We start from the raw sequence: 55,675 nt of genomic DNA on the forward strand, positions 1-55,675 counted from the left end.
GTCACCAGCAGCCGCCCGCGGACCTCGGCGACGCCCGCGGCCAGCGCCGCGGCCTTGCCGAAGTTGCGCCGCAACCGGATGCCGCGGAACCGGGAATCCTGCCGGGCCTGCTCGGCGATCACCTGCCAGCTGTCGTCGGTGCTGCCGTCGTCGACGACCAGCAGCTCCCAGCTCCGGGGCTGCTGCTGCATCGCGTCGCGGATCTCGGCGAACAGCCGGGGCAGGTTCTCCCGTTCGTTCTTGGCCGGGGCCAGCAGCGAGACCTCGACTTCCGGTGCGGCTTCCGTCATGACTTGACCTGCGGGCTTTCCGTGAGGGGCCGGATCCACCAGCCGTCGGGGAAGTGGAAGGCGACGCGCACCGGCCCGGGCTGCGCGGGGGCGACCGCCTCGAAGCCCAGGCCGATCTCGATGCCGGGCGTCTGGGCTTCCGCGTCCGAGCGCGGGATGTCGACCACGCCGCCGCCGATGACCGTGCCGGTCTGGTCGAGCACGGCGACGCAGTCGGCCGGCTCGATCCCGGAGATCGCCCAGCCCTTGAGCATCCGGGCCCCGCCCTGGATCTGGTCGGTCTCCACGTTGAGCACCACGTCGCGGCCGTCCGGGCGTGGCTCGCGCAGCGCGCCGTCGCTGGGCGTCCGCCAGTCCGCGGTGCTGACCCGGTCGCCGATCTCCAGGCCGTCGGGGCAGCCGAGCGTGAACTCGCCGGAGAACGGGTAGTGCCCGAGCGCCTGCAGCCGCGGCAGCAGGCGGTCCGGCTCGGGGAACCGGTCCTCGAACGCGTCGGGGTGGCCGATGCGCGCGGCGATGGCGAGCAGGTTCTGGTTCGGCGCATCGGAGCGCACGCTCTGCGCCATGGGAGCGCCGAGCGCGACGGTGGCCAGCACCGTGCCCGCCACGGCGACGGTGCGGACCTTCGGCCAGCGGGGCCAGGCGACCACGATCACCAGCACCGCGATCCACAACGCGGCGGTCATGCTGTTGTACCGGCTCTGCAGCCCGGCGGCCTCGCCGAACGCGGCCCGCGAGCCGGAGATCATCACTGCGCAGCCGGCCGCGTAGACCGCCAGCCCCCACCACGGCGCGGCGCTGCGGAACTCCTCGCGGGTCTGCCGGACGTGCAGCACGAGCACCGCCAGGCCCGCCACGCCCGCGATCAGCGCGATCGACGGCTCGGTGCCGGTCCACACCATGCCGAGCATGCTCAGCCCGGCGAGCAGCGCCTGCGCCGGATCATCGGTCGGCGAAGCGCCGCCACCGCCCTGCGGGCCGCGCAGCACCAGCCACGAGGCCACCACGAGGAAGCCGACCACCAGCGGCGTCGCGACCCAGCGACGGCGGTCCCCGCGCAGCCACGCCACCAGCGCCAGCGCCGGCCACACCGCGAACGACGTGCCGTAGCTGATCGACGCCAGCAGCCCGAACACGATCGCGAGCACTCGGTGCTCGCGCTGCATCGCCAGCAGCGCGGCGAGCACCAGCATCAGCGCGAGGATCCAGGACGCCCCGCTCATCGAGCGCACGTAGTTGTGGATGCCGTGCGGGTTGAACACCAGCGTCGAGGCGGCCGCCACCAGCCCGGCCCGCTGCCACGGGTTCAGCGACTTCGGCAGCATCGCCCACACCAGCAGGACGCTGGCGACCCCGAACGCGATGATCACCAGCCCGAGCGGCTGGTTGAGGCCGTGCCCGAACCGGGCGCTGAGCCAGAACAGCAGGCTGGGCAGCACGAACGGGTGCTCGTTGCGGAACCCGAACAGCGCCTCCGGCCGCAGCGAGCCGTCGTCGCCGGTGAGGTCGAGCAGGACCCACCAGTAGTCGTAGAAGTGCATCTGCGGGTAGCGCAGCACTTCCCGAAGCATCATCAGCGGCGGGACGATCGCCGACAGGCCGAGCAGCACGGGGCCGAACCGCCGCACCGGGCCTGGAATGGGGGCTTCGGGGGTGGCGCGCTCGCCCGGGTCGGTCTCCGATGCGATGTCAGTCACGCTTTGCTTCCCCAGTTCCGATCAATAGCGCCTCACCGTAGCAAGCGCAGGTCAGAGCCTGGCAGATCAGACGTCGACCATGGCTGGATTTGACCACGCGGTTCCGGCGGTCGTACGCTGTCGCGGCTCGCTCGTCATCGGCCCTCGTGGCCGGTTCCTCCCGCGGTGCGCCCCCGGTCGATCGGGGTCCGGAAAGCGGTCTGTATGATGGGTGAGAACTTCTCGCCGCCGGACGGGCGGAGAGATAAAACGCCTGTTTCGAATGCGATCGCCCGTGCGGCTCGGCTGCCGAGACAGGAACCCACCGAGGCGCTGCACCGGCGGCGTGGTAGGAATCCTCGTCCCACGCGGTCGAGGTGGACGTCCGCCGCAGACCTGGTGAAGTAGCGAAACCGAGCAGCAGGAGACTTCCGACTCATGTACGCGATCGTCAAGACCGGCGGCAAGCAGTACAAGGTGGCTGTCGGGGACGTCGTCGAGGTCGAGAAGCTCGAGGGCGAGCTGGGCTCCGAGGTCAGTTTCCCGGCGCTTCTGGTCGTCGATGGCTCTGATGTCACGACCGACGCCGACGCGCTGGCCAAGGTGTCGGTGACCGGCAAGCTGGTCGAGCAGACCAAGGGCCCCAAGATCCGCATCCACAAGTTCAAGAACAAGACCGGCTACCACAAGCGCCAGGGTCACCGTCAGAAGCTGACCCGCGTTGAGGTCACCGGCATCACGAAGTGAGGACCTGAGTAGTCATGGCACACAAGAAGGGCGCATCCAGCTCTCGGAACGGCCGCGACTCTAACCCCAAGTACCTCGGGGTGAAGCGCTACGGCGGCCAGGTCGTCAAGGCCGGCGAGATCCTGATCCGTCAGCGGGGCACCAAGTTCCACCCCGGCCTGAACGTTGGACGGGGCAACGACGACACCCTGTTCGCGCTGTCCGCCGGTACCGTCGAGTTCGGACGTTACCGCGGCCGCAAGGCCGTCAGCGTGCTGCCGGCCGAGGCCTGATCCGGCTCTCGGCTGCGAAGTAGTTCCCGACGAGGGGCGGGTCCGGCTAGTCCGGCCCGCCCCTCGTCGTTTTCGTTGTGCGGGTGGTCACGCCTCCCGGCAGCGACGCGTCTCGAGCGGCACCATCGAGGTGGGTGACGTGCGCGTTCACGCGCGAGGCGCCCCAGACAGTTTTACGCCGGGCCGGGCTCGGCCGGAGTTTCCTGGAGGCATTCGTGTCGCGGTTCGTTGACCGCGTGACCATCCACGTCGCGGCAGGCGACGGCGGGCATGGCTGCGCCTCGGTGCACCGGGAGAAGTTCAAGCCGCTGGGCGGGCCGGACGGCGGCAACGGCGGCAAGGGCGGCGACGTCCAGCTCGTCGTGGATCCCAACGTGCACACCCTGCTCGACTTCCACTACCGCCCGAACGCCCGCGCGGCCAACGGCAAGCCGGGCCAGGGCAGCATGCGCAACGGCGCGCAGGGCGGCGACCTCGTCTTGTCGGTCCCGGACGGCACCGTGGTGATGACCGAGGACGGCGAGGTGCTGGCGGACCTCGTCGGCATCGGCACCACCTTCGTCGCCGCCGCGGGCGGCCGCGGTGGGCTGGGCAACGCCGCGCTGGCGTCCAAGGCGCGCAAGGCGCCCGGCTTCGCGCTCCTCGGTGAGGCGGGGGAGCAGTTCGACCTGGTGCTGGAGCTGAAGTCGGTCGCCGACGTCGGCCTCGTCGGATTCCCGTCGGCGGGCAAGTCGTCGCTGATCTCGGTGCTGTCCGCGGCGCGGCCGAAGATCGCCGACTACCCGTTCACCACGTTGGTCCCCAACCTCGGCGTGGTCACCGCCGGCGAGACGGTGTTCACCGTGGCGGACGTGCCGGGGCTGATCCCGGGCGCCAGCGAGGGCCGCGGCCTGGGCCTGGACTTCTTGCGCCACATCGAGCGCTGCGCGGTCCTGGTGCACGTGGTGGACTGCGCCACGCTCGAACCCGGCCGCGACCCGCTGTCCGATGTGGACGCGCTGGAGAACGAGCTGGCGCAGTACACCCCGGCGCTGAAGGCCGAGCAGGGCGGCCAGGACCTGGAGTCCCGCCCGCGGATGGTCGTGCTCAACAAGATGGACGTGCCGGAGGCCCGCGAACTGGCCGAGCTGGTCAAGGCGGACCTGGAGGCGCGCGGCTGGCCGGTGTTCGAGGTGTCCACCGCGTCCCGCGAAGGGCTGCGCGAGCTGAGCTTCGCGATGGCCGCCGAGGTCGAGCGCTATCGCGCGCAGCTGCCGCCGCCGGAGCCGGCGCGAGTGGTGGTCCGGCCCGCGGCCGTCGACGCAGGCAACTTCACCGTCGAACCAGATCCCCAGTTCGAGGACGCGTTCGTGGTGCGCGGCGAGAAGCCGGAGCGGTGGGTGCGGCAGACCGACTTCGGTAACACCGAGGCGATCGGCTTCCTCGCCGACCGGCTGGCGAAGCTCGGCGTCGAGGAGGCCCTGGCCAAGCGGGGCGCGAAGCCCGGCAGCCAGGTGACCATCGGCAACATGACCTTCGACTGGGAGCCGTCCACGCCGGCCGGCGTGGCGGGCGTGCTCGGCCGACGGGGCACCGACCTGCGCATCGACCACGACGACCGGATCTCGGCGTCCGACCGCAAGGCGGCGAAGAAGGCGCGCCGCAGCGCGCTGGACGAGTTCGGCCAGTACGTCGAGGAGGAGGACGGCCGGTGAGCGATCAGCTCTCGGCGACCAGGAAGGCGGTCGCCGCGGCGCAGCGCGTCGTGGTGAAGGTCGGGTCGTCGTCGCTGACCACGACGAAGGGCGGCCTGGACGCCGGGCGGCTGGCGACGCTGGTCGACACCGTGGCCCGGCGGGTCGCCGCCGGCGGCCAGGTGGTGCTGGTGTCGTCGGGAGCGATCGCGGCGGGCATCGCGCCGCTGGGGTTGAGCCGCAGGCCGAAGGACCTCGCGACCCAGCAGGCGGCGGCGAGCGTCGGCCAGCAGGCCTTGGCGCACGCGTACGCGGAGTCCTTCTCGCGCTACGACCTGACGGTCGGACAGGTGCTGCTGACCGCGGACGACGTGGTGCGCCGCGGTCACTACCGCAATGCGCAGCGCACCTTGGACCGGCTGCTCGGCCTCGGCGCGGTACCGGTGGTCAACGAGAACGACACGGTCGCGACGCACGAGATCCGCTTCGGCGACAACGACCGGCTGGCCGCGCTGGTGTCGCACCTGGTGGGCGCCGACGCGCTGGTCCTGCTGTCCGATGTGGACGCCCTGTACGACGGCGATCCGCGTCGCGGTGACGCTTCGGCGATCCGGGAGGTCAACGGCGACGCGGACATGGCGGGAGTGCACGCCGGCCGCACCGGCGCGTCCGGGCTGGGCACCGGTGGCATGGCGTCGAAGGTGGAGGCGGCGAGGGTCGCCTGCTCCTCGGGGATTCCCGTGTTGCTGACCTCTGCCGCGCTGGCCGAGCGCGCGCTTGGCCCGGCCGATGTCGGAACCGCTTTTGCTGCGACCGGCAGCAGACTCTCGGCGCGCCGCTTCTGGCTGGCGCACGCGGCCGGGGCCAACGGCCGGCTGTGGCTGGACGACGGTGCGGTGGCGGCTGTCGTCAAGCGCCGCCGTTCCCTGCTGGCGGCGGGCATCACGGCGGTGGAGGGCGCGTTCGACGGCGGCGACGTGGTCGAGCTGGTCAACCCGGCGGGCAAGGTCGTGGGCCGCGGCGTGGTCGCCTACGACGCGGCGGAACTGCCGGACCTGATCGGCCGCTCGACGCACGAACTGCCGGCGGAACAACGCCGAGAGGTGGTCCACGCCGACGACCTCGTCCCGCTCCGCTGAGGACGATTTCCCCCGAGCGAAGGGCACCTCCGAGCGGAGGTGCCCTTCGTCGTCCGGGCCGAGGTCAGCGGAGCTCGGTGCCCTTGGTCTCGGGCAGCGTGCGGATCACGAAGAACGCGATCGCCGAGGCGATTGCGATGTACCAGAAGAACATCGTCGACAGCTCGTAGCGCGCCAGCGTCTGGATCACCAGCGGGGCGGTGCCGCCGAAGATCGCGACGGTGAGGTTGTACCAGGCGCCGATGCCCAGGCCGCGCAGCTCGGTCGGGAACAGCTCCGACATGATCGCCGGAGCGATCGAGGTCATCGCCGTGTACAACGCGATTCCCACGCAGAACACCACGAGCAGGCCGCCCAGCCCGGGACGGACCAATGTGGACAGCGGCACGATGAGGACCGCGATCGCCGCCGACCACACCAGCAGCTGTGGCTTTCGCCCGATGCGGTCCGACAGCGCGCCCATCGGGTACTGCAGCGCGATGAACAGCGCGGTGGCGATCGACAGCGCGAGGAACACGTCGGTGGCGTCGGCGTGCCGGGTCTTCACCGCGAACGGCGTCAGCGCGCTGAAGAACGTGTAGTAGCAGAGCGTGGACAGCATGCTGAAGCCCACCAGCTGCCCGACCGCCTTGGGGTGGTACTTGAGCGTCATCCACAGCGGATTCTTCAGCGCCTTGGCCTTGGCGCGGTTGTCCTCGAACTGCTCGGTCTCCTCGAGCGTGCGGCGCAACCAGATGCCGAGCAGCCCGAGCACGCCGCCGATCAGGAACGGGATCCGCCAGCCGAAGTCGGTGAGCTGCTCCTCGGTGAGCAGCGCCGTCAGCGCGTAGCCGAGCAGCGAGGCGACGAGCAGCGCGGAGCCGGTCGAGATGTAGAAGAACGCCGAGTAGCGGCCGCGCTTGGCGGCCGGGGCGATCTCCGCCAGGTAGGCCGACGCGTTGGACACCTCGCCGCCGAGCGAGAGGCCCTGCCCGATGCGCGCCAGGACCAGCAGGACCGCCGCGGCCCAGCCGATCGACTCGAACGTCGGCAGCAGGCCGATGATCAGCGAGCCACCGGCCATCAGCGAGATGGTCACCAGCATCGCCGTCTTGCGGCCCCGGAGGTCGGCGAACCGCCCGAGCAGCCAGCCGCCGAGCGGGCGGAAGAAGAACGCCAGCGCGAACGTGGCCAGCGTGTTGATCAGCGCGAGTTCACCGGGGAAGAACGCCGCGGCGAAGTAGACGCTGAAGGCGGTGTAGATGGTCCAGTCGTACCACTCGACCGCGTTGCCGATGCTGGCGGCGACCAGGGTTCGGATGGGTAGTCGGGAATCCTCGGCCGTCGCCGCTTCGTGCGCCATCGCATCCTCCGGTGTCATGGCAGGACGCCCGTGCGCCGGAGATGTGCTGTTGTTCTCCGGGCTTCGTACGGGTGACGACACAGTACGGTCTGGGTCGCCCGTACGGAAGATCCCAATTCACCCTGTGGGAGGACCTGGACTACAGGGCGCGATCGGAGTACCGGTCAACTCGTGTGCGAACCGGTTGCACTCCGGGCACGTCGTCCACAGCCATGCGACGTCGGAGTTGTCCACGGTGATCTGCTTGCCGCACAGCGTCTCGATCTGCGCGTCCACCGGAAAACCGCCGCGGGGCCGGGGTTTCAGCGTCGCGTGGCGCTGCCCATCGCCGGGTTGCCAGCGAAACGGGTGAGGCATGCACGATCACCGCCTGTTCCAACTCGACTGAGGCGTCCGCCGCTTGTCGCGTCCGGCAGCCGGTTCTGGGGGGTACGACGCCGCCGGGATCCCGGTACTGGACACCGGGGACGCGCCGGGTGGCTGCGAGACTGGCCGGTGCCCTCCTGATCGGACGTCGTCGCACGTACCATTCTGGTGGTACTGAAACGGCTGGCCAATTACCTGAACAGGTAGTAGTTACCAGACCCGAATTCTGTTTCGCTATGTTTCATGACCCGTACCACTGGCGGCACGCCGAAGGCCCGCGCGCTCGGGGCTGAGCTGCGCGAAGCCCGGGAACTGGTCGGCAAGAGCCTCCGCGTGCTGGCGCAGGAGCTCGACACCAATCACGTCAAGCTGATGCGGTACGAGACGGGCAAGTCCGTGCCGCCGCCGGAAGTGGTGGCCGCGTTCGTGACGGCGCTGGGAGTTTCGGCTACCGAACGTGATCGACTCGTCGAGATGGCGCGCGACGCCGACGTGCCGAACTGGCTCACCGCGGATCGGGCCGGCGTGCGGCAGGAGCTGACCGCGCTGATCGAGTTCGAGCGCACCGCCACCCGCATCACCAATGTGGCCACCGGGCTGGTTCCCGGGCTGCTGCAGACCTCCGACTACGCGCGCGCCGTGATGCGCGGCAGGCCGGTCGGCGAGGTGGAGAAGCTGGTGCTGATGCGCGTCGGCCGCCGGGAGATCCTCTCCGCGCGCAACGGCCCGCACCTGACGGCGATCATCAGCGAACACGCGCTGCGGGAACCGATCGGTGGGCACGCCGTGATGGCCGACCAGCTCCGCAAGGTCGCGGAACTGGCGGAATGGCCCAACATCGCAGTCCGCGTCGTGGCGAGCGGTTCGACGTCCTGGCATCCGGGTCACGTCGGCCCGTTCGTGGTGTTCGAATTCCCGAAGGCGCAGCCGATCGTCCACTTGGAGCACTACCGGTCCGCCGCCTTTCTGTACAACCCCGGACTAGCGCAGGAATACCTGGACGCGATCACTACCCTGCTCTCGTTCGCGATGGATCACGACGAATCGATCGGGTTCATCGCCAAGTGTGCGAACGAGATGGAGGCCATTGCGTGACTACGGCACAGCCGGTTGGTTGGCGGAAGTCGAGCCGGTCGGCGCAGGTGACCGACTGCGTCGAGGTCGGCCGCTTCGGTGACGGCGCGGCCGTCCGGGATTCGAAGAACCGGGCTGCGGGGTACTTCGCGGTTTCGGGCAGTCAATGGAGATCGTTCGTCGCCGGGGTGCGCGCCGGCCGATTCGATTCCTGACGTCGACTCCTGCGGTGCCCTCGGCGTCGGTTCGAGGGCACCGAGCCGGTTTTCCGCATTTCATTCGCCTTCGCACCTTTTCATGACCTACTTCGGGTGAATTGCACCCGTTGGCCGAATTCGGTCTAATGCGTTGCCGCGTCGGGCAGACTGGTCCGGTGAACACCGCGCGCGAGCTCGCCGACGAGCTGATCGAAGTCCTGGCGGATGAGGATCCGCTGAACGAACTCCTGCAGGGGATACCGGGAATCGACCACCGGCTGGGCGATCTCGACGAGTCCGCGGAGTCCGCGATCCGGGAGCGCGCGCTGCGCATCGCCGCCGCGGCCCGCTCGCTCGATCCGCCGCCCGAGGACCGGATCACCCGCGGTGTGGTGGTGCAGCAGGCCGAGGCGGTCGCGACGCGGCTCGGCGCGCGGCTGGTCGAACACACCATGCACGACCTGCTGGTCTCGCCGATCGCCAAGCTGCTCGAAATCCTGCCCGCAGTGCGGCCGTCCGGGCCGCAGCAGGAACAGGACTTCCTGACCAGGCTCGCCGCGATCCCCGAATTCCTTGCCAACGCGGCGGATCGGCACCGCCACGGCGCGGCAGCGGGGCGGACACCGGTCGCGCGCCGCGTCCGGGATGCGGTCGCGCACCTCGACGCCTACCTGTCGGCTCCGGAAAGCGATCCGTTGCGGCAGGCGCCGTTGCGCAGCGCCGACGAGCGGGATCGGCTGCTCGCCGACGCGGTCCGGCCGGCGTTCGCCGCGTACCGCAACGTCCTGCACGCCGAGATCCGGCCGCACGGCCGGCCCGACGACCGGCCGGGGCTGTGCTGGCTGCCTGACGGGGCGGAGACTTACGCGGCACTGGCCCGGATGCACACCACGGTCGACTGGACCCCGGAGGACCTGCACCGCACCGGGCTCGCGGCGATCGAAGGACTTGCCGAGGAATACGCGGAGATCGGTTCGCGGGAATTCGGCCTGCGAACCGCTGCCGAGGTGCAGCAGCGGATGCGCACCGATCCGGCGTTGCGCTGGCAGGACGCCGCGGAGCTGCTCGGGGCGGCCCAGGCGGCGATCGGCCGCGCCGAAGAGGCGGCGCCGAAGTGGTTCGGGCGGCAGCCGGCGCAGCGGTGCCGGGTGGAAGCCGTCCCGGCGGACCGCGAGGCGAATGCGACCGCGGCCGCGTACCTCCCGGCGCCGCTGGACGGCTCCAGGTCGGGGATCTACTACGCCAACACCTACCGCGCCGAGGAACGCCCCCGGTTCCTGGCCGAGGCGACAGCGTTCCACGAAGCCGTTCCGGGGCACCACTTCCAGATCACCCTCGCGCAGGAGCTGACCGGGGTGCCGCTGATCCGGCGGGCCGCGTGGATCAACGCGTTCATGGAGGGCTGGGGCCTGTACGCGGAGCGGTTCGCCGACGAGGCCGGCCTGTACTCGGACGACATCGCCCGGCTGGGCATGCTCGCGATGGATTCGATGCGCGCGGCGCGGCTGGTGGTGGACACCGGGCTGCACGCCTTCGGCTGGAGTCGGCAGCAGGTGGTGGACTTCCTGCGGGCGAACACGGTGATGCCGGAGGTCGAGATCCAGTCGGAAACCGACCGGTACATCGAAAATCCGGGGCAGGCGCTGTCCTATCTGGTCGGCCGTCTGGAGATCCAGCGGCTGCGCGCCAGGGCCGAAGCGCAACTGGGTCCGGCATTCGACCTCAGGGCCTTCCACGACGTGGTCATCGGCAACGGCCCGCTGCCGTTGCCGGTCCTGGACGAGGTCATCGCCGGATGGGTGCGAGCACAGGGCTGAAGCGCAGGACTGCCCGCCCGTGCGCACTTTGTGCTGCTATGGCAACACAAAGTGCGCACGGGTCTTGAGCAGCGGCTCAGCGTCCAGATCCGCTCACGAAGTGGTGGCGAGGGTGAAGGGCAGGACCGCCGGGGCGCCAGCCTGGCGGAGCAGGCGGCTGACGACGGTGACGGTCCAGCCGGTGTCGGCGTAGTCGTCCATCAGCAGCACCGGTCCGTCCAGCGTGGACAGCTTGGCGGCGAGTTCCTCGGGCACCTTGAACTGCTGCCACAGCGAAGCCACCCGCTGCGCGCTGTTCGTGGCGCGCCGGGGCGTCGTGTTCGGGTTCGTCAGCACCTCGCCGAGCAGCGGCAGCCGGCCGATCGTGGCGATCCGCTCCGCCAGGCTGCGCACCAACAGGGGGCGCGTCCGCGAACCGAGCGCGACCACGCCCACCGGGCGCTGCGCCCATTCCCACGCCGCCAGCACCTTGATCCCGGCCTGGAACAGGTCGTCCGGCAGTTCCTGGTCGGGCGCGCCGGTGGCGAGCAGTTCGCGCAGCCGGTTGCCCCAGCCGATGTCGGTGAGCCGCCCGATCGCCCGGCCCGTGGTGGCCTGCTCCCCGGCGGGCAGCTTGCCGGACGCCGGGACGCCCAGCGAGTCCATGCCGCTCGGCCACATCTTGCGCGGCGAAACCTCCACGCCGGGCCGCCGCAGGCGCTCCCCGGCCTGCTCCACGGCCTGGTCGTCGACGTCCCCGGAATAGCCGGAGCCGGTGCAGTTGTCGCAGCGGCCGCAGGGTTCGGCCGCCGGATCGTCGAGCTGCCGCCGGAGGAACTCCATGCGGCACGACGACGTGCCGAGGTAGTCGAGCATCGCCTGCTGCTCGGACTTCCGCTCCGCGGCGATGCGGGCGTAGCGCTCGGCGTCGTAGTGCCACGGCTCGCCGGTGGCCTCCCAGCCGCCCTTCACCCGGCGGACGGCCCCGTCGACGTCCAGCACCTTCAGCACCATCTCCAGCCGGGTGCGCCCCAGCTCGACGTGCGGTTCCAGCGCGGCCGTCGACATGCGCTCGTGCTGCGCCAGCGCGTCGAGCACCGCGCGCACCGTCGGCTCCGGCGGGAACGCCAGCGACGCGAAGTAGCTCCAGATGTCGCGGTCCTCCGGCCCGGGCAGCAGCAGCACCTCGGCCCGCTGCACGCCGCGTCCGGCGCGGCCGATCTGCTGGTAGTAGGCGATCGGCGAGGACGGCGCGCCCAGGTGGACCACGAAACCGAGGTCGGGCTTGTCGAAACCCATGCCCAGCGCCGAGGTGGCGACCAGCGCCTTGACCCGGTTCGCCAGCAGGTCCGCCTCGGCCTGCTGCCGCTCGGCGGGATCGGTGCGGCCCGAGTAGGACGCCACCTCGTAGCCCTGATCGCGCAGGTAGGCGGCGATCTCATCGGTCGCCGCCACGGTCAGCGTGTAGATGATGCCGGAGCCGGGCAGCTCCTTCAGGTGGCTCGCCAGCCACCCCAGCCGCGCCTCCGCCGAGGGCAACCGGACGACGCCCAGTCGCAGGCTCTCCCGGTCCAGGGTGCCGCGCAGCACCAGCGTTTCCTGCGGGTCGGTGTACTCGCCGCCGACCCCGAGCTGGTCGGAGACGTCCTGCACGACGCGGTCGTTCGCGGTGGCGGTGGTCGCCAGCACCGGGACGCCCTCCGGCAGCTCCGTGAGCAGCGTCCGCAGCCGCCGGTAGTCCGGGCGGAAGTCGTGGCCCCAGTCGGAGATGCAGTGCGCCTCGTCCACCACCAGCAGGCCCGCGGTCTGCGTGAGCTCGGGCAGGATCGTGTCGCGGAAGTCGGGGTTGTTCAGCCGCTCCGGGCTGACCAGCAGCACGTCCACCTCACCGGCGGCGACCTGCTCCTCGATGTCGGCCCACTCGTCGGGGTTCGCGGAGTTGATCGTGGCGGCGTGCACCCCGGCCGCCGCGGCCGCGTCGACCTGGTTGCGCATCAGCGCGAGCAGCGGCGAAACGATCACCGTCGGACCCTCGCCGAGCTCGCGCAGCAGCGCGGTGGCGATGAAGTAGACGGCGGACTTCCCCCAGCCGGTGCGCTGCACCACCAGCGCGCGGCGGCGTTCCAGCACCAGGGCGCGGATGGCGCTCCACTGGTCCTCGCGCAGCGCGGCGTCGGGGCCGGCCAGCGCGCGGAGTCGGTCGTCGGCGAGTTCGCGCAGCGCGTTTTCGTCCACGCACCGATTCCTACCCGATGCCCACGACGTCGCACGTCCGGGGTGAAATCCGGTGCCGGGACGATGTCCGAACGGACTAGTCTGGGCGGGTGACCACCACCGAGTCCACGATCACAGTCAAGGTGTCCGGCGACGAGCTGCGGGAGCAGGTCCGCGACGCGGCGCGGCGCGCCAAGCGGGCGGCGGCCGAGCTGGCGCAGGCCACCCGGGGCGACAAGGACGCGTTGCTGCACGCGATGGCCGACGAGCTGGTGCGGCGGGCGCCGGAGATCCTCGCCGCCAACGACCGGGACGTGGCCGCCGGCCGCGAGTCCGGGATGCCGGAGAGCCTGATCGACAGGCTGAGCCTGAGCACCGAGCGCGTCGAGGCGATGGCCGACGGGCTGCGCACGGTCGCCGGCCTGCCGGACCCGGTGGGCGAGGTGGTGCGCGGCAGCGTGCTGCCCAACGGGTTGCAGCTGCAGCAGGTCCGGGTGCCGCTCGGCGTGGTCGGGATCGTCTACGAGGGGCGTCCCAACGTCACCGTCGACGCCGCGGGCCTGACGCTGAAGGCGGGCAACGCGGTGCTGCTGAGGGGCTCGTCCTCGGCGGAGCACTCCAACACCGTGCTGGTGTCGATCCTCGCCGACGTGGTCCGCGAGCGCGGCCTGCCTGCCGACGCCGTCCAGCTCCTGCCGTGCCACGACCGGGCGTCCGTGCAGCACTTGATCACCGCGCGCGGGCTGGTGGACGTGGTGATCCCGCGCGGCGGTGCCGGGCTGATCTCCGCCGTCGTGGAGAACGCCACGGTGCCCGCGATCGAGACCGGAGTCGGCAACTGCCACGTGTACGTCGACGCGACCGCGGACATCGACACCGCGCTGCGGATCCTGCTCAACTCCAAGGCTCGGCGCCCGAGCGTGTGCAACGCGGCGGAAACCGTGCTGGTGCACAAGGACATCGCCGAGGAGTTCCTGCCCCGAGCGCTCGCCGAGCTGCACGGCGTGGGTGTGACGGTGCACGGCGATGAGCGCGTCGTCGCCGTCGGCGGCTCCAACGTGGTCGCGGCGACCGACGAGGACTGGGACACCGAGTTCCTGTCGCTGGACATCGCGGCGGCGGTGGTCGACTCGCTGCCCGACGCCGTCGAGCACATCCGCGCCCACGGCTCCGGGCACACCGAGGCCATCGTGACCAGCGACGTCCGCGCAGCCCGGCAGTTCACCGTCCAGGTGGACGCCGCGGCGGTGATGGTCAACGCCTCCACCGCGTTCACCGACGGCGCCGAGTTCGGGATGGGCGCCGAGATCGGCATCTCCACCCAGAAGCTGCACGCCCGCGGGCCGATGGGCCTGCCGGAGCTGACGTCCACGAAGTGGCTGGCCTTCGGCGACGGGCACGTGCGGCCGGGCTCCGCCCCGTCGAGCACCAGTTCCTGCCCGGGGAGCTGACCTTGGCCCAGGCGCCGCGCCGCAAACGTGACTCGGCCGCCACCAAGGACGCGTTGTTGCAGGCCGCGTCGGCGCTGTTCGCCGAGCGCGGCTTCAACGCGACCACGGTGCGCGACGTGGCGGCGCGGGCGGGGGTGAACCAGGCCCTGCTGTTCCGCTACTTCGGCTCGAAGCAGGAGCTTTTCGCGGCGGTGCTCAGCCACAACAGCGCCCGGCTGCTCGAAGCGCAGCCGCCGGAGGAGCTGCCGCTGCGGATCCTCGGCAACCTCTTGTCCGCGGACCAGCTCAGCGGTCCTGAGCATCCGATCGCGGCGATGCTGCGCTCCTACAGCGACGAGCGCGCCGCGCACGTGTTGCGCGAGGAGCTGGGCGCGCGCTACGCGGCCCGGCTGGCGGAGCTCACGGACGCGCCGGACGCCGAGCTGCGCGCGGATCTGGTGCTGGCGTGGCTGTTCGGGATCGGCATGGTCCGCTCGGTGCTGGGCAAGTCCCCGCTGGCGGACGCCGATCCCGAGGCGGTCGCGCGGCACGTGGCGCGCGGGATTTCCGTTCTGCTGGAACGAACGGACCTTCCGGACGAAAAGTGATCAAGGCGTGCACCTGCGCCGGGGCCCGCGTACGGTGGTGATGTAAGCGCCTGCTTACATCACGTCCACCGGGAGCTGTGCATGACCACCACGGAGCCGAGGACCTATCCCTTCAGCGCGGCCGACAAGCTGAACCTGGATCCCATCTACGCCCACCTGCGCGAGCAGGAACCGCTGACCCGGGTCCAGCTGCCCTACGGCGAGACGGCTTGGCTCGCGACCCGATACGAAGACACCAAGATCGTGCTGGGCGACCCGCGCTTCAGCCGCGCCGCCGCGCTCGACCACGACGAGCCGAGACTGCGGCCGAACAGCCCGCAAGGCGGACTGCTCAGCATGGACCCGCCGGACCACACCCGCCTCCGCAAGCTGGTGGCGAAGGCCTTCACCGCGCGCCGCGTGGAACAGCTGCGGCCGCGGACCCAGGAGATCGCCGACGGCCTGGTGGACCGGATGATCGAACGAGGCGGACCCACCGACCTCGTCGAGGAATTCGCGCTGCCGCTGCCGATCACCGTCATCTGCGAACTGCTCGGCGTGCCCTACGCCGACCGCGGGGACTTCCGGGTGTGGTCGGACGCGTTCCTGTCCACCACGAAGCTCACCCCGGAGCAGGTGACCGACTACATCGACAAGATGTTCGGCTACATCGCCGGGCTGATCGCCCAACGCCGCGAAGAACCCGCCGACGACCTGCTCAGCGCGTTGATCGCGGCCCGCGACGAGCAGGACAAGCTGTCCGAGGACGAACTCGTCCGGCTGGCGGCGGGGATCCTGGTGGCCGGTCACGAGACCACCGCGACCCAGATCCCGAACTTCGTCTACGTGCTGCTCACGCACCCGGAGCAGCTCGCCGAGCTGCGCGCGGACCTCGACGCGGTGCCGCAGGCCGTCGAGGAGCTGATGCGCTACGTGCCGCTCGGTGTCGGCGCCGGCTTCCCGCGATACGCCACCGAGGACGTGGAGCTGGGCGGCGTGCTGGTGCGGGCCGGCGAGCCGGTCATGGTCAGCGCGGCGGCCGCGAACCGCGACGAGGGGGTGTTCAGCGATCCCGAGCAGCTCGACCTGACCCGCCGGGAGGCGACGCACCTCGGCTTCGGGCACGGCCCGCACCACTGCCTCGGCGCCCAGCTCGCGCGGCTGGAGCTGCAGGTCGCGCTGCGCACGCTGCTGACCCGGCTGCCGGGGCTGCGGTTCGCGACGTCCGCGGCAGACGTCGAGTGGAAGAGCGGAATGCTCGTCCGGGGGCCCCAGCGGATGGTGCTGACGTGGCAAGGTGTCGAGTGATCTCCCTCATAACTGGAAGAGGTGGGCAATGAGCTGGACGATCGAGGTCGATGCGGACACCTGCATCGGTTCCGGCATGTGCGCCGGTGTCGCGCCTGATCACTTCGAGCTGGTGGACGGGTACGGCTGCGCCAGGAACGCGGCGGTGGACCCGGCGGACCAGGTGGTCGACGCGGCGGAGTCCTGCCCCGTGGAGGCGATCCTGGTCAAGGACGCCGAGACCGGCGACGTAGTAGCCCCGGAAGAGTGACGTAGGACACATTCATGTCCGCGTCATGGGTGCCCGGGTCCGCGCGTCACACCGGTGCGCGCCTGAGAAATGGCAGCGCCGGCGACCCGAGGTGGGCCCCCAGCCGCCGAGGGTCGTGCAGGGCCGTGGGGCCCGGCTCAGGGGGGAGCGTGGGCCGGGCTCCACGGTCGGCGTGGCGTGAGGCCCGGTTCGCAGGGGAGTGCGAGCCGGGCCCCGCAGCCGGGGTGATGTACGACGCACGCCCCGCCGACCACCCCGGGACGTCGACTTCCTAGGCTTGGCAGCTATGTCTCGTCGCAGGATCGGGGTCATGGGTGGCACCTTCGATCCCATTCATCACGGACACCTGGTCGCGGCCAGCGAGGTGCAGGCCCAGTTCGGCCTGGAACTGGTCGTCTTCGTGCCCACCGGCCAGCCTTGGCAGAAGAGCCACGAGGTGGTCAGCCCCGCCGAGGACCGCTACCTGATGACGGTGATCGCCACCGCGTCCAACCCGCGATTCCTGGTCAGCCGCGTCGACATCGACCGCAGCGGCCCGACCTACACCGCGGACACCCTCACGGATTTGCACCAGCAGTTCCCGGACGCGGAGCTGTACTTCATCACCGGTGCGGACGCGCTGGAGCAGATCCTGTCCTGGCACCGGGTCGAAGAGCTCTTCGACCTGGCGCACTTCATCGGCGTGACCCGGCCCGGCTACTCGCTCAACGGCGCCCACCTGCCCGCGGGGGCGGTGTCGCTGGTGGAGATCCCGGCGATGGCGATCTCGTCGACCGGCTGCCGGGACCGGGTCCGGGCGGGCCTGCCGGTCTGGTACCTGGTCCCGGACGGAATCGTGCAGTACATCACCAAGCGAGGCCTGTACCGGGACGATTCCGGAACCGAGTGGGGACCGGCGTCGCCGTCCTGACCGGCGGCGAGTTCTGGTCCCTGCGCCTGTTTGACCAGGTGGGACTTCTGGTGTTCCGGGAGTGACGCGCTTCGGGCGTGGATGTCGCGGCCCGGTGGCCGTGGAGGCGGGTTCGGCCTGGTGTGGGGCGGGCTGGCTATCCTCTACCCGGCGTGGGTCGCACACCTGACCCACCCGAGAGGAGTGACGTGGCAGCCACCGAGAACGCCCGACGGCTGGCTCTGATCGCGGCGCAGGCCGCGGCGGACAAGAAGGCCACCGACGTGGTCCTGCTCGATGTCTCCGAGCAGCTGGTCATCACCGACTGCTTCCTGATCGCATCCGCGCCCAACGAGCGGCACGTCGAAGCGATCGTCGACGCGGTCGAGGAGAAGCTGCGCGCCGCCGGGTCCAAGCCGGTGCGCCGCGAAGGCGCGCGCGAGGGCCGGTGGGTCCTGCTGGACTTCGTCGACGTCGTGGTGCACGTCCAGCACTCCGACGAGCGCGCCTTCTACCAGCTGGAACGGCTGTGGAAGGACTGCCCGCGGATCGAGTTCGAGGACCAGAACGCGCCCGCCGAGGCGGACTCGCCGGACGCCGAATCGTGAGCCTCGACCAACTGGTGCTCTGGCGGCACGGGGAGACCGACTACAACGCGACGGGCCGCATGCAGGGGCATCTCGACAGCTCGCTGACCGAGACCGGCCAGGAGCAGGCCCGGCGCGCGGCGCCGGCGATCGCCCGGTTCGCCCCGGACGTTGCGCTCAGCTCCGACCTGAACCGTGCTCGCACGACGGCGGCCGCGTTCGCCGAGGTCAGCGGGGCTTCGGTGCGGCTGGAAAAGCGGCTGCGCGAGACGCACCTCGGGGAGTGGCAGGGGCTCAGCGTCGCGGAGGTCGAGCAGGGCTGGCCTGGGGCTTTGAGCACGTGGCGGGCAGACCCGACGTGGGCGCCGCCGGGCGGCGAGTCCCGCGTGGAGGTGGCCGAGCGCGCGCTGGAGGTCGTCGAGGAGCTCGACGGCCAGCCGCGCGGCTCCGCGTTGCTGTGCGCGCACGGCGGGCTGATCACCGCGCTGACCGCCAAGCTGGTCGGCCTGCCGCTGGACCTGTGGCCGGGTCTGGGCGGTATCGGAAACTGCAACTGGGTCGTGCTGAAGCGGCGCGGCGGCGATGACGGCCGCTGGCGGCTGGTCGCCTTCAACGCCGGGGTCGAGGGCTGATCGCGTTCCGCCCGTGACGTCGTAGGGTTGCGGCGTGCCCATTGCAGTCGTCACCGATTCGACGGCGTACCTGCCGGCGGGATACGCCGCTCAGTACGCGGTGCGGACCGTTCCGTTGCACGTCAGCGTGGATGGGGCCGCCGCGGTCGACGAGTCGGATTTCGGTCCCGGCGATCTCGCGCGCGCCTTCGACCGCAAGCACCGGGTCACCACTGCGGGCGCGACGCCGCAGGAGCTGGCGCAGGCATATCAGGACGCGTTGGACGGCGGTGCCGACGGCGTGGTGGCGGTGCACCTGTCGCGGCAGCTGTCGGGCACCTGGGACGCGGCGCGGCTGGCCGCGCGCGAGGTCGACCCCGAGCGGGTCCGGGTAGTCGATTCCCGGTCCACCGCGATGGGGCTGGGTTTTTCGGTGCTCGCGGCCGCCGAGGAGGCGAAGTCGGGTGCTGTGCTGACCGAGGTGGAGCGCGTCGCGGCTTCGACCGCCGAGCGCACGACGACGTTGTTCTCCGTGCAGACCTTGGAATACCTGCGGCGTGGTGGGCGGATCGGGACGGCTGCGGCGGTGTTGGGCACCGCGTTGGCCATAAAGCCGCTGTTGCACGTGCACGACGGCCGCATCGACGCGTTGGAGAAGGTGCGCACGACCACCCGGGCGATGGCCCGGTTGCTGGAGATTTCGTTGCGCGCGGCGGATTCCCGGGCCGCGATCGCGGTGCACCACCTGGCCGCGCCGGAGCGCGCCGAGCGGCTCGCCGGTCAGATCCGCGCCGAGCTCGGTGATTCGGTGGACTGCGTCGTTTCGGAGGTGGGCGCGGTGATCGGCGCGCACATCGGGCCGGGCGCGGTGGGTGTCGTGGTGCTCCCGAACGGGTGGCGTTCGGACGCCTGAAAACCTTTCGACTGGCGGATTCCACACCTTCGAGCTGAATCCGGAGCTGATTTGATCCACAGTGGTCTTTTCTGCGAAAAATAAAGCTGCGGAACGACTTTCGTCTGCTCTACCGTCGACCGCATGTTTGACATCCGGAGTTTTCGTTCCAGGGCAGACGAATTCGAAGAACTAGATCCGCGAAGCAGGTTGCAGACCCTGCAGCGGCATGCTTCCCGAGACGATCCGGCGGAGCGCGCCGGTCCGAACTACTCGGCGCCGCCACCGGATACCGGATCCGGCTCGCCTTGGCGGCGGCTGGCCGAGAGATGGCTACCCGAGTCCTTGCTGCGGTCCAGAGTGGACCCCGGCCGAATCGGTGTGCTCGCGCTCGCCCTGGCGTCCTTGGTGGTGCTGGTCTGCATCGTGGCCGCGACGTGGGCCGGTCAGCCCACGGCGGAACCCGCGCCGCCGCCGATCGTGCCGCCGCCGGCCCCGGTCACGACGGCGGCGCCGCCGGAGCTCGTCGTCAGCGTCGTCGGCCGTGTGACTCGCCCGGGCCTGGTCACCGTGCCGCCGGGCGCCCGGGTGGCCGACGCCGTCGCGTCGGCCGGTGGTCCGCTGCCGGACACGGACCTGACGGGTCTCAACCTGGCCCGTCGGCTGACCGACGGCGAGCAGCTCTACGTCGCCGTGCCGGGGGCGCCGCAGCCCGGACAACCCGGCGGCGACGGAAAGGTCGATCTGAACACCGCGACGGAGGACGAACTCGATGAACTACCAGGCATCGGCGAGGTCACCGCCAAGCGGATCGTGCAGTGGCGGGCCGAACACGGTCGCTTCGACTCGGTGGAGCAGCTGAAGGAGGTCGGCGGGATCGGCGAAACCCGGTTCGACCGGCTGCGGGAGGTGGTGCGGGTGTGATCGCGAGACTCGACCTGCGCCTGGTCCCGGCCGCGCTCGCGGTCTGGGCCGTGACGTTGACCGGATTGCTGGCGGGCTCGGTTCCGGCCGCGATCGTGGCGTTGCTCGCCCTGCTGGCCGCGCCGCTGGTGTGGAGGTCGGTACGCGCCCGCCCGGTCGCCCGGGGTGCCCTCGTGGTCCTGCTGCTGGCGGGCGTTGCCGCCACCGGGATCGCGGTTCGCGTCCACGCGGTTGAGCACCATCCGGTGCGGCTGGCCGCCGGACACGGCGAACGGGCGACGCTGCGAGTCACGTTGACGAGTGCGCCGACCCCGTTGCGCGGTGCGTCCTTCGGAGCCCGGCGAGCGGCGGACAGGTCGCTGGTCCGCGCCGAGTTGCAGGCAGGCGAGTTGGCCGGGCGTCGGGTGCTGGCAGGCGGCGCGGTGGTGCTGCTGGTCCCGACTGAGCAGTGGCGGAACCTCATTGCCGGACAACAGGTAACGGCGACCGGCAAGGTCTCCCCGCCGCGTGCCGGCGAGCTCACGGTCGCGGCTTTCCAGGTGTTCGGCCCACCGGCCGACGTCGCGGCCGCGCCGGGCTGGCAGCGCGTCGCGGAGGACTTGCGGGACGGCCTGCGGCGGGTCTCGGCCGACGTGCTCGACCCGGCCGCCGCGGGGCTGCTGCCGGGGCTGGTGGTCGGCGACACCGGGCGGCTGCCGCCGGAGGTGGAGCAGAACTTCGAGACCGCCGGGCTGTCCCACCTGACGGCGGTTTCGGGCGCCAACCTCGCGATCGTGTGCGGCGCGGTGCTGGTGCTGCTGCACCTGGTCGGCGCGGGGCCGGTCATGTCGGCAGTGGGTGCGGGCGCGGCGCTCGTCGGGTTCGTCGTCCTGGCCGGACCGGAACCGAGCGTGTTGCGCGCGGCGGTGATGGGCGCGATCACGTTGCTCGCACTGGTGCTGGGCAGGCAGCGGTCGGCATTGCCGGCGCTGTCCGCGAGCGTGATCGGTCTGCTGCTGCTCCTGCCGGACCTGGCGACCAGCGCGGGGTTCGCGCTGTCGGTCGCGGCGACTGCCGGGCTGGTGCTGCTGGCACCGGTGTGGTCATCGGCCCTGCGGGTGAGGGGAGTGCCGATCGGGTTGGCGGAAGCGATCGCCGTGCCGCTGGCGGCGCACGTCGTCACGGCTCCGCTGATCGCGGCGCTCTCCGGCGAGGTCAGCCTGGTGGCGGTGCCGGCGAACGTGCTGGCCGGGCCCGTCGTCGCACCGGCGACGGTGTTCGGCGTCCTGGCCACCGTGGTGGCACCGGTATCGGCTTGGTCGGCCGGCGTGTTCGGCCGGCTGGCGGCGCCGGAGCTGGAGTGGATCATCCTGGTCGCCGAGCGGGCCGCGGCGGTTCCCGGCGCGGCGTTCGACTGGCCATCGGGAACCGTCGGCGGGATCGCGCTCGCGGTGATCGCGGCGGTCGGGCTGATCGCCTTGCGCGGCAAGCGGATTCGCCTGGTGGTCGCAGTAGGGCTGCTGCTCGTGGTGCTGGTCGTGGTCCCGGTGCGCACCGTGCTGCCGGGCTGGCCGGTGCCGGGCTGGAGCGTGGTCGCCTGCGACGTCGGCCAGGGCGATGGGCTGGTGCTGGCCACCGGCCGCCCGGACGAGGCGGTGGTGGTCGACACCGGGCCGGATCCGCAACGGGCCGCGGAATGCCTGCGGCGGCTCGGGATTCGCCGGATCCCGCTGGCGGTGCTCACCCACCTGCACGCCGATCACGTGAGCGGGCTCGCCGCGCTGATGGGGAAGATCCCCGTCGACGCGGTCGCGATCGGCCCGCTGCGGCAGCCGGCGTGGGCGATGGACGACGTCGCGAGGGATGCCCGCGCGCACCGGGTTCCGGTCGTGCCGCTGTTGTCCGGGCAGCGCGCGGCCTGGCCGGGGCTGGTCCTGGACGTGCTCGGCCCGGACCCGGTGCTGGCCCGCACGCAGTCGGCCGACGACGCCAACGACGCGTCGATCGTGCTGCTGGCGACCACCCCGGCCGGCCGGGTCCTGCTCACCGGCGACGTCGAACTGCCCGGGCAGGGGCGGCTGGTGTCCTCCGGTGCGGATCTCCGGGCCGATGTGCTCAAGGTTCCGCACCACGGATCCCGTTACACCGCACCGCGCTTCCTGCAAGCAGTGCGCCCGAGGCTGGCCGTGATCAGCGTCGGCGCCGGCAACACCTACGGGCACCCCAGCCCGTTCATCGTCGACAACCTCACCCGTGCGGGCACGAAGGTGCTGCGCACCGATCAGGAAGGAGATATCGCGATCCTGCCCGGCCCGCAGGGCCCCCGCTACGTAGCCCGGGGCGACCCGCTGCGCGCAGGCGAGTCGTAGGACGAGGCGACCCGAGCGTCCGTGTTCGTCCCTTGTGGACGAACACGCGGCGCCACCGCCGTGCGGTGACGCCGCGTCCTCGAATCAGGTCGTCGGCTCAGAGGCCGAGCGCCTGATTGACCGCTTCGGTGGTCGGCGCGACGGTGGCCTTCGGGCCGATCTGGTCCTGCACCGCGTCCAGGGTCTTCAGGCCGTCACCGGTGATCAGCAGCACGGTCTCGGCATCCGGGTCGATCTTGCCCGCCTCGATGAGCTTCTTCGCCGTGGCCACGGTGACCCCACCGGCCGTCTCGGCGAAGATGCCCTCGGTGCGCGCCAGCAGCCGGATGCCGTCGCGGACCTCGTCGTCGGTGACGTCCTCGATGGCGCCGCCGGTCTTGCGCACGATGTCGAGCACGTAGGGGCCGTCGGCGGGAGCGCCGATGGCCAGCGACCGGGCGATGGTGTCCGGCCGCACCGGCTGGACCACGTCGTGGCCGTTCTTGTACGCCGTCGACACCGGGGAGCAGCCGGTGGCCTGCGCGCCGAAGATCCGCACCGGGCTCGGCTCCACCAGGCCGACCTGGCCGAGCTCGTTGAATCCCTTGTAGACCTTGGTCAGCTGCGAGCCGGAGGCGATCGGCACCACGATCTGCTCGGGGATGCGCCAGCCGAGCTGCTCGGCGACCTCGAAGGCCAGCGTCTTCGAGCCTTCGGAGTAGTAGGGCCGGACGTTGACGTTGACGAACGCCCAGTCCTCGTGCTCGGCGGCGAGCTCGGTGGCCAGCCGGTTCACGTCGTCGTAGTTGCCGTCGACGGCCAGCAGCGAACCGTCGTAGACCGCGCTCATCAGGATCTTGGCGCGCTCCAGGGTCTTGGGCACCAGCACCACCGAGTCCCAGCCGGCGCGGGCCGCGGCTGCGGCCACCGCGTTGGCGAGGTTGCCGGTGGAGGGGCAGGCCAGCACCTTGAAGCCGAATTCGCGGGCGGCGGCCAGCGCCACCGCGACGACGCGGTCCTTGAAGGAGTGGGTCGGGTTGCCGGTGTCGTCCTTGATCCAGATCCGCTTGACGCCCAACGCCTTCGCGAGGTTGTCGGCCCGGATCAGCCGGGTACAGCCCGGGTCGGTGTTCGGGTGCTCCTCGACGTTGGAGGGAACCGGGAGCAGCTGCTTGTAGCGCCAGATGGAACGCGGGCCGGCCTCGATGTCCTCGCGGCGGATCCGGCCGAAGTCGTAGGCGACCTCGAGCGGGGAGAAGTCTTCCAAGGAGACGAATTCCGGGGCCAGCGGCTGCCGGTGGCCCTCTTCCTTGGACACCAGTTCGACGGCATTGCCCAGGTCGTAGGTCTTCTTCGCCGAATTCTGGGCATGGGCAGCAGCGGTCATCGCGAGGTCCTCTCCTCATCTGTCCCGCGGACGGGTCGGAATTGGCACCGCTTTCGTCAGAGACCTCGCGGGTGAAATCACGATTCGCTGACGAACGGTTGCCGGGGCTTCATCGGGCCGTTCCCTCTGCCCCTCTGGATGAGCTATTCGGTTGTGCTGGCAACGCTAGTGGACCGCGCCGGGTTCTGGCCAGCACGATCCAGATGGCGGGACAGTCGCGGGTGCGTGCGACGATGCGTGCATGAGCGCACCGGCCGTGGTCCCCGATCCGCTGCATCTGGTTATCGGCGACGAAGAACTGCTGGTGGAACGCGCGCTGTGGGCGGCCGTCGGAGCGGCCCGCGCCGTGGACCCGGAGGCCGAGCTGCGCCGGGTGAAGGTGAGTGAACTCACTCCTCCGGAGTTGGCGGAGCTGCTCAGCCCGTCGTTGTTCGCCGAGGGCCGGGTGCTGGCCGTGGAGTCCGCGCAGGACGCGGGCAAGGAGATCGCCGAAGCGCTGCTGACGTACGCCCGGCAGCCGGCGGACGGGGTCACGCTCGTCGTCGTGCACACCGGCGGCGGCCGGTCGAAGCACGCCAAGGAACTGCCCAATGCGCTGCGCAAGCTCGGCGCGCGCGTCACCGAGTGCAACAAGATCACCAAGCCCGCGGAGCGGGAGGCGTTCGTCCGCGACGAGGTGCGCCGGGCCGGCGGGAAGACCGATGCGGCCGGCGTGGCCGCGCTGATCGAATCGGTCGGTTCGGACCTGCGCGAGCTGTCGGCCGCGGCGACGCAGCTGGTCGCCGACACCGGCGGCAAGGTCGACGAGACGGCGGTGCGCCGCTACCACCGCGGGCGCGCGGAGGTGACCGGGTTCGCGGTCGCGGAGAAGGCGGTGACCGGTGATCGGGCGGCGGCGCTGGAGGCCTTGCGGTGGGCCGTGCAGCTCGGCGTTCCGCACGTGCTGATCGCCGATGCCCTCGCCGATTCGGTGCGCACCATCGGCCGGGTCGCCGCCGCGGGCGGCCGGAACGATCCGTTCCGGCTGGCGGGCGAGCTCGGCATGCCCGCGTGGAAGGTGAAGAAGGCGCTGGCGCAGTCCCGCGGCTGGAACGCTTCGAGCCTCGCGCAAGCGCTGCAGGCGGTCGCGGAGGTCAACGCCGGTGTCAAGGGCATGGCCGCCGACGCCACCTACGCCCTGGAGCGGACCGTCCTCCGGCTCGTGGAGCTCCGCAACCAGCGTTCGTGACCCGCGCTTTCCCGTGAATGCAAACGGCCCCCTCCCCGTGGCGGGAAGGGGGCCGGAAGCTAGGCCTCAGCTCAGAGCTGGTTGGCGCGCTGCGCCAGCGCGGACTTCTTGTTCGCGGCCTGGTTCTTGTGGATGACGCCCTTGCTGGCGGCCTTGTCCAGCGCGCGGCTGGCGGCCTGCTGCAGCTCGATGGCCTTGTCCTTCTCGCCGGCGTCAGCGGCCTCGCGGAACTTGCGGATGGCGGTCTTGACCGCGGACTTCACGGCCTTGTTCCGCTGCCGGGCCAGCTCGTTGGTCTTGATCCGCTTCATCTGGGACTTGATGTTGGCCACTGTGGCGCCTCTTCTCAGTCTGTTGAATCGATCGTGCCGCGCTGTTGTTGGCGCTGCCCCAGGGCAGATTTCCTCCACGGCGGAATGCCGCACGGCACGGTCGTCCATGTTAACAGCGGCCACCTGCGCCGATGGTGGCGGGCGGGAGCGGGCGACGGCGGTCACATCGGCTCGGATCCCGCGCCTGCGGACCATAGGGTCACTCTTCGTGCTCGATGCGTTGAACTGGCCCGGATTCGCGGAACTTTCCCTGGCCGGGCTGTTGTTCCTCTGCTGCGCCGCGTTCCTGGCCGGGGCGGTCGACGCCATCGTGGGCGGTGGCGGCCTGATCCAGCTGCCTGCGATGCTGCTGCTCCTGCCCGGCGGCGAGGTGATCTACTCGCTGGCCACCAACAAGGTGGCGGCGATCGCCGGGACCACGGCCGCCGCCCGGACGTACGCGAAGCGGACGCCGATCGACTGGCAGGCCGCGCTGTCGATGGCGATCGTCGCCCTGCTCGGGTCGCTGGGCGGAGCCGTCCTGGCCGATGCGCTTCCGTCGCAGGTCCTCAACGTCATCGTGCTGGTCGCGTTGGCGGTCGTCGGCATCTACACCTGGCGCAAGCCCGAGCTGGGTTCGTCCGATGCGCCGCGCTTCGAGCGGCGCGCGCAGCTGCTCGTGATGCTCGCCGGCGGCGCCCTGATCGGCTTCTGGGACGGCATCGCGGGGCCCGGTACCGGCTCGTTCCTGGTGTTCCTGCTCGTCGGCCTGGTCGGTTTCGCGTTCGTCACGGCATCGGCGACGGCGAAGGTCGTCAACGTCGCCACGAACATCGGCGCGCTCGCGTTCTTCATCCCGGCGGGCAAGGTGCTGTGGGGCCTGGCGCTGGTGATGGCCGCGAGCAACATGGCGGGCAGCGTCCTCGGCGCGATGGTCGCCGCGAAGCGCGGATCCGGTTTCGTGCGGCGGGTTTTCCTGACGGTGGTCGTCGGGCTCGTCATCAGCCTCGGCTGGAAGCTCGCCGCGGGCGTGTAGACGCGGGAATCGGGCGGAGTAACATCAACGCCTGGTTGTGCCTAGGGTTCCGCTCCCGCTCCGCTGCAGGTCGTCACAACTAGGAGCGCGGGGGACCGGTCCGAGCGGCACCGGCGATCGCGTGAGGAGTGCGGTCGCACATCTGACGGGACAAAAGCCTGGAGGAACCCGGATGCCGCGCGCCCGCGTGGCACGGAGAGGGTTCCCATGGGCCTGGCCGCCGTTCTTCTCGTCGTCACCGCCGCGTTCGCGCACGCGGGGTGGAACTTCTTCGCCAAGCGCGCCGGGTCGGCCGGGGCCGGGTTCGTGTGGCTGACCGCGACGTGCAGCGCCGTGTTGTACCTGCCGGTGGCGGCGGCATCGCTGTTCTGGACCGGGATGCCCGTGCTGGGCGACTGGCTGCTGGGCGTGCTGGTCAGCGCGGTCGTGCACCTGGCGTACTTCCTGCTGCTGCAGCGCGGTTACGCGGTCGGCGACATGTCGGTGGTGTACCCGCTGGCCCGCGGCACTGGCCCCATGCTGGCGATGATCATCGCGGTGTTGGTGCTGGGGGAGCGCCAGGGCTGGCTCGGGGTGCTCGGTGGGCTGCTGGTGGTCGCCGGGGTTTTCGTGATCGGCCTGTCCGACGGGGTGCCGCGTTCCGGCGCGAGCCTCGCGGGCGTCGGTTTCGGCCTGCTGACCGGCTCGCTGATCGCGATCTACACGGTGTGGGACGCGCACGCGGTGACGGGCCTGGCGCTGTCTCCGCTGGTGTTCGACTGGACGAGCAACCTCGCCCGTTCGGTGATGCTCAGCCCGTACGCGGCGACCCGGCGGACCCAGATCGCACGCACGTGGCGAGAACACCGCCGCGAGATCCTGGCGGTGGCGTTGCTGTCGCCGCTGGCGTACATCCTCGTCCTGTTCGCGATGCAGCTCGCCCCGGTGAGCCTGGTGGCCCCGGCCCGGGAGCTGAGCATCGTCCTGGCGGGCCTGCTGGCCTGGCGGCTCCTGGGCGAAGCCCAGCCGACGCGCCGGATGACGGGTGCCGTGGTGGTCCTGGCCGGGGTGGTGCTCCTCGGAATCGCCTGATGACCCCGGTTGCTCGGCGGCCGCCGGTCCGCACGGGTAGAAACGGGGCATGGAGGTCTTGAACAGCCGATTGATCCTCCGGCCGCGGGATTGGCAGCGGTCGTTGCGGTTCTACCGTGATGTGCTCGGGCTGGCCGTCTCGCGGGAGTTCCCCGGGGGCACGGTTTTCTTCCTGGGGCAGGGTTTTCTGGAGATCTCCGGCACGGGCGGGCCGGGGCCGAGCCCGGATCAGGTGCTCTGGTTGCAGGTGCGGGACGTGCGGGCGGAGTTCGAGCGGCTCCGGGGCCGTGGCGTGACGGTCCTGGCGGAGCCGGCGCGGCAGCCGTGGGGCCTCGACGAGGGCTGGGTGGCCGATCCGGACGGGATGCGCATCGTGCTGGTCGAAATCCCGGCCGACCACCCGATCCGGACCGACGTCCGCGACCCCGCCCCGGAGTGATCGCCGGCACCCGTCGGCGACCCTATTCCGGCCGGATGGCCCGGGTTTGGGCCTGGGTGGTGCCGTGGTCCGGTTGCCAGGCCCAGGTCTGGACGTCGGCGAAGCCCGCCGCCTGGACGTCGGAGTGGAGACCGGCCCGGCCACCGGGCAGCCAGCGCTCGTGGGTCGACAGCAGCAGGACGCCGCCGGGCCGGAGCACGCGGTGCAGCTCGGCGAGCGCTGCGGCGCGATCCGGCCACAGCTGGACGTTGTTCACGCTCAGCACCACGTCGAACGCGGCGTCCGGCTGCCCGGTCGCTTCGGCGGTGCCGTCCTCGACGGCGACGTTGGGCAGCTCCGCGCACCGGCGGCAGGATGCCTGCCGCATCGGTGCCGACGGCTCGACCGCGACGACCCGCGCCGCGCGCTCGCCCGCCGCCCGCAGCCCCACACCGGGCCCGGGCCCGATCACCAGGACATCTTCCGCGCCGGTCAGCTTGGCCAACCGCACCACCTGGTGCTCGGCCGCCGCGTTGCCGCGCGCCATCAGCGCGCCGCCCGCGGCACCCAGCAGACCGCGCGGGTGACCGAACGCACGATCCAGGGCGAAACCGGCGAAATGACCCATAGGGCCAGCTCAGCAGCCCGAAGCCGGTGCTCGCATCGGGGATGACCCGGAGTTGGACGCCGAGTACCGGGCGTGTCATGGGACGATGGGGTGAACCCCGCACCAGTCGACATCCGCGAGGAACACTGAGTGAGCAGTTTCGCCGACACCACGTTCACGCCCCCGGAGCGAATCCGGAACTTCTGCATCATCGCGCACATCGACCACGGCAAGTCGACGCTGGCCGACCGCATGCTGCAGCTGACCGGTGTGCTGGAGGAGCGCGCGTACCGGGCGCAGTACCTCGACCGGATGGACATCGAGCGGGAGCGCGGCATCACGATCAAGGCGCAGAACGTGCGCCTGCCGTGGACCTCCGACGGCGTCGACCACGTGCTGCACATGATCGACACCCCCGGTCACGTCGACTTCACCTACGAGGTCAGCCGGTCGCTGGCGGCCTGCGAGGGCGCGGTGCTGCTGGTCGACGCCGCGCAGGGCATCGAGGCGCAGACGCTGGCGAACCTGTACCTCGCGATGGAGCACGACCTGCAGATCATCCCCGTGCTCAACAAGATCGACCTGCCGGCCGCCGAGCCCGACAAGTACGCCGCCGAGCTGGCGCACATCATCGGCTGCGAGCCGGAGGACGTGCTGCGGGTGTCGGCCAAGACCGGTGAGGGCGTCGGTTCGGTGCTCGACGAGGTGGTGCGGCAGATCCCGGCGCCCAAGGGCGTCTCCGACGCGCCGCCGCGCGCGATGATCTTCGACTCGGTCTACGACACCTACCGCGGCGTGGTGACCTACATCCGGGTGGTCGACGGCAAGATCACCCCGCGGCAGCGGATCCGGATGATGTCCACCGGCGCGACCCACGAGCTGCTGGAAGTCGGCATCATCTCGCCGGAGCCGAAGCCGTCGGGGGGCCTCGGCGTCGGCGAGGTCGGCTACCTGATCACCGGGGTGAAGGACGTCCGCCAGTCCAAGGTCGGTGACACGATCACCGCCGAGCGCAAGGGCGCGGAAGAGCCGCTCAGCGGCTACCGCGAGCCGAAGCCCATGGTGTACTCGGGGCTCTACCCGGTGGACGGCACGGACTACCCGCTGCTGCGCGAGGCGCTGGACAAGCTGCAGCTCAACGACGCCGCCCTGACCTACGAGCCGGAGACCTCCGGGGCGCTGGGCTTCGGGTTCCGCTGCGGTTTCCTCGGTCTGCTGCACCTGGAGATCACCCGGGACCGGCTGGAGCGCGAGTTCAACCTGAACCTGATCTCCACGGCGCCGAACGTGGTCTACCACGTGGAGATGGAGGACGGGTCGGAGCTGGTGGTGACCAACCCGTCCGACTGGCCCGAGGGCAAGATCAAGGACGTCCTGGAGCCGGTCGCCAAGTGCACGATCATCGCGCCGTCGGAGTTCGTGGGCACGATCATGGAGCTGTGCCAGAGCCGGCGCGGGCAGCTGTCCGGGATGGACTACCTGTCGGAGAGCCGGGTCGAGCTGCGCTACTCGCTGCCGCTCGCGGAGATCGTGTTCGACTTCTTCGACCAGCTGAAGTCGCGGACCCGCGGTTATGCCTCGATGGACTACGAGGAGTCGGGCATGCAGGCGTCGAACCTGGTGAAGGTCGACATCCTGCTGCAGGGCGAGCCGGTGGACGCGTTCAGCGCGATCGTGCACCGCGACGCCGCCTACGCCTACGGCACGAAGATGGCCTCGAAGCTGCGCGAGCTGATCCCGCGGCAGCAGTTCGAGGTGCCGATCCAGGCGGCGATCGGGTCGCGGATCATCGCCCGCGAGACGATCCGCGCGATCCGCAAGGACGTGCTCGCCAAGTGCTACGGCGGTGACATCAGCCGGAAGCGCAAGCTGCTGGAGAAGCAGAAGGAAGGCAAGAAGCGGATGAAGACCATCGGCCGCGTCGAGGTCCCGCAGGAAGCCTTCGTGGCGGCGCTGTCCACCGACGAGGCCAAGGACGACAAGGCCAAGGGCAAGAAGTAGCGCTCAGGCCCCGGTGCCGGCGATCGGAGTGCCGTCACCGGGGCGCCCGCTATGCCGCGCGCAGGTCGTGTTCGTCCAGCCAGGACGCGACTGCGGTGGCGATCGCTTCGGGATGGTCTTCCGGGGTGTGGTGACCGGCGACGAGTCCGCGGTGGGCGATGTCGAGGTTGGCGATGTTCGTCGCGCACCAGTCGATGAGCTGCGGGGTCATCATGGTTCCCGGTCCGGGTTCGAAGGTGAACATCAACTTGGGCACGTCCGTGCTGGTCGCCAGCCATTCGTCGTAGTCGCGGACCCTGGCGGTGACGTCGGCCGGCTCTCCGCCCAGCGGCATCGCGCGCGTCCAGCGCAGCAGCGGCAGGCGGCTGTCGCGGGTGGCGTAGGGCTTGCGGTAGGCATCGAGGGTCTCGGCGTCGAGCCGGGTGGCGACGGTGCCCTGCAGCCCGACGAAGAGGTCGCCGTCCAGAACCATCTCCTCGCCGACGCCCGGGGTCTTGAACGCGCGGAAGAGGTCGCGGCCCGCCGCCGGGAACTCCTGCCAGGACATCGGTTTCACGATGGTCTCGGTGAACGCGACGCCCCGGACCCGCCCGGGATGGCGCGCGGCCCAGTCGAATGCCAGCGCGCCGCCCCAATCGTGTCCGATTAGGACGACGGCGTCGAGGTCCAGCGCATCGAACCACGCGTCCAGGTAGCGGGCGTGGTCGTCGAAGGCGTAGTCGATGCCGGGCTTGCCCGAGTCGCCCATGCCGATCAGGTCCGGCGCCAGCCGCCGGCCGGGATCGCCCACGGCCGGCAGGACTCGCCGCCACAGGTATGACGAGGTGGGGTTGCCGTGCAGGAAGACGATCGGCACGCCGGTGCCGGTCTCCCGGTAGAACATGGTCGAGTCGAGAACGCGTGCGACAGGCAAGGTGTTGTCTCCGTGGCGGTTCAGATCGTGTTGGTCGCGGTCACTCGAAGGCCGCGATGTTGTTCGCCGCCCACTCGGCGAAGGTGCGGGCCGGTCGGCCGAGGAGCCGCTCGACATCGGGGCTGACCTGCTGCAAGGCGCCCGGCGTGCCCAGGATGTCGAGGGTGCTGTCGACGACTGGTTCGGGCATGGAGCGGACCATCCGGGCTTTGGCTTCCGCCCGGGTCTGCTCGACGAACCGCACCGGCTCGCCCAACGCCTCGCCGATCGCCGCGGCCTGCTGCCGGGGAGTGATCGGCGCGGGCCCGGTCAGGCCGTAGGCGTGGCCGGCGTGGTGGGCGTCGCGCAGTGCGATGGCAGCGATCTCGGCGATGTCGGCCGGATGGACGGCGGGCAGCCCGACATCACCGAACGGTGCGGCGATCGCTCGCTGCGCGCGGACCGTTTCGGCCCACTGGAAGGCGTTGGAGGCGAAGTTCCCCGGCCGCAGCAAGGTCCATTCCAGGCCCGACCGCTTGACCGCGTCCTCGAACACCGGCGGGTGGTGCCCGGTGCTGACGCCCTGCGAGGACAGCAGGACGACCCGCCGAACTCCGCCGGCCCGCGCGACTTCCAGGACGGTGTCGAGGCTGCCACCGGCTCCGGCGAAATCGCCCGAGGTCAGCAGGAAAAGGGCAGTGGCCCCATCGACGGCGGCTTCGAGCTTCGCCGGATCCGCCAGGTCGGCCTGCTGGTGCCGGACGCCCGCCGGCACGTCCTGGGCGGAGATCCGCCGGGACACCGCCGTCACTTCCTCGCCCGCCGCGAGGAGGGACTGCACCAGCGGCCGCCCAACGTTCCCGGTCGCTCCGGTCACCACGATCATTTCGTGCTCCGTTTCCGAGTTCCTGCGTTGACTCGGCGAAGCTACTATCGGTGGGCTAGTAGGTACCTAGAGGAAAGTATTGGGCGAGAGGGGGAAATGTGCGGGAGGACACACGCCGGCGCGGTGGCGAAGAGGTCGCTCCGGAGAACGCCTGCCCGATCGCGCCGGTGGTCGACATCGTCTTCAGCCGGTGGACCACGCCGATCCTGTGGGCGCTCCACGAGTACGGCCGCCAGCGGTTCGTGGAACTGCAACGCCGGATCACCTCGATCACTCCCAAGGTGCTGACCCAGCGACTCCGCGCCCTGGAGCGGGACGGTCTAGTCGTGCGCAGCTACTACGCCGAGGTCCCGCCGCGGGTGGAGTACGAGATCAGCGACCTCGGGCGCAGCCTGGCGCCGCTTTTCGCCGCGCTCGCGGAATGGTCGGTCAACCTGGACGAGGTCGAGCGGGCCCGCCAGGACTACGACGCCAGGAAGCAGATCCGCGCGTGATCCGAGGGCCGGCTACTGCCTCGCGGGAACGACGGCGTCGCGTGCCGCTTCGCTGAACGGAATCGGCCTGAGCAGGGCGAGTCGGCTGGCGGTGCGTGCGACGTCGGTGCCGTCCGCCAGCGTCCCGGCGATGCTGTGATCGGCCAGCACGTGCGTGGTGATGTCCTTGTCGCACAACACGTCCACGACGTTGGCGAAGCGCTGGCGGGCGTCCGGTCCGCAGTCGGCGAGCCTGGGCACGCCGCTGATCACCCAGGTGTCGAACCGATCGGCGAGCGCGAGGTAGTCGCGCGTCGAGGTGGGCGTCGCGCAGAGTTCGTGGAAGTCGAACCACACCAGCCGGTTCCGCACGGCCAGTGCGCGGAGGTTCCGGCCGTTGATGAGCAGCGTGCTCTGCTCCTCGCTGCCCGGCGGCGGGAATTCGCACCCCGGCCATTGCCAGGTGCCTTCGGCGAAGCGCCCTTGCCGGTTGGTGGTCCGGTAGTCGGTGGGGCCCGCGAGCGCGATGACTTCCTGGTGCGCCTCGATGAGTTCGATGGCGGGCAGGAACAGGTGGTGGTACAGCGGGTTGGGCAACAGCCCGGCCGGCGGGTAGTTCGACGTCGTCACGAGCGTGACGCGGCGCGCGTGTAGGGCGCGCAGCAGGTGGGTGATCAGCCCCGCGTCGCCTGGGTCGTGCACGTGGAACTCGTCGAAGTACACCAGCCTGCATCCGTCGAGCAGCTCGGCCACAGCCGCGTCCACCGCGCTCGATCCGCTCGACGCGCGGTGCCGGGCGGCGGTGCGGTGCAGCCGGTCGAAGAAGTCGTGGAAGTGCACGCGCAGTTTGCCGCGGACGGGTGCTTCGGCGAAGAACGTGTTCACCAGGAAGCTCTTGCCACGCCCCACCGGCCCGTGCAGGTAGAGCCCGCGCGGCCGGTGGAAGTGCTTCCGCAGTTCGGCGCCGAGCGCGGCGAGCTTGTCGGCGACCGGTCGTTGCGCGTCGTCGAGTTCGAAGCCTTGCTGAGCGGCCGCCAGGTCGAAGCGCGCACGCAGTGTTCCGGGTGATCCGGCTCGGTCGGTCAACTTCCCTCCCCGCGACTCTGCGCCCGTAGAGGCTCTATAGATGTAGAGTACGGGTGGTGCCGGGGAGGTTGGGTGATGTGTGAGCAGGACCGCCGAACGCGCATCGCGGATGCGGCGATCGAGATCGTCGCGGAACAGGGCGTTCGCGCGTTGACGCACCTGGCCGTCGACTCCCGGCTGGAGCTGCCGCGAGGATCGACGTCGTACTACATGCGGACGAGGCGGGCGCTGCTGGAGGCTGCAGTGGCGCGGTTGGCGGTGCGGGCGAGGGCGGATTTCGACGCGATCGCGGGCCAGCGCTCAGATCGGGCGCCGGATGTTCGCGGCGCGGCCGACGGGATCGCGGTCCAGCTGGACCGGATGCTCGGGCCCCGCCGGAGCGACACGATTGCCCGGTATGCGCTCGTGGCGGAGGTCTCCGCGGCCGCGGAGCTGCACGAGCCGCTTGCGCGGGCGGCGTTCTCCCGTCCGCTGGCCGTCGAGCTGCTGATCGCCTTGGGGGCATCCGATCCGGAGTTCGCCGCCGCCGGTCTGGTCAGCCTGTGCGAGGGGCTGGTGTTCGACCGGGTCATCGGCAGCCGGTCGCTGGATGCGCCGGAGCCCGGCAGCGCGGCCAGCATCGAGGAGCTTTCGCAGGTGGTGCAGGCATACCTGCGAGGCGTGCTCGGCGGTTGAATGTCGTCCACATTGGAGCTTCGCGTTGCTCGATCGCGGATCAGTTCTGGTCGGCGGCGAGTTAGTCCCACACGAGGGAAAGGACGCGACTGCCTTCGGGTGTAGTGGGTTCGTCACCGGGCTCCTCGATCGCGTAGCCCTCGATGACGCCATCGGCTTGCAGGGATTCCGCGTGGCCGTGTCACGCAACTGCGGCGCGACGACCGCGCGAGAGCTCGGGTCTTGCAACGGTTTGTCGAATGCGTGGCGCTGCGGCACGGATTCCGAGGCCCTTTTCCGGTCAGGCGCCGGTGACGACCCGCATGAAGACGACGGGTTCGGCCTCCTCGTTGAGGTAGGCGTACTGCTGGTCGCTGGCGATGACGGCGCTCTGCCCGGGTCCCAGCGTCCGGGATCCGGTTTCCAGCACGAGGGTCAGGCGGCCGGCGAGGACGTGGTGGATCTCCTGCGCGCCGGGCCGGTCGGGCTCGGCGTCATAGCGTTCCCCGGGAGCGAGGGTCCAGCGCCAGAGTTCGGCCCGCGGATCCTGCGTCGCGCCGAGCAGGAGCGCGGCACTACCTCCCGGGGCTTGCCACACCAGGGTTCCTTCGGTCTCCCCGCCTGCCACGTCGCCATCGGGCAGGGCCAGGGCGGCGAAGTCGGTGTCCAGGGCGCGTGCGACGCGGTCGATGGTGGCGAGGCTGGGGTTGGCCTGGCCGAGTTCGATCTGGGTGAGCATTCGTCGGCTGACCGTGCTGACCTCGGCGAGCTGCTGCACGGTCCAGCCGCGCTGTTTGCGCAGCTCCCGGATGCGCCCGCCGATGCGGGTGACGAACTGGGGCGCGGCATTGCTGCCGGCGTCGACCTCACTGCTCACGATGAGCAGCATAGTGCACACGCGGCTTGCCTGAGCTTCACATGAGCAATATGTTGCTCATTGCGCGAGTTGGCAACACGACGAAGGGGCGGCCCCGGTGAAGATCCGCGAGTTCGCAGTCGAGCAGTGGATGAACGAATACGAGGAGACCTGCCGCTACAACCTGGCCGAGACCTGCGTCCGCTCGCTCACCACCGGTGAGCTGCTGGACCTGTCCGGCCGACGCGAGGAAGTGCTGGCCGAACTGGACGCCACCCCGCTCACCTACGGGCCGATCCCGGGCAGCCTGCGCCTGCGCCGCCTCGTCGCGGGCCTGTACGCGGCCCAGCGCCCGGAAAACGTCCTGATCACCCACGGGGCGATCGGCGCGAACGCGCTCGTGCACGCCACCCTCGTCGACCCGGGCGACCACGTCGTGGCCGTGGTCCCGACCTACCAGCAGCACTACTCCATCCCTGGCAGCTACGGCGCCTGCGTCGACCACCTGCCGCTGCGCGAGGAGAACGGATGGCTGCCCGATCTGGACGAGCTCGACAGCCTGGTCACCTCTGGCACCAAACTCATCGCCGTCAACAACCCCAACAACCCCACCGGCGCCCTCATCGACGAAACCGGCTTGGACCGCATCGCCAAGATCGCCGAGCGCGCCGGCGCGTGGGTGCTGTGCGACGAGGTCTACCGAGGCGTCGACCAGGACGGCAACGGGTTCACCACCTCGATCGCCGACCTGTACGAGCGCGGCATCTCCACCGGAAGCATGTCGAAGGCCTTCTCCCTGGCGGGACTGCGCCTGGGCTGGATCGTCGGCCCCACCGGGCTGCTGCGAGCGGTCGCCACCCATCGGGACTACACCACGATCAGCGTCGGGCGCCTCGACGACCTCCTGGCCTGCGTCGCCCTGGAGAACAAGGAAGCGATCCTGGCTCGCTCCCGCCACATCACCCGCACCAATCTCGCCATCCTCGACGAGTGGGTCAGCAGCCGCGACGACGTCAGTTACGTCAAACCCGCCTCGGGCACCACCGCACTGCTGCGCTACCACGCGCCCATCGGCTCCTACGAGTTCTGCACCCGCCTGCTGGAGCACGCCGGCGTCATGTTCACCCCCGGTGCCGCGTTCGACATCGAGCACACCGCACGCATCGGCTTCGCCGACGACACCCAGACCCTGCGTTCCGGCCTGCACCTGGTCGGCAAGTACCTCGACCAACTCGCCCGGGAATGACCACCTTCACTCACAGCCAGGGAACGACGGCACGTGGAGGCGGCGGTGGCTCAGTCGTCGAGGGCGTCGACGACGGCCCGGGTGGCGGCTTCGGTCCCGCCCTCGGGGCAGCCGTTGGGGAGCAGCCGGACGCCACCCTGGCGGTATGCCCGTGCGACGGCATCCTTGACGCGCGCCGCAGTCGACCGGTCGCCGAGGTGTTCCAGCATGAGAGCGGCGGCGAGGATCTGCGAGGTCGGATTCGCCTTGTCCTGCCCGGCGATCGCGGGGGCGCTGCCGTGGATGGGTTCGAAGTAGGCGGCGTGGTCGCCGATGTTCCCGGACGGGCACATGCCGAGCCCGCCGACGGTCGCCGCACCGACGTCGCTGAGGATGTCGCCGAGGAAGTTCTCCATGACGAGCACGTCGAAGTGCCCGGGATCGGCGACGAGGTCGTGCCCGGCGGCGTCGGCGTAGCGGTAGTCCCGTTCGATGTCGGGGTATTCGTCGGCGATCTCGTCGAAGATCGCCCGGAAGAAGGCGAAGCTGCGCAGCACGTTGCTCTTGTCCACGCAGGTCACGCGGCGGACGCGGTCGGCGGGCGCGCCATCTCTCCGGCGCGCGAGCTCGAACGCGAAACGGACGACGCGTTCGGTGCCTTCCCGGGTCATGAGCAGCTGGTCGGCGACGGCGCGGTCGTTGCCGACGCCGCGCCCGCGTGAGAGGTAGAGCCCCTCGGTGTTCTCGCGCACGATGACGTAGTCGATGCCCGATTCGGCGCTGCGCAGCGGGGTCGCAGCACCGGGGAGCAGGGTGATCGGGCGGACGTTGGCGTAGGTGTCGAGCCCGCCGCGCAGGATCCCGCCGAGGATTCCGGCCTCGGTGCCGTCGGGGTGGCGGACATCGGGCAGTCCGACCGGGCCCTTGAGGACACCGTCGTAGGTGTTGCGGATCCGGTGCAGCACCTCCGGGCTCAAGGCCGTTCCGGTGCGGCGGAAGGTTCCCGCGCCGCCGTCTTCGGTGGTGAAGTGCAGGTCGGCGGAAGCGGCCCGGAGCACCTCGACGGCGCTTTCGACGAGCTCGGGGCCGATGCCGTCACCGGGGATCAGGGCGATCGAGAACTGTGGCCGGGAGCCCATGCTCCTCCTTCGGATCGTGTGCCCGGTGCCGCGCGGTCGAGTCGTTCTCGCCGCGCGGCAACGTGGAAAGGACTGTCCGAATCGGACTGACGATCAGCCTTGGTGCGCCTCCACGAACGCGTACACGTCGGCCTCGTCCACGCCGGGGAAGGTGTCCGACGGCAGCGCGGCGAGCACGTGCGAGTGCGCCCGCGCCGACGGCCACACCATGCCTTCCCACCGGCTCGCGAGATCCGACGGCGGGCGCTGGCAGCATTCGCCGTTCGGGCACTTCGACTTGGAGTGGTTGTTGGTGTCCCGGCCCCGGAACCACCGCGACTCCGTGTAGGGCACGCCGAGGGTGATCGCGAAGTCCCGCCCGCGGCTGGGATCGACGTGCGCGACGCACCAGTGCGTGGCACCGGGCTTGTCGGTGTACTGGTAGTAGGTCGAGTAGCGGTCGGAGGAGGCGAACACCTGCCGACCTGCCCAGTACCGGCACATCCGCTGTCCCTCGATGGCGCCGGTCGGGTCGCTGGGGAAGACCAGCCCGTCGTTCTCGTACGCCTTGTAGATGATGCCGGTTTCGTCGTTGCGCACGAAGTGGCAGACGAGGTCCAGGTACTGGGTGGCGAGGTTGGTGAACCGGTGCGCGGCCATCTCGTAGGACACCGAGAACACGTCGCGCAGGTCTTCCACGGCGAGGTCGCGCTCGGCCTTCGCGTCCTGCAGGAACGGCACCGCCGTCTGCTCCGGGACCAGGACCGCGGCGGCGAAGTAGTTCGCCTCCACGCGCTGCCGCAGGAAGTCTGCGAAGTCGCGGGGCTGCCGGTGGCCGAGGCTGAGGTGGCCGAGGGTCTGCAGCAGGATCGTCCGCGGGCTGTGCATGCCCAGCGATTCGCGGCGCAGGAAGATCCGCCGGTTCTTCAGGTCGGTCACCGAGCGCACCGAGCGGGGCAGGTCGGTGACGAACCGCAGCCCGTAGCCGAGATGCGTGGCGATGGACTGGATCAGCCCCTCCGACAGCGGGCCGCCGTGGTAGCCGACCTTGTCGAGGATGCCGGCGGCGGTCTTCTCGATCTCGGGGAAGTAGTTGCCGTGCTCGCGCATCATGCCGCGCAGCTCGGCGTTGGCCTTGCGGGCTTCTTCGGGTGTGGCGACCTGCTTCGTCTCGCGGCGCTTGAGCTCTTCGTAGAGCGCGAGGACGTGTTCCAGCGCTTCGGTGGGGACGCGCTTGCCGACCTTCAGCGGCGGCACGCCGAGCCGCTGGTAGAGCGGGTCGAGCTGGGCCTTCTCCACGGCGATCTCCAGCTCGGCGCGCCGGTTCGGCGGCTTCTTCGACAGCAGCTCGTCGACGGAGGTGCCCAGCGCATCGGCCAGCGAGCGCAGCAGCGACAGCTTCGGCTCGCGGTGGCCGTTCTCCAGCAGCGACAGCTGCGACGGCGCGCGCCCGACCCGCTCGCCCAGCTCGACGAGGGTGAGCCCGGCCGCGCGCCGCAAGTGCCGCAGCCGCTGACCGAAGACCAGAAGGTCGTGTTCTGTTGAAAAATTGCGGTCTTCTTCAATGGCGAACTCCGTCATGGCGTTGATGCTAGCAGAAAAAATTCAAAAATTACCCCGAAATTCTGGTCGTGTTTCGCTGGATCAGGGCCAAGACTGGGATCAACAAGCCGCAGGGCAATCCCGGAAGGGGAACATCATGAGCATCCGCGAGCAGGCGAAGCAGGCAACCGAAGAACTCCAGCGCGACTGGGACACCAACCCGCGTTGGAAGGGCATCGAGCGCACGCACTCGGCCGAAACGGTCATCCGCCTCCGCGGTTCCGTGCGAGAGGAGCACACCCTCGCCCGGCAGGGCAGCGAGCGGCTGTGGAAGCTGCTGAACGAGACCGACTACGTCAACTCGCTCGGCGCGCTGACCGGCAACCAGGCGGTCCAGCAGGTCCGCGCCGGCCTGCAGGCCATCTACCTGTCCGGCTGGCAGGTCGCCGCGGACGCCAACCTGGCCGGCGAGACCTATCCGGACCAGAGCCTGTACCCGGCCAACTCCGTCCCGTCGGTCGTGCGGCGGATCAACAACGCCCTCAAGCGCGCCGACCAGATCAACTGGTCCGAGGCCCTGGACCCGCAGGGCGCCGGCGGTGAGAGCGAGGACATCCACTGGCTGGCGCCGATCGTCGCCGACGCCGAGGCCGGTTTCGGTGGCGTGCTCAACGCCTACGAGCTGATGAAGGGCATGATCGCGGCCGGCGCCGCGGGCGTGCACTGGGAGGACCAGCTGGCCTCCGAGAAGAAGTGCGGCCACCTGGGCGGCAAGGTGCTCATCCCCACCGGCCAGCACGTCAAGACCCTCAACGCCGCGCGCCTGGCGGCCGACGTGGCCGGCGTCCCCAGCCTGGTCATCGCCCGCACCGACGCGCAGGCCGCGACGCTGCTGACCAGCGACATCGACGAGCGCGACCAGCAGTACGTCACCGGGGAGCGCACCCCGGAGGGCTTCTACAAGGTGCGCAACGGCATCGAGCCGTGCATCACCCGCGCCCTGGCCTACGCGCCGCACTCGGACCTGATCTGGATGGAGACCTCCACCCCGGACCTGGAGGTCGCCCGCCGGTTCGCCGAGGCCGTCAAGGACAAGTACCCGGAGCAGATGCTGGCCTACAACTGCTCGCCGTCGTTCAACTGGAGGAAGAACCTGGACGACAGCACCATCGCCAAGTTCCAGCGCGAACTCGGCCACATGGGCTACAAGTTCCAGTTCATCACGCTGGCCGGCTTCCACGCGCTGAACTACAGCATGTTCGACCTGGCCAAGGGCTACGCGGCGGACGGCATGACGTCCTATGTGGACCTGCAGGAGCGCGAGTTCGCCTCGGAGTCCCGCGGCTACACCGCGACCCGTCACCAGCGCGAGGCGGGCACCGGCTACTTCGACCTGATCAGCACCGCGGTGAGCCCGGACTCCTCGACCACCGCGCTGGCCGGTTCGACCGAGACCGCCCAGTTCCACTGATCCGGCTGACCAATTGAATCCGTGGTCGGCGCGCGGGCAGCGCGCCGACCACGCCCTAGACGCACCAGCGGCCCTGTGGCGGGGTGTCGGAAAATCGCGATGGTGCGAGTGGGCGGGAACCCAGGCGTCGGGTTCCCGCCCACTTTTTTCTTGCCCGATCCAGTGATCATCGGCGCCGGCTGTATCTGTACGGGCCCTTCGCTCCTCTTTATATGCGGGACCCCGAAACCTCGGGGCGCACGAGCGGAGGGAGCACGCGATGTCTATCGATCTTGGCGGGCGGCGGTTCACGGTCCAGGACCTGGAGGCTTTCCCGGAGGACGGTCGCCGGTACGAACTCGTCGACGGCGAGCTGCTGGTGGGCCCGGTGCCGGGCTGGCCGCACCAGGCGGCGCTCGGGGCGCTGTTCGTCCAGCTGCACCGGGCTAGTCCGCCCGAATACCGGGTGCTGTCCGCGCCGTTCGCGGTGCGCCAGGACCTGTGGACCGAGTTGCGACCGGACATCCTGGTCGCGCGCTACGCCGACCTGACGATGCGGAACCTGCGGGCCGCACCGGTGCTGGCGGTGGAGGTCGCATCGCCGAGCAGCCGGTTGAACGACATCAGCCTGCGCAAGGCCGCCCACGCCAGGCTGGGCACCCAGCACTTCTGGCTGGTCGATCCGGATCTCGAGGTGCCGTCCGTGACTGCCTGGGAGCTGGTCGGCGGCAGCGACTACCAGCGGGTGGCGCGAGTGGTCGGCGACGAGCTGTTCGAGCCGGAACGACCATTCCCGGTCCGGTTCGCCCCGGTCGACCTGGTCGCCGGGTTGCGGCCCTGACGGAACGGTCTTCGCAGGTCAGCGGGCCACCGGGCGCCACATGCCGTAAACGGTGAGGCCACCGGCGACCGGGTACTCGTGGATCACGCGGAACCCGAACCGCTCGAAGCGGTCCACGGCGGCGTGCGCCGTGGCTTCCAGGTAGACCGGGGTGTCGTGGGCGTCGGCACGGGCCAGCCCGGATTCCAGCAGGGCGCTGCCGATGCCACGACCGCGGGCGTCCGGCGTGGTGCCGATGGCGGCCAGGTGCCAGTGCGGTTCGTCGGGCCGGTGGCTGTCGGTGGCGTTGAACGTCTGGATCGCCCTTGCGGTTTCGGGAAGCCGCCAGCGGAACACCGACAGCAGTGCCGGGAGGTGCATGAGGCGTCGGCCGAGCGGCGCGGCTTGGCTGCCCGGCCGGTCCCACACCGCGACGGCGTGCGGGTGCCCGTCCAGTTCGGCGATCTCGGTGCCGTGATCGAGGTGATCTTGGTTCAGCAGAAGGGAGAACAGTGCGCGGAGCTTTGTTTCTCGCTGCGCTTCGAGCGGCAGCAGCGCTGCCATCCGGGGCTCGTCGCTGTATGACGCGCTGAGCAAGCCGGCCAGCGCCGGGGTGTCTGCACTGCTGGCGGCGCGGAGCGCGAGGCCGTCGCGCGTGGTGGTTCGCATGGGGGATGCCTTTCCGATCAGCTCCTCAACTCCGTTATGCCCAAAGGAAAGGAGAAATGCCGTTGAAAGAGTGCCGGATCACGCAAGGTTGAGCCCGCGGCCTCGGACGGCGGTGCCGGCGCGGTCGGTGCTGTGGTGTGCGCGATGCTCTGATGCGCTCATGGTGAGGGCGGGATTACCGTCGAAACATGATCGCAGAGAGACGAATTCCCCTGATCGCCGCGCCGATGGCGGGTGGCGTCTCCACGCCGGAACTGGCCGCGGCCGTGAGCGCCGAGGGCGGCCTCGGTTTCCTGGCTGCGGGGTACCTGTCGGCGGATGCGCTGACCGCTCAGATCGCGGCGTTGCGCGCGCTCACGTCGGAGCCGTTCGGGGTGAACCTCTTCGTCCCGGGTGAGCGTCGGGATCTCGATCTCGCCGACTACTCGGCGCGGGTGGCGGCGGCAGCCGCGCGGCACGGGGCCGAGGCGGGCTCGCCGAGCTGGGACGACGACAACTACCCGGCCAAGGTGGAGGTGGTGATCGCCGAGCGCGTCCCTGTCGTGTCGTTCACCTTCGGGCTGCCCGAACGGTCCATTGTGGAACGTCTGCGCGAGGTGGGCTCCGAGGTCGTGGTCACGGTCACGACGCCGCAGGAGGCGCGCGCTGCCGCGGATGCGGGAGTGGACCTGCTGTGCGTGCAGGGCGTGGAGGCCGGCGGACATCGCGCGGTGTTCAACGACGATCCGGCGCTACCGGGCGGCGGGCAGCTGTTCGGCCTGCTGGCGGCGATCCGGCTGATCCAGGCCGAGGTCGACCTGCCGATCATAGCGGCGGGTGGCCTGGTGCACGGCGCGGATGTCGCTGCGGTGCTGGCCGCGGGAGCGGTGGCGGCGCAGCTGGGCACTGCGTTCCTGGTGTGCTACGAGGCGGGCACGCAGCCGACGCAGCGCGCCGAAATCGCGGCGGGACAACGGGAAACCGCGCTGACGCGCGCGTTCAGCGGCCGCCCGGCGCGAGGGCTGGTGAACCGGTTCCTGGCCGGCAACGGTGACGCCCCGGCGGCGTACCCGCAGCTGAACAACCTGACGAAGCCGATGCGAGGTGCCGCGGGCAAGGCCGGCGACGCGGAGCTGATGTCGTTGTGGGCGGGCCAAACCTACGGGCAAACGCGCCCGCTGCCCGCAGCGGAACTGGTGCGCCGCCTGGCCGAGGAGGCCCGCCAGGCGCTGCAGCAGGCCGGCGCCCGGCTGCAACCACGGCGCTGATCGCGCCCGGCCGGCAACCGGGCGCGATCAACCGAACACTGCCGCGCGGCAGCAACGGGGAGGGTGGGGTGGGGAGGGGGAGGGCCCAAGGAAGCCGCGCGCAAGCGGTTCGGCGGTGCGAGCGGAGGAGTCACCGCGCCGCTTGCCGGGCGGGCTGTCTGCCCTGGGCGCCGTGCCCGGGGTGGCGACCGCCGGGCAGGGCCGCTTCCAGCGGATACTCGCTCAGTTGCCCTGGTGGCCGTCCGCGTAGGTTGGGGCCATGGGGATTGTGCAGTCGGTGAACCTCGCGGTGGTGCAGACCGGGGATTGGACCGGGCGCGTGGGGCGCAGCGGTATCGACAAGCGCCCGGCCGGTGGACCGGTGCGGTTCGAGCAGGCCGGCGTGCACGGCGACACGGTGTGCGACGTGAAGTACCACGGGGCCTGGTACCAGGCGGCCTACGCGTTCGACAGCGAGGAGCTCCGGTACTGGTCGCGGGAGCTGGGGCGTGAGCTGGTCCCCGGCAATGCCGGCGAGAACCTCACGCTGGTGGGGTGCGACAGCAGTTCCGCGGTGATCGGTGAGCGGTGGCGGATCGGTGGGGCCGTGCTGCGGGTGACGGGGCCGCGCACGCCGTGCCGGGTGTTCGCCGGGTTCTGGGACGTCAAGGGCCTGGTCAAGCGGTTCAGCGAGCACGGCCGGACCGGCGCGTACCTGGCGGTGGAGGAGCCGGGCGAGATCACCGCAGGCGATGCCGTCGAGGTGCTCTCCCGGCCGGAGCACGGGGTGCAGGTGTCCGAGGTGTTCGCCCTGAAGATGCAGGACCGCGGGGACCTGGCCGAACACGTCGCCGGTGGCCTCGCAGATCTGCCGGAGAAGTGGCGGGAGTCGATCGCTGCGAGGGTGCAGCGCTACCGCTCGGGGCGGCATTCGACGATGGCGTAGCCGTTGTCCAGCGGCGTGAAGTCCTCGACGGCGAGCCCGGCGGCCTCCGCGACCTGTTGGGTTCGGTCGAGATCGCGCATCCGGCCGCCGACGTAGATCATCATCCGCAGGTCCATCTCGGTGAACAGCGCCATCCGCTCCCGGTCCGGTAGCAGTTCGATGATCAGCAGGCGCCCGCCCGGGGCGACCGCCTGCTTGCAGTGCGCCAGGATCCGGGTGGCGTCCTCGTCGTCCCAGTCGCCGAGGACGTCGCAGACCACCACGGCGTCGGCCTGGATGGGCAGCGGGTCGAAGAAGCTCGCGGTGGCCACCTCCGAGCGGTCGCCGACGCCCTGTTCGCGCAGGTAGTCCGCGGCGCTGCGGGCCGGGCCCGGCAGGTCGACCAGGATGCCGCGCGCCTTCGGGTTGGCCCGGAGGATCTCGGCGAGCAGCACGCCCTTGCCGCCGCCGATGTCGGCGATCCGGCCGTAGGCGCTCCAGTCGTGCGCGACGGCGATCAGCGGGGCGATCCCGTAGGTCTTGGTCTCCATGAGGGCGTCGAACGAGTCCGACAGTTGCGGGTTGTGCGCCAGGTCTTCCCAGAAGGACCGGCCGAACGCGGCCGGATAGGCGGGGTGGCGGCCGCGGACTTGCTCGATGAGCTCGACGAACGCGAGGTCGGCGCGGCCGACTGCGCCGTCCAGGTCCAGCCAGGGCTGGGGGCCGTCGGCCAGGTCGCTGCGCAGCGCCTCCGAGGCGTCGTTGGGACCGAAGACGTCGGGCTCGGGTTCGGTGAACACGCCGCGGTGCACCAGGAATCGCAGGACGCGCCCGAGTGGATCGGCCTCGGCCCGGCAGCGGTGCGCGATCTCGGCGAGGGGGAGCGGGCCGTCCTTGACCGCGTCGGGCACCCGGAGGGTGGCCGCCGTGCGGACTGCGAACGGCGTGGCCAGGTCGGCCATAGCCCAGACGTCCGGCGACTCGGGGGGCATGCGTTGCAGGGTAAGCCCGTCCGGCCTGCTCAGCGCGCCGCGAGCGGCCCGCCGGGGGCTGAACGCGCTTTCGACCGGGGCCGGTTGTTCTTTGTGGACAGCTCGCCGACGTCCGATGACGCAGGAGCTCCTCCGCCGCGAAGTCGTTGTTCCTGAAGCGAAAGCCGTTGCGCGGCGCGCTGTTCGGCTGCCGAGCGGGCCGCGAGTCCTTCGGGCTGCGGCGGCATTCCGAAGGACTCGCGGATCCGCTAGACCCCGAAGACGCCCTCGCTGATCGCGCTCGGTGCCCCGGGGCTGCCCTGCTTCACATCCCAGGTCCAGAACTCGACGACGTTGTGGTCCGGGTCGGCCACGTACGCCGAGCGTGCATTGCCCGGGCCGAACTCCACCTCGTCGACCTGCGCGCCGCGCGCGCGAACCCGCTCGACGACCGCGTCGTACTCGTCGTCGCTCACGGACAGGGCGTAGTGGACGTGCACGCCGCCCCGGGCGCGGGCAATGCCCAGAGCCGGCTTCCACAGGCCGATCCTGGTGCCGCCGGCCAGCACCCACACCGCTTCGCGGTTGCGCCAGTGCCCGCCTTCCCAGCGTTCGATGACCGGGAATCCGAGCACTTCGGTGTAGAAGCGCTCGGCGGCGTCGAGGTCCGCCACCTCCAGGACCAGTTCGTTCACACCGGACGTCATCGTCATCCTCCTATATAGGTAAATGCCGATTCTCTTTATATAGGAGAGTAGCGATACAATGGCCGAGTGGGCGATGATGATCTGGCGCACACCGCCGGCCTGTTCCGGGCGATGGGGCACCCCATCCGGCTCGGCGTGCTCGACCGGCTGCGCCGCGAGGGCGAGATCTGCGCCTGCGACTTCACCGAGTACTTCGGGGTGAGCCAGCCGACGATCTCCGGCCACCTGCGCACGTTGCGCGAGGCCGGGCTGGTGCGAACCCGCCGGGACGGCACCCAGATCTGCTACTCGCTCGACCCGGCGGCGCTGGAAGTGGTCCGGCAGATGTCCGCCCTGCTGGTTTCGGCCGCGTAGGGACGTGCGGGGCGTCGGGGCGGCCCGGTACGGTGGCGAAAAGCCCAGGAGGACGGTCCGCATGCACCTGGCCGAAGTGGCCGATCTGGCCCGCCGAGACGCCGCCGACGGAGTGCAGCAGCAGATCGTCGCGGCCGTCATCGATACCGGCGGGCAGGTCCTGCTGGTGCGCCGCCGGGAGACGGATTCCCGCGGCGGCGAATGGGAATTCCCCGGTGGCAAGGTCGATCCCGGCGAAGACCTGAACACGGCGCTGCACCGCGAGGTGGACGAGGAGACGGGCCTCCACATCGCCGAGATCACCGGCTACCTGGGCGCGTTCGACTACATCACGCGCAGCGGCACGTACAACCGCCAGCACACCTGGTCGGTCACCGTCGCCGCGGCCGAAGGCGTGCGGCTGACCGAGCACGATGCGTACGCCTGGGTCTCGGCGGCTGACGAGATCCCGCTCAGCGCCGACCTCGAAGGCATCCTGGAGAAGCACTTCAAATCCTGATCGTCCTGAGTGGACGGCGGCGGCGCCCCGCTTCCTGCGGAGATCTCCCGGCGGGTGATCCATGCGGTAGGTCCGGCGGAGTGCTGGGCGGCTCGAAGCTGCCTCCGGGCTCGCCGGCCGAGCGTCGCGGGCCGTTCCGGGCGTGAGCGGCAGCCGGTTCGACCGGGCCGCGCTCGATCTTCGTCGACCTCCGCCGGTGGTCGGCGTGGGAAGTCGTCCGCTTCCTCCTCCGGCTCGTCAGGTCTTCACCGCTACCCGATCGGGCCTGTGACGCAGCGCACCCTGTTGCATTGGGCGCGTTTCTGGGAAAGATTGGAGTACCAAAGGTTTGGTTTCCTAGTAATTACCGACCGGTTCGGCGGAAGGTGCGTTGCGACATGACCAACGAGCTGGAGCACTTCATCGGCGGCAAGCGCGTGGCGGGGACGTCCGGGTCCTTCGGTGACGTGTTCGATCCCAACACCGGGCAGGTGCAGGCCAGGGTGCCGCTGGCCTCGGCGGAGGAGGTCGCGGCGGCGGTCGACAACGCCGCCGAGGCGCAGCCGGCGTGGGCCGCGACGAACCCGCAGAAGCGGGCGCGGGTGCTGATGCGGTTCCTCCAGCTGGTCAACGACGAGATGGACTCGCTGGCCCGGCTGCTCGCCTCCGAGCATGGCAAGACCGTCCCCGACGCCAAGGGCGACATCCAGCGCGGCCTGGAGGTCGTCGAGTTCGCCGTCGGCATCCCACACCTGCTCAAGGGCGAGTACAGCGAGAGCGTCGGCACCGGCATCGACGTGTACTCGCTGCGGCAACCGCTGGGCGTGGTCGCCGGCATCACGCCGTTCAACTTCCCCGCGATGATCCCGCTGTGGAAGGCCGCGCCGGCCATCGCCTGCGGCAACGCCTTCGTGCTCAAGCCCTCCGAACGCGACCCCTCGGTGCCGCTGCGGCTGGCCGAGCTGTTCATCGAGGCCGGGCTGCCGCCGGGGATCTTCAACGTGGTCAACGGCGACAAGACCGCGGTGGACGCGATCCTGACCGAGCCGCGCATCGAAGCCGTCGGGTTCGTCGGCTCGTCGGCGATCGCCGAGTACATCTACTCGACCGCCGCGGCCCACGGGAAGCGCGCGCAGTGCTTCGGCGGCGCCAAGAACCACCTGATCGTGATGCCCGATGCCGACCTCGACCAGGCCGCCGACGCCCTGATCGGCGCCGGTTACGGCTCCGCCGGGGAGCGCTGCATGGCGATCTCGGTCGCCGTGCCGGTCGGCGAGGCCACCGCCGACGCGTTGATCGAGAAGCTCGTCGAGCGGGTGCACCGGCTGACGATCGGCACCAGCTTCGACGAGGCCGCCGACTTCGGCCCGCTGGTGACCAAGCAGGCCTGGCAGCGGGTCCGCGACCTGATCGGCGTCGGCGTCGAGGAAGGCGCGAAGCTGCTGGTCGACGGCCGGGACTTCAAGCTCGCCGGGCACGAGGACGGCTTCTTCCTGGGCGCCTCGCTGTTCGACCACGTCACCCCGGACATGCGGATCTACCAGGAGGAGATCTTCGGGCCGGTGCTGTCGGTGGTCCGCGCCGCCGACTACGACGAGGCGGTCCGGCTGCCCAGCGAGAACGAGTACGGCAACGGCGTGGCGATCTTCACCCGCGACGGCGACGCGGCGCGCGAGTTCGTCTCCCGCGTCAACACCGGCATGGTCGGCGTCAACGTGCCGATCCCGGTGCCGATCGCCTACCACACCTTCGGCGGCTGGAAGCGGTCCGGATTCGGCGACCTCAACCAGCACGGGCCGGACTCGATCCGGTTCTACACCAAGACCAAGACGGTCACCTCGCGCTGGCCCTCCGGCCTCAAGGAAGGCGCCAGCTTCACCATTCCGACGATGCACTGAACCGGGCGGGTGCGGCGGCGATCTCGTGCGAAATCGCCGCCGCACCCGCGCCGGGAGGCGCGAAATCGATCACGGGGAAGGGAGTGGACGTGTCCGTTGCAGCCGTGGCCGGCCCGGTGTCGCCGTTCGAGCTCACCGAGGACCAGCGCGCGATCCAGCAGACCGCGCGGGAGTTCGCCACCGAACAGCTCGCCCCGCACGCCATCGAATGGGACCAGGCCAAGCACTTCCCGGTCGAGGCGCTGCGTGCCGCCGGGCAGCTCGGCATCGGCGGCATCTACGTCGACGAGTCGGTCGGCGGCAGCGGCCTGAGCCGGTTCGACTCGGTGCTGATCTTCGAGGCGCTCGCCGCCGGCGACCCGTCGATCGCCGCCTACATCTCCATCCACAACATGTGCGCGGGCATGATCGACCGCTTCGGCAACGCCGAGCAGCGCGCCCGCTGGCTGCCGGGCCTGTGCTCGATGGAACGCCTGGCCAGCTACTGCCTCACCGAGCCCGGCGCGGGCTCGGACGCGGCGGCGCTGGAGACCCGCGCGGTCCGCGACGGCGACGACTACCTGCTGACCGGGGTCAAGCAGTTCATCTCCGGCGGCGGGACCTCGGACGTCTACGTGGTGATGGCCCGCACCGGCGAGCCCGGCGCGAAGGGCATCTCCACCTTCATCGTCGAGGGCGACGCCGAGGGCCTGTCCTTCGGCGCCAACGAGAAGAAGATGGGCTGGAACGCCCAGCCGACTCGGCAGGTGATCCTCGACGGCGTCCGGGTGCCCGTCGCCCAGCGACTCGGCGACGAGGGCATCGGCTTCCGGATCGCCATGACCGGCCTGGACGGCGGTCGGCTCAGCATCGCCGCGTGCTCGCTCGGCGGCGCGCAGGCCGCGCTCGACAAGAGCCTCGCCTACGTGCGGGAACGCAGCGCCTTCGGCGCCAAGCTCAGCGAGTTCCAGGTGCTGCAGTTCAAGCTCGCCGACATGGCCACCGAGCTGGAGGCCGCCCGGCTGCTGCTGTGGCGGGCGGCGTGGGCGCTGGACGTCAAGGACCCGGCGGCCACCCGGTTGTGCGCGATGGCCAAGCGGCTGGCCACCGACGCGGGGTTCGCGGTGGCCAACGAGGCACTTCAGATCCACGGTGGTTACGGCTACCTTGCCGAGTACGGCCTGGAGAAGATCGTCCGCGACCTGCGGGTGCATCAGATCCTGGAAGGTACCAACGAAATCATGCGGCTGATCATCTCCCGGGGGCTGCTGGCGGCCTGACCGCCGGCGGCCTCGGGTGGGCAGCGCACCAGCACGGACTGGGAGGTTCGCAAGTGCTCGACGCAAGTCCGACGCCTCGCGAGCACCGCCCCGACGTCGTGTGGTCCGCAATTTCCATTGAAATCGAAGCTTCGATTTCAATGGAAATTGCGGCAGGAGGGTGTCGAGGCGGGCGCTGAGGGTCCGCTGGCGCACCGAAACGCAAGCCGGTCCGTGCACACGAAGACAGGAGTCGCACTATGACGGAGCCCGAGATCCTGGTTCGCGAACAGGGCTCGCTCGGCCGGATCACGCTCAACCGCCCCAAGGCGCTCAACTCGCTGACGCTGGGGATGGTCCGGGCGATGGCGCAGGCGGTGGAGCAGTGGCGCACCGCCGAGCACATCCGGGCGATCCTGATCGACGGGGCCGGCGAGCGCGGGCTGTGCGCGGGCGGCGACGTCCGCGCCCTGCACGACGCGGCGAAGGCCGGTGACGAGTCGCTGCCCGCCGCGTTCTGGACCGAGGAGTACCAGCTCAACTCGGCCTTGGCGGGTTATCCGAAGCCGGTCGTCGGGATCATGGACGGCATCTGCATGGGCGGCGGCGTCGGCATCTCCGCGCACGGTTCGCACCGGGTGGTCACCGAGCGTTCCAAGGTCGGCATGCCCGAGGTCGGCATCGGCTTCATCCCCGACGTCGGCGGCACCTACCTGCTTTCCCGCGCCCCCGGCGAGCTCGGCACGCACCTGGCGCTGACGGGTGCGCCGGTCGGCGGCGCGGACGCGATCTACTGCGGGGTCGCCGACTACTACGTCAACAGCGCGAACCTGCCGGAACTCGTCGAGGCGTTGGCCACCGGTGAGGTGGACGAGGTGCTGCAGAAGTTCTCCGAATCCGCGCCCGAGGCCTCGCTGGCCGCGCAGCGGGAGTGGATCGACGCCGCGTACTCGGCGGACGGCGTCGAGGAGATCCTGCGGCGCCTGCGCGAGCGCCCGGAGGAAGCGGCCCGCGAGACCGCCGAGGCGATCGGGCAGAAGTCGCCGACCTCGCTCAAGGTCACCCTGAAGGCCCTGCGCAGCGACTACGGCTCGCTGGAGGAGGCCCTCGTCCAGGAGTACCGGCTGGCCATGGCGTGCGTGCGCATCGGCGACTTCGTCGAGGGCGTGCGCGCGACGCTGGTGGACAAGGACCGCAACCCGCAGTGGTCGCCGGCGCAGCTGTCCGATGTGGACGAGTCTCGGGTGGAGAAGTTCTTCGAACCGGTCGCGGATGAGCCGAAGCTGTTCGGCTGATCCGCGGCGGCCTTGACGGAAGTTCCAGCGCAGAAGGGGAAAATGACAATGGCTGTCATCGGATTCATCGGGCTGGGCCACATGGGCGGCCCGATGTCGGCGAACCTCGTCAAGGCCGGCCACTCGGTGCAGGGGTTCGACCTGATCCCGGCGGCGCTGGAGGTCGCCGACCGGCACGGCGTGACCACCGTCGCATCGGCGGCCGACGCCGCCGCCGGTGCCGACGCGGTGATCACCATGCTGCCCAGCGGCAAGCACGTGCTGGCCTGCTACGACGACGTGCTCGCCGCGGCGAAGCCCGGCACCCTGCTCATCGACTCCTCCACCGTCGACGTCGCGGACGCCCGCCAGGCGCACGAGCGGGCCGCCGAGGCGGGCTTCGGCTCGATCGACGCCCCGGTCTCCGGCGGCACCGCCGGCGCCGAGGCGGGCACCCTGACGTTCATGGTGGGCGGCTCGGAGGAGGACTTCCACCGCGCCGAACCGCTGCTGGAACCGATGGCGCGCAAGGTCATCCACTGCGGCGGGCCCGGCAACGGCCAGGTCACCAAGATGTGCAACAACCTCATCCTGGGCGCGTCCATGGTCGCGGTGAGCGAGGCGTTCGTGCTGGGGGAGCGGCTGGGGCTGTCGCACCAGGCGCTCTACGACGTGGCGTCCATCTCCACTGGGCAGTGCTGGGCGCTGACCACCAACTGCCCGGTGCCGGACCTGGTGGAGACCAGCCGGGCCAACCACGACTACGAGCCCGGCTTCGCCGCGGCGCTGATGCTCAAGGACCTCAGGCTGGCGGCCTCGGCGGCGGAGCAGAGCGGCACCGACGCCGCGATCGGCCGCCTGGCCACCGAGCTCTACCAGCGGTTCAACGAGGAGGGCGGCGGCGACCTGGACTTCGGCGCGATCATCAAGTCCGTCCGGGAGCACTCCGAGCAGCGCTGACGACCCGATGCCGGTTTCGCGAGGAATTACCGTTTACCCAGGTGGGGGTCGGTTCCTCGCGAAATCGTGCTGCGCTGCGGGAGGCGCGCACGCGGGGTAGTCGCGGGCGGGACCCGGGGTGGCGCACGGCTTCATCGGACCGGGCGTACCCTGACGCTCTGTGTTGGAGTGGCTGGTCGAGTGGTACGACGGCGTCGAGCTGTGGCTCGTGCAGCTCGTCTACCCCCTGCAGGTGACCCTGGTGCTGGCGGTGCTGCTGCCGCTGTGCTGGGTGCTCGCCCGTGTGATCGACCGCGGAATCGACCGCCTCGGCGCGAAGCTGACGAGGGTTCGCGACGCGGAACCCCCGGTCGGCCGCCGGGACGGCGAGACCGGGCGGAAGGGGACGGCGGCGTGACGTCGCGCAAGCGCATCTCGGTGGCGTTGGTCGGGCTGATCGCCCTGGTCGTCATCGGCTGGTTCGTCCGGGACTACGTGGACGTCGATCCCGGCGCGGCGACGCAGCAGCGGGCCGTGCCCGGTGTCGAGTCCGGCCTGCCGGTCAAGGCGCTGTCCACGCTGCCGCCGGAGGCCGGGCAGACCTGGCAGCTGATCATCAAGGGCGGCCCGTTCCCGTACCCCGGCAAGGACGGCTCGGTGTTCGGCAACCGCGAAGGCGTCCTGCCGGAGCAGCAGTCGGGTTACTACCACGAGTACACCGTGAAGACGCCGGGTTCCCAAGATCGCGGTGCCCGACGACTGGTCACCGGCAGCCATTCCGAGCTTTACTACACGAGCGATCATTACGAGTCATTTGTGGTTGTCGACGCCGCGGGTTGAGTGCGATGTTTGCGACGAAGTGGGCCAGCAGGGTGCGGAAGGAGCCGACGGTGAGCGAGGTGGGGCAGCCGTCCGCCGACGTCACTGCGCGCGAAGCCGTGCAGGAAGCCGAGCAGCGGGGCGCGGTCGCGCACGTGCTGGACGGCTCCGATCTGATCAGCAAGCGGACCACCCTGGACGGGATCGCCGCGGTGCTGAACTTCCCGGAGTGGACGGGCCGCAACCTGGACGCCCTCTACGACTGCCTGACGGACCTGTCCTGGCTGCCGGAGGGCGAGCACGTGCTGGTCTGGTCGGGCTTCCAGGCGCTGGCGGAGCACGACCCGAAGGCGTTCGGCCGGATCAACGCGGTGCTCCGCGACGCCTCCGAGCACCCCATCTGCGGCCGCGAGTTCACGGCGGTGCTGACCAGGTCCTGATCGCCCATTGGTGATCAGGCACGCCTCGCAATACTGGCTCCCGTGCAGAACAGGAGGCAGTATGACTGTCGTGAACACGCGGGCGAACGAGCAGCACGTGCCGATGACCGTCGACGACTTGGAGCGGCTACCCGACGACGGGCGCCGCTACGAGCTGGTCGGCGGGAGGCTTGACGTGTCTCCTGCGCCAGTGAGCATTCACTCCCTCGTTGAGTCCCGGCTGTGCGGCTACCTGAACTTCGTCGTAGCGCCAGATGGTTACCTCGCGATGCAGGGTGCTGGTATCAACTTCAACGCGAATCGGACGCACCACCGCATCCCGGACGTAGTTGTGCTCAACGAGACTGGTTTCGAGCAGCCGTACCTCACCCGGCCACCGTTGCTCGCGATTGAGGTCGTTTCTCCGGAGAGCGTCATTCGCGACCATCACACCAAGCGTCGCGAGTACGCCGAATTCGGTATCCAGGCGTACTGGATCGTCACGCCGGACGACGAGAAACCAGGGATCCTCGAGTTTCGGCTGGAGGACGGCGAGTACCGAGAGGTGCAGCAGGTCATCGGCGAGGACACCTTCGCCACCGATTTCCCGTTTCCCGTCAAGCTCGTTCCGCACTGGCTGCTGGCCAAGGGACCGTGGCGCGAGCGGATCGGCGGCGAAGGCGCCTGAGCGTCACTTCAGGGCGTCGGGCACCCAGGCGGGCTTGCGCTTCTCCGCGAAGGCCCGCATGCCCTCCTGGCCTTCCTCGCCCGCGAAGTGCTTCGCCGACAGCTCCAGCATCTGGGCGAACGCCTCGCCCATGCTCGACGGGCGCTGACCGATGAGCATCTCCTTCGTGGCCGCCATCGCGCCCGGAGCCCCCAGGGCGAGCATGTCGGTGTAGCGCTTGACCTCCGCGTCCAGCTCGTCGGCGGCGACGGCGGAGTTGAGCAGGCCGATCTCGGCGGCGCGGCGGGCGTCGAAGGTCTCGCCGGTCAGGAACAGCTCGTGCGCCTGACGGGCGTCGAGGCGCGGCAGCACCGTCACCGAGATCACGGCGGGCACGACACCGATGCGCACCTCGGAGAACGCGAAGGTCGCCGCGTCCACCGCGACCGCGATGTCGCAGGCCGCCACGATGCCGACGCCGCCAGCGCGGGCCGGGCCGGCGAGCTTGGCGACCACCGGCTTCGGGCTGGTCCAGATCTGCTCCAGGATCGCCGGGAACTCGTTGACGCCCTGCTTCTCGGAATCGGCCGAGCGCGACTCCTTGAGGTCCATCCCGGCGCAGAACACCTTGCCGGTGTGGTCCAGGACGATCACGCGCACCGCGTCGTCGGCGATCGCCGCGCTCAGGTGGTCCCGCAGTTCGCGCCGCAGCTGCGCGGACAGCGCGTTGCGGTTGTGGGGCGAGTCCAGCGTGATCGTCGCGATGCCGTCGGCCACGGCGAGGTGCACAAGCTCATCCATGACAGGCACGTTAACCGTCGTTAGCCCCCGCGGGCCAGTGAGCAACATCCCACTTCGGATCAGCTCGAGAGCCTCCGCCGCAGGTCACGGGCCGTACGTAAAGCAGCACAAAGTACGCACGGGCCTGTCAGGTCGAGGGATAGCGGTCGGCCCACTCGGGCGGCCGGGGGCCGAACTCCAGGACCGCGTCGTGGGCGAGGCGCTCGATCACCTCGTAGAGCTCCAGCTCCACAGTCCAGCGCTCCGGGATCCGCTCCGCGCCGGACGCCGCGCCGATCAGGCTGCCGCAGACCGCTCCCGTCGTCGCGCTGTTGCCCGAGTGGTTCACCGCCACCGGCAGCGCCGCGTCGAAGTCCCCGTCGCAGGCCAGCGACGCGTACAGCCCGATGCCCAGCGCTTCGGCCGCGGTCGAGCCGGCGCCCAGGGCGCGTTCGAGATCACCTGGCGGCACGCGGCCGCTGCGGGCCAGCCGGACCGCTGCGGAGATGCGGCGGCTGACGTCCTCGTGCCCGGTGTGCGGGGTGAGCTGCTCCAGCACCGCATCGACCGCTGTGGCCAGCGGCTCGCCGTTCATCAGCCGCGACACCAGGAACGCCAGCGCGCCCGCGCTCAGCCAGGCCGCCGGGTGGCCGTGAGTG

General features: G+C 70.5%; 58 protein-coding genes and 1 riboswitch (2 of these 59 only partly in view). Of the genes, 39 read left to right on the plus strand and 19 right to left on the minus strand.

Features of this window, described 5'->3' with window-relative positions; genetic code table 11:
* Both AB0H93_RS29470 and AB0H93_RS29475 read right to left on the minus strand, forming a co-directional pair.
* On the minus strand, positions 1-290 hold the 5' portion of the coding sequence (locus tag AB0H93_RS29470; protein WP_358576668.1) for a glycosyltransferase family 2 protein. It extends 688 nt beyond the left edge of the window; the window shows 290 of its 978 coding nt (coding positions 1-290); its start codon is at positions 288-290; its stop codon lies off the left edge, out of view.
* On the minus strand, positions 287-1,987 hold the full coding sequence (locus tag AB0H93_RS29475) for a hypothetical protein (RefSeq protein ID WP_358576670.1): 1,701 nt from the start codon (positions 1,985-1,987) through the stop codon (positions 287-289). The genes AB0H93_RS29470 and AB0H93_RS29475 overlap by 4 nt, the downstream gene beginning before the upstream one ends.
* A 417-nt stretch (positions 1,988-2,404) precedes the next feature.
* On the opposite strand from AB0H93_RS29475, the gene rplU reads away from it, so the two are divergent.
* The 4 genes from rplU to proB all read left to right on the plus strand — a co-directional run bounded on the left by rplU (position 2,405) and on the right by proB (position 5,797).
* Positions 2,405-2,713, plus strand: a complete 309-nt coding sequence (gene rplU / locus AB0H93_RS29480; RefSeq protein WP_093278869.1) for a 50S ribosomal protein L21 — start codon at positions 2,405-2,407, stop codon at positions 2,711-2,713.
* Between the two features lie 14 nt (positions 2,714-2,727).
* A complete protein-coding gene (gene rpmA, locus AB0H93_RS29485) occupies positions 2,728-2,985 on the plus strand; it encodes a 50S ribosomal protein L27 (RefSeq protein WP_132489159.1) in 258 nt (85 codons plus the stop codon).
* Between the two features lie 203 nt (positions 2,986-3,188).
* On the plus strand, positions 3,189-4,679 hold the full coding sequence (gene obgE, locus AB0H93_RS29490) for a GTPase ObgE (RefSeq protein ID WP_358576747.1): 1,491 nt from the start codon (positions 3,189-3,191) through the stop codon (positions 4,677-4,679).
* The gene (proB, locus tag AB0H93_RS29495; protein ID WP_358576672.1) at positions 4,676-5,797 is read left to right on the plus strand and encodes a glutamate 5-kinase; all 1,122 of its coding nucleotides are present in this window, start codon (positions 4,676-4,678) and stop codon (positions 5,795-5,797) included. Before obgE ends, proB begins: the two co-directional genes overlap by 4 nt.
* 64 nt (positions 5,798-5,861) lie before the next feature.
* Here the strand turns inward: proB and AB0H93_RS29500 are convergent, their stop codons facing one another.
* Positions 5,862-7,139, minus strand: coding sequence for an MFS transporter (locus AB0H93_RS29500; RefSeq protein WP_358576674.1), 1,278 nt, complete (start codon positions 7,137-7,139; stop codon positions 5,862-5,864).
* Positions 7,140-7,256: 117 nt separating this feature from the next.
* Positions 7,257-7,496 (minus strand): zinc finger protein, encoded by a 240-nt coding sequence (locus tag AB0H93_RS29505; RefSeq protein ID WP_358576676.1) that lies wholly within the window; start codon positions 7,494-7,496, stop codon positions 7,257-7,259.
* Positions 7,497-7,748: 252 nt separating this feature from the next.
* On the opposite strand from AB0H93_RS29505, the gene AB0H93_RS29510 reads away from it, so the two are divergent.
* From AB0H93_RS29510 to AB0H93_RS29520, 3 genes are all read left to right on the plus strand, one after another.
* Positions 7,749-8,600, plus strand: a complete 852-nt coding sequence (locus tag AB0H93_RS29510; protein WP_358576678.1) for a helix-turn-helix transcriptional regulator — start codon at positions 7,749-7,751, stop codon at positions 8,598-8,600.
* Positions 8,597-8,794, plus strand: a complete 198-nt coding sequence (locus tag AB0H93_RS29515; protein WP_358576680.1) for a DUF397 domain-containing protein — start codon at positions 8,597-8,599, stop codon at positions 8,792-8,794. The genes AB0H93_RS29510 and AB0H93_RS29515 overlap by 4 nt, the downstream gene beginning before the upstream one ends.
* A 158-nt stretch (positions 8,795-8,952) precedes the next feature.
* On the plus strand, positions 8,953-10,593 hold the full coding sequence (locus AB0H93_RS29520) for a DUF885 domain-containing protein (protein WP_358576682.1): 1,641 nt from the start codon (positions 8,953-8,955) through the stop codon (positions 10,591-10,593).
* Between the two features lie 93 nt (positions 10,594-10,686).
* On the opposite strand, the gene AB0H93_RS29525 is transcribed toward AB0H93_RS29520, so the two are convergent.
* Entirely contained in the window at positions 10,687-12,807 is a 2,121-nt protein-coding gene (locus AB0H93_RS29525) for a RecQ family ATP-dependent DNA helicase (protein WP_358576683.1), read from the minus strand.
* 89 nt (positions 12,808-12,896) lie between these two features.
* Between AB0H93_RS29525 and AB0H93_RS29530 the strand changes: the two genes are divergently transcribed.
* The 10 genes from AB0H93_RS29530 (at position 12,897) to AB0H93_RS29575 (ending at position 22,612) form a co-directional block, all read left to right on the plus strand.
* A complete protein-coding gene (locus tag AB0H93_RS29530; RefSeq protein ID WP_358576684.1) occupies positions 12,897-14,237 on the plus strand; it encodes a glutamate-5-semialdehyde dehydrogenase in 1,341 nt (446 codons plus the stop codon).
* 2 nt (positions 14,238-14,239) lie between these two features.
* On the plus strand, positions 14,240-14,824 hold the full coding sequence (locus AB0H93_RS29535) for a TetR family transcriptional regulator (protein ID WP_358576685.1): 585 nt from the start codon (positions 14,240-14,242) through the stop codon (positions 14,822-14,824).
* An 81-nt stretch (positions 14,825-14,905) separates the two neighbouring features.
* Complete coding sequence (locus AB0H93_RS29540) at positions 14,906-16,111, plus strand: cytochrome P450 (RefSeq protein WP_358576686.1); 1,206 nt, start codon at positions 14,906-14,908, stop codon at positions 16,109-16,111.
* 28 nt (positions 16,112-16,139) lie between these two features.
* Entirely contained in the window at positions 16,140-16,361 is a 222-nt protein-coding gene (locus AB0H93_RS29545) for a ferredoxin (RefSeq protein WP_132489137.1), read from the plus strand.
* A gap of 286 nt (positions 16,362-16,647) precedes the next feature.
* Positions 16,648-17,271, plus strand: a complete 624-nt coding sequence (nadD, locus tag AB0H93_RS29550; protein ID WP_132489135.1) for a nicotinate-nucleotide adenylyltransferase — start codon at positions 16,648-16,650, stop codon at positions 17,269-17,271.
* A 188-nt stretch (positions 17,272-17,459) separates the two neighbouring features.
* Positions 17,460-17,858: a ribosome silencing factor gene (gene rsfS, locus AB0H93_RS29555; protein WP_358576687.1), complete on the plus strand. Its 399-nt coding sequence runs from the start codon at positions 17,460-17,462 to the stop codon at positions 17,856-17,858.
* A complete protein-coding gene (locus AB0H93_RS29560; RefSeq protein WP_358576688.1) occupies positions 17,855-18,469 on the plus strand; it encodes a histidine phosphatase family protein in 615 nt (204 codons plus the stop codon). Before rsfS ends, AB0H93_RS29560 begins: the two co-directional genes overlap by 4 nt.
* A 34-nt stretch (positions 18,470-18,503) precedes the next feature.
* Positions 18,504-19,361, plus strand: coding sequence for a DegV family protein (locus tag AB0H93_RS29565; RefSeq protein WP_358576689.1), 858 nt, complete (start codon positions 18,504-18,506; stop codon positions 19,359-19,361).
* A gap of 132 nt (positions 19,362-19,493) precedes the next feature.
* Entirely contained in the window at positions 19,494-20,264 is a 771-nt protein-coding gene (locus AB0H93_RS29570; RefSeq protein WP_358576749.1) for a ComEA family DNA-binding protein, read from the plus strand.
* Positions 20,261-22,612 (plus strand): ComEC/Rec2 family competence protein, encoded by a 2,352-nt coding sequence (locus tag AB0H93_RS29575; RefSeq protein WP_358576690.1) that lies wholly within the window; start codon positions 20,261-20,263, stop codon positions 22,610-22,612. The genes AB0H93_RS29570 and AB0H93_RS29575 overlap by 4 nt, the downstream gene beginning before the upstream one ends.
* A gap of 97 nt (positions 22,613-22,709) precedes the next feature.
* Here AB0H93_RS29575 and thrC read toward each other — a convergent pair whose 3' ends face one another.
* Entirely contained in the window at positions 22,710-23,978 is a 1,269-nt protein-coding gene (thrC, locus tag AB0H93_RS29580; protein ID WP_132489125.1) for a threonine synthase, read from the minus strand.
* A 12-nt stretch (positions 23,979-23,990) separates the two neighbouring features.
* Positions 23,991-24,123, minus strand: a riboswitch (SAM riboswitch).
* A 96-nt stretch (positions 24,124-24,219) separates the two neighbouring features.
* Between thrC and holA the strand changes: the two genes are divergently transcribed.
* On the plus strand, positions 24,220-25,206 hold the full coding sequence (holA, locus tag AB0H93_RS29585; protein ID WP_132489123.1) for a DNA polymerase III subunit delta: 987 nt from the start codon (positions 24,220-24,222) through the stop codon (positions 25,204-25,206).
* A 71-nt stretch (positions 25,207-25,277) separates the two neighbouring features.
* On the opposite strand, the gene rpsT is transcribed toward holA, so the two are convergent.
* On the minus strand, positions 25,278-25,538 hold the full coding sequence (rpsT, locus tag AB0H93_RS29590) for a 30S ribosomal protein S20 (RefSeq protein ID WP_093271622.1): 261 nt from the start codon (positions 25,536-25,538) through the stop codon (positions 25,278-25,280).
* A gap of 208 nt (positions 25,539-25,746) precedes the next feature.
* Between rpsT and AB0H93_RS29595 the strand changes: the two genes are divergently transcribed.
* From AB0H93_RS29595 to AB0H93_RS29605, 3 genes are all read left to right on the plus strand, one after another.
* The gene (locus AB0H93_RS29595) at positions 25,747-26,553 is read left to right on the plus strand and encodes a TSUP family transporter (protein WP_132489121.1); all 807 of its coding nucleotides are present in this window, start codon (positions 25,747-25,749) and stop codon (positions 26,551-26,553) included.
* A gap of 207 nt (positions 26,554-26,760) precedes the next feature.
* Entirely contained in the window at positions 26,761-27,624 is an 864-nt protein-coding gene (locus AB0H93_RS29600) for an EamA family transporter (RefSeq protein WP_358576691.1), read from the plus strand.
* A 49-nt stretch (positions 27,625-27,673) separates the two neighbouring features.
* A complete protein-coding gene (locus AB0H93_RS29605) occupies positions 27,674-28,063 on the plus strand; it encodes a VOC family protein (RefSeq protein WP_358576692.1) in 390 nt (129 codons plus the stop codon).
* A gap of 22 nt (positions 28,064-28,085) precedes the next feature.
* On the opposite strand, the gene AB0H93_RS29610 is transcribed toward AB0H93_RS29605, so the two are convergent.
* Entirely contained in the window at positions 28,086-28,670 is a 585-nt protein-coding gene (locus AB0H93_RS29610) for a class I SAM-dependent methyltransferase (RefSeq protein WP_358576693.1), read from the minus strand.
* Positions 28,671-28,799: 129 nt separating this feature from the next.
* On the opposite strand from AB0H93_RS29610, the gene lepA reads away from it, so the two are divergent.
* Positions 28,800-30,650 (plus strand): translation elongation factor 4, encoded by a 1,851-nt coding sequence (gene lepA, locus AB0H93_RS29615; protein ID WP_358576694.1) that lies wholly within the window; start codon positions 28,800-28,802, stop codon positions 30,648-30,650.
* A 49-nt stretch (positions 30,651-30,699) separates the two neighbouring features.
* Here the strand turns inward: lepA and AB0H93_RS29620 are convergent, their stop codons facing one another.
* Together AB0H93_RS29620 and AB0H93_RS29625 are read right to left on the minus strand one after the other, a co-directional pair.
* Positions 30,700-31,563, minus strand: a complete 864-nt coding sequence (locus tag AB0H93_RS29620; protein ID WP_358576695.1) for a haloalkane dehalogenase — start codon at positions 31,561-31,563, stop codon at positions 30,700-30,702.
* Positions 31,564-31,603: 40 nt separating this feature from the next.
* Positions 31,604-32,428: an NAD(P)H-binding protein gene (locus AB0H93_RS29625; RefSeq protein ID WP_358576696.1), complete on the minus strand. Its 825-nt coding sequence runs from the start codon at positions 32,426-32,428 to the stop codon at positions 31,604-31,606.
* Positions 32,429-32,526: 98 nt separating this feature from the next.
* On the opposite strand from AB0H93_RS29625, the gene AB0H93_RS29630 reads away from it, so the two are divergent.
* Complete coding sequence (locus tag AB0H93_RS29630) at positions 32,527-32,922, plus strand: helix-turn-helix domain-containing protein (RefSeq protein ID WP_358576697.1); 396 nt, start codon at positions 32,527-32,529, stop codon at positions 32,920-32,922.
* A gap of 12 nt (positions 32,923-32,934) precedes the next feature.
* Here the strand turns inward: AB0H93_RS29630 and zapE are convergent, their stop codons facing one another.
* A complete protein-coding gene (gene zapE, locus AB0H93_RS29635; protein WP_358576698.1) occupies positions 32,935-33,987 on the minus strand; it encodes a cell division protein ZapE in 1,053 nt (350 codons plus the stop codon).
* A 75-nt stretch (positions 33,988-34,062) separates the two neighbouring features.
* Between zapE and AB0H93_RS29640 the strand changes: the two genes are divergently transcribed.
* Positions 34,063-34,662, plus strand: coding sequence for a TetR family transcriptional regulator (locus AB0H93_RS29640; protein ID WP_358576699.1), 600 nt, complete (start codon positions 34,063-34,065; stop codon positions 34,660-34,662).
* Between the two features lie 280 nt (positions 34,663-34,942).
* Here AB0H93_RS29640 and AB0H93_RS29645 read toward each other — a convergent pair whose 3' ends face one another.
* On the minus strand, positions 34,943-35,518 hold the full coding sequence (locus AB0H93_RS29645) for an XRE family transcriptional regulator (RefSeq protein ID WP_358576700.1): 576 nt from the start codon (positions 35,516-35,518) through the stop codon (positions 34,943-34,945).
* Positions 35,519-35,615: 97 nt separating this feature from the next.
* On the opposite strand from AB0H93_RS29645, the gene AB0H93_RS29650 reads away from it, so the two are divergent.
* Positions 35,616-36,743, plus strand: a complete 1,128-nt coding sequence (locus AB0H93_RS29650) for an aminotransferase (RefSeq protein WP_358576701.1) — start codon at positions 35,616-35,618, stop codon at positions 36,741-36,743.
* 50 nt (positions 36,744-36,793) lie between these two features.
* Here AB0H93_RS29650 and AB0H93_RS29655 read toward each other — a convergent pair whose 3' ends face one another.
* A complete protein-coding gene (locus AB0H93_RS29655; protein ID WP_358576702.1) occupies positions 36,794-37,861 on the minus strand; it encodes an isocitrate/isopropylmalate family dehydrogenase in 1,068 nt (355 codons plus the stop codon).
* Positions 37,862-37,954: 93 nt separating this feature from the next.
* Complete coding sequence (locus tag AB0H93_RS29660) at positions 37,955-39,421, minus strand: helix-turn-helix domain-containing protein (protein WP_358576704.1); 1,467 nt, start codon at positions 39,419-39,421, stop codon at positions 37,955-37,957.
* Between the two features lie 118 nt (positions 39,422-39,539).
* Between AB0H93_RS29660 and aceA the strand changes: the two genes are divergently transcribed.
* Both aceA and AB0H93_RS29670 read left to right on the plus strand, forming a co-directional pair.
* Positions 39,540-40,853: an isocitrate lyase gene (aceA, locus tag AB0H93_RS29665; protein ID WP_132489097.1), complete on the plus strand. Its 1,314-nt coding sequence runs from the start codon at positions 39,540-39,542 to the stop codon at positions 40,851-40,853.
* A 259-nt stretch (positions 40,854-41,112) separates the two neighbouring features.
* Positions 41,113-41,673: a Uma2 family endonuclease gene (locus AB0H93_RS29670; protein ID WP_358576705.1), complete on the plus strand. Its 561-nt coding sequence runs from the start codon at positions 41,113-41,115 to the stop codon at positions 41,671-41,673.
* A gap of 18 nt (positions 41,674-41,691) precedes the next feature.
* On the opposite strand, the gene AB0H93_RS29675 is transcribed toward AB0H93_RS29670, so the two are convergent.
* Positions 41,692-42,321 carry a GNAT family N-acetyltransferase gene (locus tag AB0H93_RS29675; protein WP_358576707.1) on the minus strand — a complete coding sequence of 210 codons (630 nt, stop codon included), beginning with the start codon at positions 42,319-42,321 and terminating at the stop codon, positions 41,692-41,694.
* Between the two features lie 188 nt (positions 42,322-42,509).
* Here AB0H93_RS29675 and AB0H93_RS29680 point away from each other — a divergent pair, with 188 nt between their 5' ends.
* Both AB0H93_RS29680 and AB0H93_RS29685 read left to right on the plus strand, forming a co-directional pair.
* Complete coding sequence (locus AB0H93_RS29680) at positions 42,510-43,568, plus strand: nitronate monooxygenase (RefSeq protein WP_358576708.1); 1,059 nt, start codon at positions 42,510-42,512, stop codon at positions 43,566-43,568.
* Between the two features lie 259 nt (positions 43,569-43,827).
* Positions 43,828-44,493 (plus strand): MOSC domain-containing protein, encoded by a 666-nt coding sequence (locus AB0H93_RS29685; protein WP_358576709.1) that lies wholly within the window; start codon positions 43,828-43,830, stop codon positions 44,491-44,493.
* On the opposite strand, the gene AB0H93_RS29690 is transcribed toward AB0H93_RS29685, so the two are convergent.
* A complete protein-coding gene (locus AB0H93_RS29690; protein ID WP_358576711.1) occupies positions 44,460-45,464 on the minus strand; it encodes a methyltransferase in 1,005 nt (334 codons plus the stop codon). The genes AB0H93_RS29685 and AB0H93_RS29690 overlap by 34 nt on opposite strands.
* A gap of 248 nt (positions 45,465-45,712) precedes the next feature.
* Complete coding sequence (locus tag AB0H93_RS29695; RefSeq protein WP_235883794.1) at positions 45,713-46,150, minus strand: VOC family protein; 438 nt, start codon at positions 46,148-46,150, stop codon at positions 45,713-45,715.
* A gap of 66 nt (positions 46,151-46,216) precedes the next feature.
* Between AB0H93_RS29695 and AB0H93_RS29700 the strand changes: the two genes are divergently transcribed.
* The 10 genes from AB0H93_RS29700 (at position 46,217) to AB0H93_RS29745 (ending at position 54,257) form a co-directional block, all read left to right on the plus strand.
* Complete coding sequence (locus AB0H93_RS29700) at positions 46,217-46,504, plus strand: metalloregulator ArsR/SmtB family transcription factor (RefSeq protein ID WP_358576713.1); 288 nt, start codon at positions 46,217-46,219, stop codon at positions 46,502-46,504.
* A gap of 61 nt (positions 46,505-46,565) precedes the next feature.
* Entirely contained in the window at positions 46,566-47,003 is a 438-nt protein-coding gene (locus AB0H93_RS29705; RefSeq protein ID WP_358576714.1) for an NUDIX domain-containing protein, read from the plus strand.
* Positions 47,004-47,380: 377 nt separating this feature from the next.
* A complete protein-coding gene (locus tag AB0H93_RS29710; RefSeq protein WP_358576716.1) occupies positions 47,381-48,880 on the plus strand; it encodes a CoA-acylating methylmalonate-semialdehyde dehydrogenase in 1,500 nt (499 codons plus the stop codon).
* 89 nt (positions 48,881-48,969) lie between these two features.
* Positions 48,970-50,139: an isobutyryl-CoA dehydrogenase gene (locus AB0H93_RS29715; protein ID WP_358576718.1), complete on the plus strand. Its 1,170-nt coding sequence runs from the start codon at positions 48,970-48,972 to the stop codon at positions 50,137-50,139.
* A 239-nt stretch (positions 50,140-50,378) separates the two neighbouring features.
* A complete protein-coding gene (locus AB0H93_RS29720) occupies positions 50,379-51,413 on the plus strand; it encodes an enoyl-CoA hydratase/isomerase family protein (protein WP_358576719.1) in 1,035 nt (344 codons plus the stop codon).
* A gap of 48 nt (positions 51,414-51,461) precedes the next feature.
* Positions 51,462-52,352 carry a 3-hydroxyisobutyrate dehydrogenase gene (gene mmsB, locus AB0H93_RS29725; protein ID WP_358576720.1) on the plus strand — a complete coding sequence of 297 codons (891 nt, stop codon included), beginning with the start codon at positions 51,462-51,464 and terminating at the stop codon, positions 52,350-52,352.
* Between the two features lie 160 nt (positions 52,353-52,512).
* Positions 52,513-52,749 (plus strand): hypothetical protein, encoded by a 237-nt coding sequence (locus AB0H93_RS29730; protein WP_093271677.1) that lies wholly within the window; start codon positions 52,513-52,515, stop codon positions 52,747-52,749.
* On the plus strand, positions 52,746-53,171 hold the full coding sequence (locus tag AB0H93_RS29735; RefSeq protein ID WP_358576721.1) for a ribonuclease domain-containing protein: 426 nt from the start codon (positions 52,746-52,748) through the stop codon (positions 53,169-53,171). Before AB0H93_RS29730 ends, AB0H93_RS29735 begins: the two co-directional genes overlap by 4 nt.
* A gap of 50 nt (positions 53,172-53,221) precedes the next feature.
* Positions 53,222-53,590, plus strand: a complete 369-nt coding sequence (locus tag AB0H93_RS29740; protein ID WP_358576723.1) for a barstar family protein — start codon at positions 53,222-53,224, stop codon at positions 53,588-53,590.
* A gap of 61 nt (positions 53,591-53,651) precedes the next feature.
* The gene (locus tag AB0H93_RS29745; RefSeq protein ID WP_358576724.1) at positions 53,652-54,257 is read left to right on the plus strand and encodes a Uma2 family endonuclease; all 606 of its coding nucleotides are present in this window, start codon (positions 53,652-53,654) and stop codon (positions 54,255-54,257) included.
* Between the two features lie 3 nt (positions 54,258-54,260).
* On the opposite strand, the gene AB0H93_RS29750 is transcribed toward AB0H93_RS29745, so the two are convergent.
* Both AB0H93_RS29750 and AB0H93_RS29755 read right to left on the minus strand, forming a co-directional pair.
* A complete protein-coding gene (locus tag AB0H93_RS29750; protein WP_358576725.1) occupies positions 54,261-55,037 on the minus strand; it encodes an enoyl-CoA hydratase-related protein in 777 nt (258 codons plus the stop codon).
* A gap of 127 nt (positions 55,038-55,164) precedes the next feature.
* A protein-coding gene (locus tag AB0H93_RS29755; RefSeq protein ID WP_358576727.1) for an ADP-ribosylglycohydrolase family protein crosses the window boundary here: on the minus strand, positions 55,165-55,675 show its 3' portion. The gene runs 1,847 nt beyond the window's last position; 511 of the gene's 2,358 nt are visible here — the last part of the coding sequence; its start codon lies off the right edge, out of view — the gene reads right to left on this strand; the stop codon is at positions 55,165-55,167.

The sequence above is a fragment of the Saccharopolyspora sp. NPDC050642 genome (assembly GCF_040654735.1).
Classification (GTDB): Bacteria; Actinomycetota; Actinomycetes; order Mycobacteriales; family Pseudonocardiaceae; genus Saccharopolyspora; species Saccharopolyspora elongata.

What these genes read in the sequence shown, in the direction of transcription:
- AB0H93_RS29660 (WP_358576704.1), bottom strand. Translation starts at nt 39,421, where the DNA reads ATGACGGAGTTCGCCATTGAAGAAGACCGCAATTTTTCAACAGAACAC.
- AB0H93_RS29500 (WP_358576674.1), bottom strand. Translation starts at nt 7,139, where the DNA reads ATGGCGCACGAAGCGGCGACGGCCGAGGATTCCCGACTACCCATCCGA.
- AB0H93_RS29510 (WP_358576678.1), top strand. Translation starts at nt 7,749, where the DNA reads ATGACCCGTACCACTGGCGGCACGCCGAAGGCCCGCGCGCTCGGGGCT.
- AB0H93_RS29680 (WP_358576708.1), top strand. Translation starts at nt 42,510, where the DNA reads ATGATCGCAGAGAGACGAATTCCCCTGATCGCCGCGCCGATGGCGGGT.
- nadD (WP_132489135.1), top strand. Translation starts at nt 16,648, where the DNA reads ATGTCTCGTCGCAGGATCGGGGTCATGGGTGGCACCTTCGATCCCATT.
- AB0H93_RS29750 (WP_358576725.1), bottom strand. Translation starts at nt 55,037, where the DNA reads ATGGATGAGCTTGTGCACCTCGCCGTGGCCGACGGCATCGCGACGATC.
- aceA (WP_132489097.1), top strand. Translation starts at nt 39,540, where the DNA reads ATGAGCATCCGCGAGCAGGCGAAGCAGGCAACCGAAGAACTCCAGCGC.
- holA (WP_132489123.1), top strand. Translation starts at nt 24,220, where the DNA reads ATGAGCGCACCGGCCGTGGTCCCCGATCCGCTGCATCTGGTTATCGGC.
- AB0H93_RS29675 (WP_358576707.1), bottom strand. Translation starts at nt 42,321, where the DNA reads ATGCGAACCACCACGCGCGACGGCCTCGCGCTCCGCGCCGCCAGCAGT.
- mmsB (WP_358576720.1), top strand. Translation starts at nt 51,462, where the DNA reads ATGGCTGTCATCGGATTCATCGGGCTGGGCCACATGGGCGGCCCGATG.
- thrC (WP_132489125.1), bottom strand. Translation starts at nt 23,978, where the DNA reads ATGACCGCTGCTGCCCATGCCCAGAATTCGGCGAAGAAGACCTACGAC.
- AB0H93_RS29655 (WP_358576702.1), bottom strand. Translation starts at nt 37,861, where the DNA reads ATGGGCTCCCGGCCACAGTTCTCGATCGCCCTGATCCCCGGTGACGGC.
- AB0H93_RS29540 (WP_358576686.1), top strand. Translation starts at nt 14,906, where the DNA reads ATGACCACCACGGAGCCGAGGACCTATCCCTTCAGCGCGGCCGACAAG.
- AB0H93_RS29710 (WP_358576716.1), top strand. Translation starts at nt 47,381, where the DNA reads ATGACCAACGAGCTGGAGCACTTCATCGGCGGCAAGCGCGTGGCGGGG.
- AB0H93_RS29505 (WP_358576676.1), bottom strand. Translation starts at nt 7,496, where the DNA reads ATGCCTCACCCGTTTCGCTGGCAACCCGGCGATGGGCAGCGCCACGCG.
- AB0H93_RS29545 (WP_132489137.1), top strand. Translation starts at nt 16,140, where the DNA reads ATGAGCTGGACGATCGAGGTCGATGCGGACACCTGCATCGGTTCCGGC.
- AB0H93_RS29705 (WP_358576714.1), top strand. Translation starts at nt 46,566, where the DNA reads ATGCACCTGGCCGAAGTGGCCGATCTGGCCCGCCGAGACGCCGCCGAC.
- AB0H93_RS29610 (WP_358576693.1), bottom strand. Translation starts at nt 28,670, where the DNA reads ATGGGTCATTTCGCCGGTTTCGCCCTGGATCGTGCGTTCGGTCACCCG.
- AB0H93_RS29625 (WP_358576696.1), bottom strand. Translation starts at nt 32,428, where the DNA reads ATGATCGTGGTGACCGGAGCGACCGGGAACGTTGGGCGGCCGCTGGTG.
- rplU (WP_093278869.1), top strand. Translation starts at nt 2,405, where the DNA reads ATGTACGCGATCGTCAAGACCGGCGGCAAGCAGTACAAGGTGGCTGTC.
- AB0H93_RS29670 (WP_358576705.1), top strand. Translation starts at nt 41,113, where the DNA reads ATGTCTATCGATCTTGGCGGGCGGCGGTTCACGGTCCAGGACCTGGAG.
- AB0H93_RS29605 (WP_358576692.1), top strand. Translation starts at nt 27,674, where the DNA reads ATGGAGGTCTTGAACAGCCGATTGATCCTCCGGCCGCGGGATTGGCAG.
- AB0H93_RS29640 (WP_358576699.1), top strand. Translation starts at nt 34,063, where the DNA reads ATGTGTGAGCAGGACCGCCGAACGCGCATCGCGGATGCGGCGATCGAG.
- AB0H93_RS29690 (WP_358576711.1), bottom strand. Translation starts at nt 45,464, where the DNA reads ATGCCCCCCGAGTCGCCGGACGTCTGGGCTATGGCCGACCTGGCCACG.
- AB0H93_RS29600 (WP_358576691.1), top strand. Translation starts at nt 26,761, where the DNA reads ATGGGCCTGGCCGCCGTTCTTCTCGTCGTCACCGCCGCGTTCGCGCAC.
- AB0H93_RS29745 (WP_358576724.1), top strand. Translation starts at nt 53,652, where the DNA reads ATGACTGTCGTGAACACGCGGGCGAACGAGCAGCACGTGCCGATGACC.
- AB0H93_RS29695 (WP_235883794.1), bottom strand. Translation starts at nt 46,150, where the DNA reads ATGACGTCCGGTGTGAACGAACTGGTCCTGGAGGTGGCGGACCTCGAC.
- AB0H93_RS29720 (WP_358576719.1), top strand. Translation starts at nt 50,379, where the DNA reads ATGACGGAGCCCGAGATCCTGGTTCGCGAACAGGGCTCGCTCGGCCGG.
- rpmA (WP_132489159.1), top strand. Translation starts at nt 2,728, where the DNA reads ATGGCACACAAGAAGGGCGCATCCAGCTCTCGGAACGGCCGCGACTCT.
- AB0H93_RS29685 (WP_358576709.1), top strand. Translation starts at nt 43,828, where the DNA reads ATGGGGATTGTGCAGTCGGTGAACCTCGCGGTGGTGCAGACCGGGGAT.